Genomic DNA, 55,968 nt, shown 5'->3' with positions numbered 1-55,968 from the left:
ACGCCATAGCAGGGCTGGCAGAGCGCGATGAACAGGGGTGGGTCTGGCTGGCGCCGGATGATCCGTTGCTCGATGATCCCCAGTTGGAGCGCTTCACCGCGGCGAGCCTGATCGTTGAGCGTATGAAGCAGGCCATGATGCTCAGCGGGCCGCAGTTCCTGGGGATCCAGGAGAGCAAAGCGATCCTCAGTTGGCTGGAGCACAACCAGCCGGAATTGGTCCAGGAGCTGCAACGGATCATGCCGCTATCGCGGTTTTCGGCGGTGTTGCAACGCCTGGCCAGCGAAGGTGTGCCGTTGCGGGCGGTGCGGCTGATTGTCGAGTCGTTGATCGAGTACGGTCAGCATGAACGGGAACCGGACGCACTGGCTGACTATGCGCGCATTGCGCTCAAGGCACAGATTTACCATCAGTACAGCGAAGCCGACGGCCTGCATGCCTGGCTGCTGTCGCCGCAGACTGAAAGCATCCTGCGCGAGGCGCTGCGCCAGACCCAGACCGGGGTGTTTTTCGCACTCGACGATGAACACAGTGCAGCGTTGGTCAGCCTACTCAATCAGGCCTTTCCCCTACGACCCAAACTCAAGAGCGTGATGCTGGTTGCGCAGGACTTGCGCAGTCCACTGCGCACCTTGTTGCTGGAGGAATTCAATCACGTGCCGGTGCTGTCCTTTGCCGAGCTGAGCAGTACCTCCAAGGTCAAAGTGCTGGGGCGCTTCGACTTGGGGCAGGACGAGTTGATGCGCGGAGCGGTGGCATGAGGACTTGATGATGTTCGAGTTGCGCGTGCTTGATGGACGGCACCAGGGGGCTGCGCTGCCTTTGTTTGGTGAGCAGTGGAGCATCGGTGCCCATGGCGATGCAGACCTGGTGCTGAGCGACCCTGGCATCGCCGAGCAGCATGCACGGCTGAGGCTCATCGACGCGAACTGGTCGGTGCAGGCCGAAGCCGGACTGCTGCGCGGGGCTGATGGTCGGGTGCTGGCCCAGATTCCGTGCCTGGCGCTCGATTCCGTTTTTTCGGTGGGGGCCGTGCGGCTGTGTGTCAGCCTGGCCGATGAACCCTGGCCCCGATCACCCGCCCCAGTAACGGTAGCGTCGCCCGTCTTCAATGAGCCGGCGCCGGGGCTCAAATTATCGACTATCTCCCATTCCCAGCAAAAGCGCCTGATCAGCCTCGTGTTGGCGGTAACGGTCATCTTCATCGTGGTGGGCATGGCCTCCAATGGGGAGCCTGAGGCCAAGGCTTCCTTGACGCCGCCTGTGGTGCAGAAGCAGGCGTTGGCCTCACCGTTCGAAGTGCGCCAACAGCTGTTGAAAATGCTCAGCGAACGTGAGCTGAGCCAGCGCGTCAACTTGCAGGTGATCAATGGCCAGGTCGTGCTTGATGGCGACGTTTCCCAGGATGACGTTGAGCTGGTCGCGCGCATGCTCAACCGTTTTGGCGAGCAATACGACAACGCAATACCGGTGATCAGCCGTGTGCGTGCGCGCGACGGAGCCTTGCCTTTCAAGATTGTGCAGATCGTGGGCGGGCCCAATGCTCATGTGGTCCTGGAGGAGGGTAGCCGGCTGTTTATTGGCGATGAGGTGGATGGCCTGCGCCTGGTACTGATCGACAACAGCAAAGTGGTGTTCGATGGCGTGCAGCGTTATGAGGTGCGCTGGTGAATACGGAAGTGCAAGCGCGCCTCAATGCGTGGCAACAGCGCCAGGCCCAGTCCTTGGCCACTTTCGCACCCGTTTCCGTGCGGGGGCGCATCCAGCGCGTCAACGGCATGTTACTGCAGTGCCGACTGCCCCAGGCGCGTATTGGGGATCTGTGCCAAGTGGAGAAAAAGCCGGGCGACTACATGCTCGCCGAGATCATCGGCTTTGATCAGCAGGATGCCGTACTCAGTGCGCTGGGCAACCTGGAAGGCGTGCAGGTGGGTGCCGGCGTCGAGCGCTTGGGGGTATCCCATCGGGTACAGGTCAGCGAGGCATTGCTGGGCCAGGTGTTGGATGGCTTTGGTCGACCCATTGCGGGAGAGGGCCCCAGTGCGTTTGTCGAGGCCGACTTGCCCGATACCAGCGCGGTGCTGTGTGAGGCGCCGTTGCCCACCGAGCGGCCACGCATCCACCGTGCGCTCGCCACCGGGGTGCGCTCGATCGATGGCCTGCTGACGCTGGGCGAAGGCCAGCGTGTGGGCCTGTTCGCCGGAGCGGGTTGCGGCAAGACCACGTTGTTGGCCGAGATCGCCCGTAACGTGGAATGCGATGTCATCGTGTTCGGCCTGATCGGCGAGCGGGGCCGCGAGCTGCGCGAGTTTCTCGATCATGAGCTGGATGAACAACTGCGTTCCAAGGCGGTGCTGGTGTGTGCCACGTCCGATCGCTCCAGCATGGAGCGAGCACGAGCGGCCTTTACGGCGACCGCATTGGCTGAAGGTTTTCGCCGCAAGGGTAAGCGTGTGTTGCTGCTCATCGACTCCCTGACCCGTTTCGCCAGGGCCCAGCGCGAAATCGGCCTGGCCGCTGGCGAACCCCTCGGTCGCGGCGGCCTGCCGCCTTCGGTCTACAGCCTGTTACCACGACTGGTAGAGCGCGCCGGCTTGACCCGTGAAGGCGTGATCACAGCGATCTATACGGTGCTGATCGAGCAAGACTCCATGAACGACCCGGTGGCTGATGAAGTTCGCTCGCTGCTCGACGGCCATATCGTGCTGTCTCGTAAGTTGGCCGAGCGTGGGCACTATCCCGCGGTGGACGTGCTGGCGAGCTTGTCGCGGATCCTGAGCAATGTCGCCGAGCCTGCCGATATCCAGGCGGGTACCGCGTTGCGACGGTTGCTGTCGGCCTATCAGCAGATCGAGCTGATGCTCAAGCTGGGGGAATACCAGCCAGGTAGCGATGCCCTGACCGACCTGGCAGTGGACAGCCGCCAGGCCGTCGATGGTTTTCTGCGCCAGGATTTGCGTGAGCCTTCCCCGATGGCAATGACGCTGGAGCAACTCAAGGAGCTGACCGCTTATGTCCCATTCTGACGAGCTGCTAGGTGAGGTCGAAACGCTGCGCCGCCTGCGCCGCCACCGGGCAGACCGGGCCGAGCGCGCCTTGCGTGAAGCGAAGCGAGCCCAGCAGGCCCTGCTTGCACATATCCAGCAGGCCCAGGACACCCTTGAGCAGACCCGACTGGAAGAGGCCCAGCAGAGTGCTCGGTTGCTCAGCCAGCATCAGGGTCAGGTGCTGAGCCTGCAGGACCTGAAAGCCTGGGGCTCGCAGGAGCGCGGCTTGTCTGCCAATACCCGGCGGGGTATCGGGGAGTTGGAGGTTTTGCGAGGCCAGCAAGCAGAGAAGCAGGCCCGCGTCGGCAGTGCCCAGAAACAGGCCACTGAGTGCCTACGACAAGTGGAAAAGCTTCAGGAGTTATCCCTTTTACTGGTGCAGGAGTCGGTATGACCCAGGTTTCAGATAAACCTGCTGAACGCCCACGGGTGCGTGAGCAACGAGAAGAGCGTGAGCTCGGAGCGGGAGGCGTTGTGCCTGCGGAGTTGACGCGGTTGTTCAACCAGTTGTGGGCGGATGACGGTGAGGGCTCAGGCGGGGGGGCTTCCCTGTCGGGATCAAAATTATTGGGCGGTGCCGCGATGATCGAGGCGCTCGCCGAACAACTGGGGCCACGTCTGCTGGCCACTTCGCAGTGGCCGCTTCAGGCCGTGTTGTACTTGCCTCGCCTGGGGCGAATCAATGCCACTGTGCGCCGTGAACAAAACAGCTGGAGTATCGACCTGGAGGCACAAGAGGATGCGACGGCGCGCTGGCTCAGCAGCGTGAGGCAACAGTGTGAGGATCGCTTCGCACTCACGCTGGAACAGCCGGTCAGCCTGTTTGTGCCCAATGCCGGCTGCGCATGCTAGTGCCGTTGCTGACATTACCTTCGGTCAATGGCAATACAGTTGCCGCCCGGCGCAGGCTGGGGCGTGGCCTGTGCATGCCGTTCCAGGTAGCCGGGCAGCGTGGTCAGCTGCGGCTCGAACCCGGGCGCGCCCCTGCACGTGGTGAGGTGGTGTGCCTCGAAACGGTGTGTGGAGTGCTGGCGCTTGCCGAGGCCGGGCCGCTGCTCAGTCTGCTGGGTGAGTGTCCTGTGACGCTGGCCCCGACGAGCAACGATCCGGACTCCTGGTTCTGGGCATTGTTCCAGTATCACCTGAGTCCTCAGGTGAAAACCCTGCTGGGCTATCTGCGATTGTTGGAGACCGAACCACCCAAGGCATTCGGCTGCCGCCTCAGTGTGAGCCTGGGACAATCCCGGGTTGAGGGGTACGTGTGGCTGGCTCCCGCGAGCTTCCTGGCCTTATGCGATGCCGGGCCATGGCGTGCCACAGCCGGGCCGATGCCCACCTCGTTCCGCCTGGCCATTGCAGTCACCCTCGGGCGCTTGCGGTTACCGATCGCGCAAGCACGCAGCCTGCGGACTGGAGATGTGCTGGTGCCTGAGCAGGCCTTTTTTCAAGCCCAGGGCAGCGGTCATGTACAGGTTGGCAAACAACGACTGCATGGATGCATTGACGATAACAGTGGGCCGTTGTGCCTGACCCTTACTTCAATCGAGGACACGTCTGTGGACGAAGAATTCCTGGCTCCCCACTACTCCGGGGATGAGGGCGATGAGCCTGTGACGGACGTATTTGGCGACGAGCCGTTCGATGAGTTGAGCATGGCGCTGAATATACGCTGCGGCACATTGAACCTGACCCTGGGCGAGTTGCGAAACCTCGCGCCGGGAGCGGTGTTGGGTATTGGCGGTTACGCGCCAGGCATGGCGGGCCTCTATTACGGTGACCGACCGATTGGTCTGGGACAGTTGGTAGAAGTCGATGGGCGCCTGGGGTTGCAACTGTCTCGCGTGATGTTCGGCCGATGATACTTCAGGGGTTGGACCCCATAGTCCTGGCCGTGTTTCTGGCGGCATTATCGTTGATGCCCATGCTGTTAATCGTCTGCACGGCATTCCTGAAGATCGTGATTGTGCTGATGATCACCCGTAACGCCATCGGTGTGCAGCAGGTGCCGCCGAGCATGGCCATCAATGGCATAGCGCTTGCGGCCACGCTATTTGTCATGGCGCCTGTAGGGTATGAAATCGCCGAGAGTGTCAAAGCTTCGCCGCTTGATCTGAGCAACGTACAAACGCTCCTGCAGACAGGGAATGAAGCCATCAAACCTTTGCGTGCCTTCATGTTACGCAACATCGATGCGGATGTGCTCACACACCTGCTGGAAAACACTGCACGCCTGTGGCCCGCGCAGATGGCCCAGGAGGTGCAACGCGAAGACTTGATCCTGTTGATCCCGGCGTTCGTGCTGTCGCAACTGCAGGCCGGATTCGAGATTGGCTTCCTGATCTATATCCCCTTCATCGTCATTGACTTGATTGTCTCCAATCTTCTGTTGGCGCTGGGCATGCAAATGGTCTCGCCGATGACCATTTCCCTGCCGCTCAAATTACTGTTGTTCGTGATGGTGTCCGGTTGGTCGCGATTGCTCGACAGTCTGTTCCTCTCCTATCTCTGAGTGGCTTATGGAACCCATCGTGCTGTTCAAGCAAGGCATGTTGCTGGTGGTCGTGCTGTCGGCACCGCCGTTGATCGTCGCGGTGGTGGTCGGTGTAATGACGTCCCTGGTGCAGGCGTTGATGCAGGTACAGGACCAGACACTGCCCTTCGGTATCAAGCTGGTGGCGGTGGGGATCACGTTGATCATGACCGGCCGTTGGATTGGCGTGGAGTTGATCCAACTGATCAACCTGACCTTTGACATGATCGGCCGATCGGCCCTGAACTGAGGCCCTGCCCGTGCTGCTCTATCTCGAGTATTTGCCCAGCCTTTTGATCGGCATGGCGCGGATCTACCCCTGTGGCATTCTGGTGGCGGCGTTCTGTTTTCAGCATATAAAGGGCATGCCGCGCCATACCATCGTGATGGTGTTGGCCTTGATGCCTGCACCGGGTATCCATGCGGCGTTGGCAGGCCAGGATTACTCCGCGATTCTATTGGGTGCGTTAGTGCTCAAGGAGGTGGCCCTGGGCGTTCTGCTGGGCGTGCTGCTATCGATGCCGTTCTGGATGTTTGAGTCGGTGGGCGCTCTGCTGGATAACCAGCGTGGCGCATTGGCCGGTGGCCAACTCAACCCGTCGCTGGGGCCGGACGCGACGCCGATCGGACATTTGTTCAAGCAGCTGGCGATTTTCCTGCTGATGGTAAGCCTGGGGTTGGGTTCCTTGACCCAAGTGATCTGGGACAGTTACTTGATCTGGCCACCCACTGTGTGGTTCCCGCTGCCGGCGGCGAATGGGATGAGCGTGTTCATCGATCTGTTGGGCGATACCTTTACACACATGATGCTCTACGCCGCGCCATTTATTGCAGCGTTGCTGTTGCTGGAGTTCGGTATTGCGCTGCTGGGGGTCTACAGCCAACAGTTACAAGTGAGTACGCTGGCGCCACCGGTCAAGAGCCTGGCGGGGATTGGTATTCTCCTGCTCTACTTTGCGCTGTTGCAGGACTTGATCGTCGGCCGCATGGGGCTATTGGGCGATCTTAAACATTCACTGAGGCTATTGATCAAGGTCGCTATCCCATGAGCGACTCCGGCGAAAAGAAGCACCCGGCGTCAGCCAAGAAACTGCGTGACCAACGCAAGAAAGGCCAGGTCGCCCAAAGCCAGGATGTGGCGAAGCTGTTGGCGTTGACGGCCATCAGCGAAATTGCCTTGTTCACCGCCGAGACCAGCCTGCAACGCTTCCAGCAATTGATGCTGCTGCCGATGTCACGCTTGAACCAGCCCTTTGTGCGAGCGTTGGAGGAAGTGCTGCTTGAAGGGATGGTGGTGTTTTTCTCATTCGCCTTGCTGATGGCCGGGGTGGCGATTGCCGCCAAGCTGATCAGCAGTTGGATGCAGTTCGGGATGCTGTTTGCACCAGAGACCCTGAAGCTGGATTTCAATCGCCTCAACCCGATCAGTCAGGTCAAGCAAATGTTCTCTGCCCAACAGTTGATGAACCTGCTGATGAGCATCGTGAAAGCCTGTCTTATCGCCTTGATTCTGTATGTAGTGATCTGGCCGTCATTGGGCACTCTGATCAACCTGGCCACCAGTGATTTGCAAAGCTATATCCTGGCGTTGATCGCCCTGTTTCGTCACCTGCTGCATGTTTGCCTCGGCATGCTGCTGGTATTGGCGCTTGTTGACCTGATCATGGTGAAGCACTTTTTCGCCAAACGCATGCGAATGACCCAGGTCGAGGTGGTCAAAGAGTACAAGGACATGGAGGGCGACCCCCACGTCAAGGGTCAGCGGCGTTCGCTGGCGTATCAATTGGCTAATGAAGAACCCAAGGTCAAGCTTCCAAAGCTGGAAGAGTCCGACATGCTGGTGGTCAACCCGACGCACTTTGCTGTTGCCTTGTATTACCGGCCCGGTAAAACACCGCTGCCCTTGCTGGTCAGCAAGGGCACGGATGACGAGGCCCGCAAACTGATCCAGCGCGCCAAGGCAGCTGACGTGCCAGTGATCCAATGTGTGTGGCTGGCCCGCACGCTCTACACGAAAAAACTGGGAGCAAGCATCCCCCGCGAGACCCTGCAGGCGGTAGCAGTGATTTATCGCACCTTGCGCGAACTCGATGATGAAGCCAAGCGTGAAACCCTGGAACTGCCTGAGCTTGAGCAGCGTTGATCAGCGGTCCAAGACTTGCAGGTTCGCCAGTGAAAGCATCCGGCTGAGGATTCTGTCCAGCGTGCTGTGGGTTGCTGGCAGTGCGTGCCAGATCACCAGTGCGTCCTGGGCATCGAGGTAAATAAAACACCCATCGAATGCCAGCGCTTGCTCAAGGCGTCGTTCTAGAATTCGTTGTTGTTGCCCGGTCTGTAACGCTTCGCGAGCGACTTGCAGGGCAATACCCGGGCGGTTTCCGGCGCGCAGCGCGCACACCTGGATACCGGGTGCGAGGGACAGGCGAGTGGCAGGGCCACTCACCAGATTGTCCAGAAACGCCTGGCGTTGATCGTCGGGCATTTCCGGGCGCCTCATCGTTGCAGTGACACTGTCTGGTAGTCCGGGCGCTCGCCGGCGGGACCAGGCTCGACGCGCATCTGTGGCGGCCACCAGATCACCATCTTGTCCGTGGTCGATTGCGGGCGTGAGCACGAATCACCCTTGCAGGTGGGCGTACAGCCGCTGACGAGCAATGCTATGCCGATCGAGATGACGCATAACGGTCTGTGTTTCATGGCAGGGCCTTCTGAGCAGGAGTGATCAAGGACGGGCGGGGCACGCTGAGGTGTTCATCCTTCACCACCGGACGCATGGCGATAAACACCTCGGCTTCTTCACCTGGCTTGAGCCAGGCACGCGGCCACACGGTGACTGCCAGGGTCTGCGAGTTGCTGCACTCTTTCTCGTCGATACGGACGTTGCGGTTGAACTGGTTGCGCAATACCACGACCGCCACGTTGTACTCCGGGCCTGCGTACCACTGGCTGCGCTCGGTGTTCAATGACAGCAGGTTACGGGTGCTGCATAAGGTGTTCAGCCCCAAAGGCATGGGTGCTGCCTTGAAAGCCTTGGGGACTTCCCCACTGACCAGATGCGCCAGGGTGGTGGTAATGTCACTGCGTTTTATGACGGGCTGATGGGGAGAGTACCGTCGTGCCAGCGGGGCTAAGGCCGCCTGCAACTCGGCCTGATCGGCTTGCGGTAAGTAGCGCGACGGATCGTCCTGGTCGCCGATGACGCGCGGGGTGAGGATGAACAGGCGTTCACGGCGATTGTTCTGGCGTTCGGTCGAGGAAAACAGTGCCTTGCCCAACAGTGGGATATCGCCCAGCAGAGGAATCTTTCTCTGCTTGTCGGTACTTTCAGTGACATGGAACCCGCCAACCACGAGCGAACGTTTTTCTGCCATTACCGCTTGGGTGCTGACCTTGCCCCGGCGTACATCAAGGTGATTGGGGTCAGCGTTGCTCTCGTCGAAGTTGCCATCTTCGATGTCCACTGCCAAATGGATCTGGTGGCCGCCGCGACTGGTGGTAACCCTGGGGACCACCTGGAAACTGGTGCCCACGGTGACGGGCAAAATGGATGCGTATTCACTGCCGGGAGTGAGGTACTGGGTGCGGTTGAAGTCGATTACTGCTGGTTGGTTTTCCAGCGTAAGCACTGAAGGGTTCGAGACCATGGTTGCCAGTCCCTTTTCTTCCAGTGCGCGAATATCGGCATAGAAACGATCGCGGTTTTCAATCGACAGCTGCGACGAGGTGCCGGGTGCCATGTTGACACCACCCCGGAAGCGGCTGTTCTGGAACCCCCAGTTCACCCCGAACTCACGCAACTGCGTACGCTCGATGTCGAGAATGATCGCGTCGATTTCGATCAGCTTGCGCGCGACGTCGAGCTGGTTGATCAGCTCGCGGTACATGGCTTGGCGTTCAGGCAAGTCATAGATCAGCACGGCGTTATTGCGCACATCGGCTTCGACGCGGATTCGGCTTGCAGATGTCGGTGCGCGCGCGGTCATTGTCGGGCTGGGATCCAACTGCCCGGTATTGCCATTTGCGCCGAGCATCTGGCCCAACAGCGGGTTGGTCAACCGGGGCAGGTTGGGTGTCAGGAGAACGGGTTGGGGGGCGGGTGGTTGGCTCAGCCCCGCCAGCGTAGACGTAGAGCGAGGCTCCAGCAGGCTACGCAGAATACTGGCAACTCCGGGAATGATGAGTTTTTCGCCGCGATAATCCAGCGCGCGGTCCGCGGCATTGGCGAATTTCAGCGGGTAACTCAGCACGCTCTGTTTTTCATCGGTTGAGCGGCGTTTACTGCTGAACTGCTTGACCTGTTCGATATAGGTTTTGGGGCCGGAGACGAGCACGACACCGTCTTCCGGCAACTCGCCCCAACCGAAACGGCTGTCGAGTAGCCCGATGTCGGTCAGTGCCTGCTTAAGGTCGGAAATCGTCTCGGAGGAGACTTCCAGGCGCTCAGACTGCTGCTGGTCCAGCGTGCTGATGAACAGAGTGTTGTTGTACAGATACCACTGGAAGCGATGCTCAACCCCCAGCCGGTCCAGCATCGACTGCGGCGTATTCGCGCGGATTTTGCCGTTGACGTTGCCTTCCAGCAGGCCCTCGATCTGCAGTTTGGTGCCGAAGGTCTGGGCGAAATCTTCGAGTACGTCCCGAAGAGGCTTGTGCTCGGCCTCATAGGCATAGGCGGTGTTTTTCCATTCCGGGGGGATGGCAGCGAAGGCGTTTCCAGTGGGGGCAAGCAACCAGGGCAGTATCAACAGGCCGCGCCAGTACGGTGTTCTTGAGCGTTTCTCGCGCAGGTGCAGGAGCAAGCTTAAGTGCTTGTCAGTCTTGTTATCCATTTAGGATTCTCTTTCTAAAGTGCCAGCGAGCGTAGCGGTGAGGGAGGGCGTTTGAGGTGCTGCTTAACCTGGCGCGCGACAACCGCGCGCCAGGTGTCGCGTTGGTTGAGCAGTTGTTCGATGGTATTGAGCAGAAGGTGCGTCTGGTGTTTGTCCGGTATGCACTGAGCCAGCCACAGCGCACCGGTGACCGAAGCTTGGGCGAGCGCACCCTGAAAATGATTGAGGCTGACTTCCCCTAGTCTCATCCACGTTTCCAAGGGGAACTGGGCGGGGCAGTGCGGCGTCAGTTGCACGTTTAGCTGAAAGGATCCGAATTGACGCCGCAGGATGATTTCGTCGTCGCCTTCGAACAGCGACAGTTGCTCTTCATGACTACCCAACCAGCGAGTGATCAGTTCATCCACTTTACTGGACGCCGTCGAGCGCAGTTTTGAGTAGCATGTGTTCGGCGCGGACGTGCTCGTTGTAGGCAAACATGGACAGGCGCTGGGACTTGGCCTGTTCAAAAAAAGCGACGTCTGTGTCCAGGGTGTCCGGACTCTTCAAAAGTTTATCCAACCGACTAGATTCAAGATCGGCATGTTTTGACAGTCTGCTTCTCAGGTTCCCGGAGGTTTCCATAAATATAATCTCATGGTGTGTTCCTGCTATGTGGCACTCAAGATGCCACCAGTTCCATCTGCCACTAGCACATTGAAATATCGTCCGCTCAAGGCTTGGGAGTCGACGGTGGGGTTTCCTGTATCAGCAGCATGTCGCGCAGGGTGTGCCAGTCGATGTGGAAGTCGCCCTCCGTTGTTTCCAATACCAATGCCTGGGGCTTGACTCTTTCATCAGGCCGTACGGCCCAGAGCGTTATGTCCAACGCAGCGAGGCTGCATTCAAGATCCTCTCGCTCAGGGGGATGGCACAGCAGGCTGGCGTGGATCGATGGGAGTTGGTTGGCTGTCAATTGTTTGATCAAGGCGGTAAGGCGTTTTGCAGGCGGCACCTCCTCTAACAAATGGCAAAAGGCTTCGTTGGTGATTGCAGTTGCATAACGCTCCAGTTGCTCGCACATGATGAGCCGCTGATGTTCCCACTGTCCCAGCACGCGATCTGCCCGTCGCCAGAACTCCAGGTTTGCCTGTTCATGGAAGGTGTCACGCTGCTGTACGGCCTCACTCACCAGGTGATCAGCCTGTACCTTCGCACGTTCTACCAGTTCGTAGGCTTGGGTACTCTGGCTGAGTATTTCTCGCTTTATCAGGACGTGGGCCAGATCAGAGGCCTTTTCATATAACTCAATCTTGCGTCGGCATAGCATGTTCGTGCCTTGTTTTATGAGCTCGGAAAATCTTCGTCATTGGGTGATATGACTCGCCAGACCAGTGCTTTCCAGAGCGTATCCAGTCGCCCACGTGTGTCTTCGAGTGCAAGCTGTTGGTATTCCAGCCGTCGCACACGCTGTGGGGGGAATCGCAGTCGAAGGCGCTGCCAAACGGTGGGCTCTACCCAGGCCTGCAACAGATGCAGGGGGTCTGCGTCGCCAGGTAGCAGGGCTTCCACGGTTATTGCTTTGGAGAGGCGTAAGCACCATAAATGCTGGGCGTCGCTGACGGCTCCATCGACGGGCCGATGGCAAATATGACCCAACAGCGCCAGCATCTGCTGGAGTTGCTCTGCTGATGCGAGTGCCAGTTGCAGAACCGCGCCTTGTGGCGGTAATGGGAGGCAGGGGGCGATGTTCAAGGCCACACTGGCCCGCGAGTGCTGAGCACGCCAGAGATCATCGAGCCCGATGCATTGGCTAAGTTCGTCCCATTCTTCATGGGCCTGGCGCCATGGGGAAAACCACCATTGAGCCCACGCCAGTGCCTCATTCGTCACGTTCTGTGGTCTTGCTTGCTTTCGCCAGCAAACTTTGCCGGTGTCTATGCCAAATCACTGCAGCCAGTATCCCAAGCACGCTGCCGATGAATGTCAGTGACGTAGTCACACGCCAAAACGTCAGGTCATTTTCGGGAAGCAGAAACGGGCCGAAGTAGCTCAGCCGTTGCTGCTCTTGATAAGCCGCTGCAGGTACAAAAATTACGCTCAGCTTTCGTGAGTTATCGACTTCTGTCGTCATGCCGGGGATGCTGCTGGCAACCATCCGGCGTACACGCCCCCGGATGTTGTCGGGTTCAAGTCTCGGGTCGTGTTTGATAAACACTGAAGCAGATGCCGGTTGAACAGGTTCTCCCGGTGCGACACGCTCGGGCAGTACGACGTGTACCCGGGCGACGATGACGCCATCGATTTTAGAGAGGGTGGCTTCCAGCTCTTGGGACAGGGCATAAATGTAGCGAGCGCGCTCCTCCATCGGAGTGGAGATAACGCCTTCCTTGCGGAAAGTGTCTCCCATTGTGGCGCGAGCCATCCGGGGTAGTCCTGCGGCCTCCAGTGTGCGAACAGCACGGCTGATGTCGCTGGCATTGACGATAACAACATCTCCGTCTTTGGCTGGGACTTTTCGAGCGCGTATATGTTTGTCCGCCAGTTCCGCGATGACCTCGTTGGCTTCCTGTTCGGAAAGTTGTCGACGCAGTTCAACGCTATCAGAACACCCTGCGAGCAGTACTACCAATGATAAAGCCAGCCCTGTGGCCAGAGAGTGAATCATGTTCACCTACTGCAAATTGCCGATTTTGTCGATGAGCTGCGCGCCTTTGCCTACGCTCTTTACCAGCACTTGTGTCGTTATCATTGTGTCTGAAAGGTGAGAGGCGTAGTTAAGCCGAGCCTTTTCGTCGAATTGAGAGTTGAAGGCTTTCAGGCTATTTTTCATTGATTTTGTCGATTTTTCCAACGGCCGCAGTGCGTCAGCCAATACGCCTGTGGTTGATGTTGGGATGTTGTGCCTGGTTGAAGGTCCCAGCTGTGAAGAAAAGAAATTCACGTCTTCGTTTGGGTGTGGCGTACTGCCCTGAGTCGGATTCATGGTAGGGCGAGGTGAATGACCCAGCTGAAGTGAGCTTTCTATTTCCATATCGTACCTCGGGCGAGAAAAACTAAAAGGCCGCCCTCGTCCGTAAACGTGGGCGGTTGTTCGATCAACGTATGGCGTCGATGTTCTTTTTCTGCTCACTAATCTTGTACGCTTCAATGCTTTCTTTCAGTGACTCACGTAGCTCTACTTTCCTTATAGCCTTGAGATCTGCGTTCTCTTCACCGCCGATGCCGCCACCGTCGTAATTGGAATAAATTGGGTTGTAGGGTGGTGTGTAACCAATATTGGACATAGGATCACTCCGTTATTGAAAAAAGATCTGGATGTTTGGTCTATTGATATTAGATGCGTATTGAGTGCACCAGATATTAGACTCACAGCTTGAGTGGCGATGATGCGTAAAGAGGTTCCGGTAGTGACGTTGATGATTGTTTCAAGGTGTTTCTTTGTTGGGTGTTGGGAATCCGTCGGCTGATATTTCCAATAGTTTCATGCGGTAGTAAAGCGTGCGCTTGGCCATGCCCAGTTCCTCAGCGCTCCCATCCACGCACTGAGCGTGACGGCGCAATGACTCCTCGATTAATACTTTTTCGATTTGCTGCAAACGCTGTTTCAAGTTTTTTTCGTTATCGGATGAGTCTGTCTTAGAGGCGGACGAGAAAGGGGGAAGCCCCAGCACAAATCGCTTTACTGTGGATCGCAATTCGCGCGCGTTGCCCCGCCAAGGGTGGCATAAAAGCTGCTGGACAAGCGCTTCCGAAGGGCGCTTTGCTGCGCAACGGAAGTATTCCGCCTCCTGTCCAACCATCTTGAGAAATAAAGGTATGATCCGCTCGCGGCGGTTGCGCAGTGCGGGGAGATGAATGCTGACGACGCTCAGGCGAAAGTAAAGGTCTCGCCTGAAAGCGCCTTGTTCAACCATTTCATAAAGTGATTGCTGGGCGGAAGCGATGACGCGCATATCCACGGGAATGAACCGTGTCGAGCCTAATCGCTCAACGCCTCGGGACTCCAGCACACGTAGCAACTTGGCTTGTAACGCGAGCGGCATGCTGTCGATTTCATCCAGGTAAAGTGTGCCCAAGTGCGAGGCCTCGATAAAACCCGACCGCGATTGCACAGCACCGGTATAGGCTCCCGTATTGACGCCGAACAATTGGCTTTCAGCAAGGCTCTCCGGAATAGCCGCGCAGTTCACCGCGACAAAGTTTCCACGTCGTCCGGATAAATTGTGAATTCGCAGGGCTAAGGTGTCTTTACCTGTACCGGTTTCCCCAAGTAACAGAATATCGATATTGCGTGTAGCCGTAGCGTTGAGTGTGCTTTCAATATCGGGATCCTCAAGGTGCGGCGTATCCGTTTCATATCCATGATGATAGGAGTCCGACATAGTTGCTGTTACTCCGCTGACATTTCAAGGCGCTGTCGTAATTGCCATTTAGTAGAACGCAATTTTTTGACGCTGTCATCGTGTGCACGGGCAAGATGCCGGGTATTGTAGTGTAGGAAAATTTGTTTATTTTAGATTTTCAGTTGTTTGGAATATTGTTGAGTCAGTGAGTCGCTTGTATGTAGGATAAAGTTTGTATTTAACATGATTCATAAAATCACACACACAAAAAAGCCGACGCAGAGCATCGGCTTATAGGTGTTGCACTAGCGTTTAAACGTTGAAGCGGAAATGCATCACATCGCCATCTTTCACGATATATTCCTTGCCTTCCAAACGCCACTTACCGGCTTCCTTGGTGCCGGCTTCACCCTTGTACTGGATGAAGTCGTTGTAGGCGATCACTTCGGCGCGGATAAAGCCTTTTTCGAAGTCGGTGTGGATTACACCCGCAGCCTGAGGCGCGGTGGCGCCGACTTTGACGGTCCAGGCGCGGACTTCTTCGACACCGGCGGTGAAGTAGGTCTGCAGGTTGAGCATTTCATAGCCGGCGCGGATCACGCGGTTCAGGCCAGGTTCGGTCAGGCCCAGGGCCTCAAGGAACATGTCCTTTTCTTCGCCGTCATCAAGCTCGGCGATTTCGGCTTCGATCTTGTTGCACACCGGAACCACGATAGCGCCTTCTTCGTCGGCGATGGCCTTGACCACGTCCAGCAGCGGGTTGTTCTCGAAGCCGTCTTCAGCGACGTTGGCGATGTACATCACAGGCTTGGTGGTCAGCAGGTGGAAGCCTTTGATCACGGCCTTCTCGTCAGCGCCCATGTTCTTCATCAGGCTGCGTGCCGGCTTGCCTTCGGTGAAGTGAGCAATCAACTGCTCCAGCAGGCCTTTCTGGACCACAGCGTCCTTGTCACCACCCTTGGCGTTACGCGCGACTTTCTGCAGTTGCTTCTCGCAGCTGTCGAGGTCGGCGAAGATCAGTTCAAGGTCGATGATCTCGATGTCGCGTTTCGGGTCGACGCTATTGGAAACGTGGATCACGTTCTCGTCTTCAAAGCAGCGGACCACGTGGGCAATGGCATCGGTCTCGCGGATGTTGGCCAGGAACTTGTTGCCCAGGCCCTCACCTTTCGAGGCGCCGGCTACCAGGCCAGCGATGTCGACGAACTCCATGGTGGTCGGCAGGATGCGCTTGGGGTTGACGATGGCCGCCAGGGCTTCCAGGCGCGGATCGGGCATAGGCACGATGCCGCTGTTGGGCTCGATGGTGCAGAAGGGGAAGTTCTCCGCTGCGATACCGGACTTGGTCAGGGCGTTGAACAGGGTGGATTTGCCGACGTTGGGCAGGCCGACGATGCCGCAATTGAATCCCATGGTGTTTCCCCTCGGTAAGAGTCAGGCCTTCTGGCTGTGCAGGTTTTTCATCGCGCGGTTCCATTCACCGGCGAAGATATCCGGCAGCACGCCGAGGGCAAAGTCGATGCTTGCATCGAGTTTTTCCTGTTCGGCGCGTGGCGCACGACCCAGGACGAAATTTGAAACCATACTGGCAACGCCTGGGTGGCCAATGCCGAGCCGCAGACGGTAGAAATTATTCTGATTGCCCAATTGCGCAATGATGTCGCGCAAGCCGTTGTGCCCGCCATGCCCGCCGCCCAGCTTGAGCTTGGCAACGCCGGGTGGCAGGTCCAGTTCGTCATGGGCCACCAGGATTTCCTCGGGTTTGATCCGGAAGAAACCCGCAAGCGCCGCGACAGCCTGGCCGCTGCGGTTCATATAGGTGGTGGGAATCAGCAGACGAACATCCTGACCCTGATGCGAGAAGCGTCCGGTCAGGCCAAAATATTTGCGATCGGCCACCAGGTTCACACCTTGGGCGTGGGCGATGCGCTCAACAAAAAGGGCCCCCGCGTTATGCCGGGTCTGTTCGTATTCGGCGCCTGGATTTCCCAGGCCAACGATCAGTTTAATGGCAGTCACGACAGGGGCCCTTCCTTTGGAGTTGTGGATAACATCGCCAGACCAGAGTGCGGCGAAAGTGGTCAACACTACATCATTTACTCAAGAGTAAACGTCGCGTTATCGCCCGCTTTCTCGCTACGTTTCGGTCCGCGATGTTTCCTCAAGCTCCGGCAATACAGAGTGAATTACTCTGCAGCGCCTTCTTCTTCAGCTTCTGGAGCAACGCGTGGAGCGTGAACGTTGGCAACAGCTTTGTCATCACCGTGAGCCAGTGCGACAAACTCAACGCCTTTAGGTGCCTTGAGGTCGGACAGGTGAACGATAGCGCCGATTTCCAGAGCCGACAGGTCGACTTCGATGAACTCAGGCAGGTCTTTCGGCAGGCAGGTCACTTCGATTTCGTTCAGGACGTGCGAGATCTCGCCGCCTTTCTTGACCGGAGCTTCTTCACCAACAAAGTGCACAGGCACGATGGCGGTCAGTTTCTGGCCAGCTACAACGCGAACGAAGTCAGCGTGCATGATGAACTGCTTGGACGGGTGACGCTGCATCGCTTTAACGATGACGTTCTGCTTGGCGCCGTCGACGTTCAGCTCGATAACGTGGCTGTAGGCAGCCTCGTTTTCGAACAGCTTGGCGATTTCCTTGGCCAGGATGGTCACGGATTCAGCAGCTTTGTTACCACCGTATACAACGGCTGGGATGTTGGCGGCGTGACGCAGGCGGCGGCTCGCACCTTTCCCCAGGTCAGTACGCGCTTGGGCGTTCAGAGTAAAGTCGTTCATGTTGTATCTCCAAAATAGCCATCATCGAGCGGCGTTTGCGACCAGCGCCAGACTCGACATGGGCAAAAAAGCCCCGCCCCAACAGAATGTCGGGGCGGGGCGCTTTTCGTCAGTGGGATGTACCGAAGGTTTGACCCTTAACGGAACATCGCGCTGATCGATTCTTCATTGCTGATGCGGCGAACCGCTTCGGCAACAACCGGTGCGATATCCAGTTGACGGATACGCGAACAGGCTTGAGCAGCAGCGGACAGCGGGATGGTGTTGGTCACCACCAGTTCGTCCAGCATTGAATTCTCGATGTTCTCGATCGCTCGGCCAGACAGCACAGGGTGTGTGCAGTAGGCGAAGACTTTAGCGGCACCGTGCTCTTTCAAGGCTTTCGCCGCGTGGCACAGGGTGCCGGCGGTGTCGACCATGTCATCAACCAGAATACAGGTACGCCCTTCGACATCACCGATGATATGCATCACTTCAGAGTGATTGGCTTTCTCACGGCGTTTGTCGATGATCCCGAGGTCCACGCCCAGGGATTTGGCAACAGCCCGTGCACGCACGACGCCACCAATGTCCGGGGACACGATCATCAGGTTTTCAAAGCGCTGGTCCTCGATGTCATCCACCAATACTGGGGAGCCGTAGATGTTATCTACCGGAATATCGAAGAACCCCTGGATTTGGTCAGCGTGCAGGTCAACCGTGAGAACACGGTCAATGCCTACCACGGTGAGCATGTCAGCCACGACTTTCGCGCTGATAGCCACACGTGCGGAACGCGGACGGCGATCCTGACGGGCATAACCAAAGTAAGGGATTACAGCTGTGATTCGAGTCGCTGAGGAGCGGCGGAAGGCATCAGCCATCACGACGAGTTCCATCAGGTTATCGTTGGTCGGAGCGCAAGTCGGCTGAATAATGAAGACGTCTTTACCGCGAACGTTTTCATTGATCTCGGCTGTAATTTCGCCGTCGGAAAACTTACCGACAGAGATGTCACCGAGAGGGATATGCAGCTGACGTACGACACGCCGAGCCAGATCGGGGTTAGCATTCCCCGTAAAGACCATCATCTTGGACACGCGCAGTACCTAGAGGCTGAGGGTAACCTGGATGAGTATAGAAAATGGCAGGGGCGGCTGGATTCGAACCAACGCATGGCAGGATCAAAACCTGCTGCCTTACCGCTTGGCGACGCCCCTGTATCTGTTGCAACGAGTGCCTAACACTCGGTTCCTTTAGAGCAGACTTTGCAGCTTGCGATGCAACATCGAAACGTTGCTTCCCTTTGCTACAAACCCTGTAAGGGTCTCTGTAAGAAGGGCCGAGACTTTATCAGCTTCAGCTTTGCTTGGGAAGCCCCCAAACACACAACTTCCAGTGCCGGTTAATTTTGCTTCGGTAAATTTACCTAACAAATTCAAAGCGTTACGTACCTCTGGATAACGCCTTGCTACAACCGGTAAGCAGTCATTTCGACTGTTTCCCTTGGGAACGGGGCGCACTTTAATGGGAGGAGAGTTACGTGTCAACAGTGGATCTGAAAAAATTTCTGCTGTACTTACAGATACTTGCGGAACAAGCACGACATACCACGGCTCTTCGGGGTATTCCGGGCTGAGTTTCTCCCCCACGCCCTCGGCAAAAGCCGCGTGCCCACGCACGAAAACCGGGACGTCGGCCCCCAGCGTCAGGCCCAGGGCCGCAAGGCGATCGTCATCCCAGCCCAGTTGCCACAAGTGGTTCAGCCCGAGCAATGTGGTCGCGGCATTTGAACTGCCGCCACCGATACCACCGCCCATGGGCAGGATTTTATCGATCCAGATATCGATGCCGAGCGTGCAACCGGAGTGCTCCTGAAGTTTTTTCGCCGCCTTCACGATCAGGTTGCTGTCGTGAGGGACACCTTCGAAGTCGGTATGCAGCTTGATGACGCCATCGTCGCGTACGGCGAATGTCAACTCATCGCCGTAGTCGAGAAATTGAAACAGCGTCTGCAGCTCGTGGTAACCGTCTTCACGGCGTCCCAGGATGTGCAGCATCAGATTGAGTTTGGCCGGGGAGGGCAGGGTCAATGTTTGTACGGACACGTTATTGCCCCAGTTTGCGCGGTTGCCAGTCCTTGATCACCAGCGTGACATCAAGGTCGGGGCCATGCAGCTTGATACGTTCAGGCAGCCAATACCCGCTTTGTTCCACATAGCTCAAATATTCCACCTGCCAGCCATCCTGCTCCAGGGTGGCCAGGCGGCTGTCGCCATTAAGGCTCAGGCGACTCTTGCTGTCAGGTGCGGGCAAGCCACGTACCCACCAGACCAAGTGAGACACCGGCAGCTTCCAGCCAATCTGTTGTTCCAGCAGCTCTTCCGGGGAGGTGGCTTCGTAGCGGCCTTGGTTGGCCACCTCAAGGCTCACTTGCCCCGGTCGGCCCGTCAGGCGGGCTGCGCCGCGACCGAGCGGGCCGGAGAGGCGAATGTCGTAATAATCCTGGCGTTGCAGCCAGAACAAGGTGCCACTGCCGGAGTCTTTCGGCGCACGTACACCGACTTTGCCTTCGATCTGCCAGCCATCGATGCTGCTGAGCTGGTCCTTGTGTTGCTTCCATTGCGCCGGGTTGCCCTGGCCCTCAACGGATTCACGGGCGCCGAAGCCCGCGCAACCGGCGAGCAAGGCGATGAAGCTGAAAACAATGAGGTGGCGCAAGAACATAGGCTTAAAGGGTCTCGGAGCCGGTCAGGCGTTTGATGGTGCCGCGCAGGACGGGGCTTTCGGGTTGTTCCTTGAGGAATTTTTCCCAGATCTGACGTGCTTCGCGCTGCTTGCCATTGGCCCACAGCACTTCACCCAGGTGGGCGGCGACTTCCTGGTCCGGGAAGCGCTCCAGTGCCTGGCGCAGCAAGCGTTCGGCTTCGTCCAGGTTGCCCAGGCGGTAATTCACCCAGCCGAGGCTGTCGAGTACGGCCGGGTCTTCCGGGTTGAGCTTGTGGGCTTGCTCGATCAGCACCTTGGCTTCGTCGTAGCGCGTGGTGCGGTCGGACAGGGTGTAGCCCAAGGCGTTGAGGGCCATGGCATTGTCGGGGTCGCGCTTGATGATCAGGCGCAGGTCTTTTTCCATCTGCGCCAGGTCATTGCGTTTTTCCGCCTGCATGGCGCGGGTGTACAGCAGGTTCAAATCATCGGGGAACTGCAGCAAGGCTTGTTGCAGCAGTTTCCACGCCCGCTCGCCCTGATTGTTGGCCGACAGGGTTTCGGCCTGGATCAGGTACAGCTGAATCGCGTAGTCCGGTTCGGCATCGCGCGCGGCGGCCAGGCGTTTTTCCGCCTCGTCGGTACGGCCATTGCTCATCAGGATATCGGCCTGGCGCAATTGGGCTGGCAGGTAGTCATTGCCGGGGCCGACCTGGGCGTATTCAAGCAGGGCAGCTTGCGGGTCGTTACGCTCTTCGGCGATGCGGCCGAGATTCAAGTGCGCCGAATCCACGTGGCTCTCACGCTGGATCAGCTCTTCCAGGTAGCCCTTGGCCTCGTCCCAGGCTTTGGCTTCGAGGCACACCAGCGCCAGGGAGTAACGCAATTCGTCGTCATCCGGGTATTGCTGGACCAGGTTGGCGAACTGCACTTTGGCGTCCTCCATGCGGTCCTGTTCCACCAGCATGCGCGCGTAAGTAAGGCGCAGGCGCTTGTCGTCCGGATATTTCTTGATGCTTTTTTCCAACAGCGGAATCGCTTCCTTGCCGCGGTTGAGGTTTTGCAGCAGGCGAGCGCGCAACAGGATCGGGGCGATTTCGCCCTCTTCCGGCGGATTCTGCTCCAGCAGCTTCAACGCCGCGTCGGCTTCGTCATCCTGTTGCAGCAGCAATGCCTTGCCGAAAATCAGCTGGCTGTTCTTCGGATGTTTCTGCAGCAGGCGGTCGAAACTTTTCATCAGGCCATTGCGGGTGTCCTGGTCGGTGTCGGCAGCCGACAGCGCGAGGAAGTCGAAATGGGTGTCGCCCTTGCCCTGCAGGACTTTCTCCATATAGACCATGGAGTCGTCATAACGCCCGGCGCGTGCCAGTTGAATGGCTGCCGCCCGTTGTGCTTCCAGGTCGTCCGGGGCGTTTTTTGCCCAGATCAGCGACGTGTCCAGCGCAGCCTGGTCAGCGCCCAGGTATTCGGCGATGCGGAAGGCCCGCTCGGAAATGCCTGGATCCTGGGTGTTGATCGCCTGGGTCACGTAGTTATCCAGCGCAATGTCGAAGCGATTGCGTTGGCCGGCCAGCTCTGCGGTCAGCAGGCTGTACACCGTTTCTTCCGTGAACGAGGAATAAACCTTGGGCTTTTCAGGGGCTGGGGTGCTGTCTTCCACCGGGGGGGTACCGTCCGGCGACACGGGTGCCATGGCCTGGCAGCCGCTGAGGAAGACAAAAGCAAGGAGCAACGCGGAAGATCTATTCATATAGGAAGAGGACGACTAACCTGCGGTCGGATCATCATGACACAAGCCTTCGGCCAAACATAACCGAGACTCAATGGGTGCCTTTATAGACACAAGGCATTAGGACAATAGACGACGGTGGTTGTTCTGAATCTTTCGAAGTAGGACAATTGTCGGCTTCCCGACATCATCAGCGATATTGAATGGCCTTCCTCGCACTCGGTATTAACCACAAGACTGCCTCCGTAGACGTGCGCGAGCGCGTGGCGTTTACGCCAGAGCAGTTGGTTGAGGCCTTGCAGCAGCTCTGCCGGCTCACCGACAGTCGCGAAGCTGCGATCCTTTCGACCTGCAATCGCAGCGAGCTTTATATAGAGCAGGAACATCTTTCAGCGGATGTCGTGCTGCGCTGGCTGGCCGATTACCACCATTTAGACCTCGACGACCTGCGCGCGAGCGCTTATGTGCATGAAGAGGATGCGGCAGTTCGTCACATGATGCGTGTGGCTGCCGGGCTCGATTCGCTGGTGTTGGGCGAGCCGCAGATCCTCGGCCAGATGAAGTCCGCCTACGCCGTAGCGCGGGAGGCCGGCACCGTTGGCCCGCTGCTGGGCCGGCTGTTCCAGGCCACGTTCAATTCCGCCAAGCAAGTGCGCACCGACACCGCCATCGGCGAAAACCCGGTGTCCGTGGCATTTGCCGCGGTCAGCCTGGCCAAGCAGATTTTCAGTGACTTGCAACGCAGCCAGGCCCTGCTGATCGGCGCAGGCGAGACCATTACCCTGGTCGCCCGTCACCTGCATGACCTGGGGGTGAAGCGTATCGTCGTTGCCAACCGCACCCTGGAACGTGCCAGCATCCTCGCTGAACAGTTCGGTGCGCATGCCGTATTGTTGTCGGATATCCCGGCCGAGCTGGTGCGCAGCGATATCGTCATCAGCTCCACCGCCAGCCAGTTGCCGATCTTGGGCAAGGGCGCGGTTGAGAGTGCATTGAAACTGCGCAAGCACAAACCTATCTTCATGGTAGACATCGCCGTTCCCCGGGATATCGAGCCAGAAGTCGGCGAGTTGGACGACGTTTACCTCTATAGCGTCGACGATTTGCACGAAGTGGTCGCCGAAAACCTCAAGAGCCGCCAGGGTGCCGCCCAGGCCGCCGAGGAAATGGTCAGCACCGGTGCCGAAGATTTCATGGTGCGCCTGCGTGAGTTGGCGGCGGTGGACGTGCTCAAGGCGTATCGTCAGCAAGGCGAGCGCCTGCGCGACGAGGAGCTGATCAAGGCCCAGCGCTTGCTGGCCAACGGTAGCAGCGCCGAGGAAGTGTTGATGCAACTGGCGCGTGGCCTCACTAACAAATTGCTCCACGCACCCAGCGTACAATTAAAAAAGCTTACCGCCGAAGGCCGCCTCGATGCGCTGGCCATGGCCCAGGAACTCTTTGCCCTCGGTGAGGGCGCGTCAGAAAGCTCTTCGGATAAAAAACCGCAATGAAAGCGTCACTGCTCAATAAACTGGACGTGCTCCAGGACCGTTTCGAAGAACTGACCGCCTTGCTTGGCGACGGCGAGGTCATCTCCGATCAGGCCAAGTTCCGCGCCTATTCCAAGGAATACGCCGAAGTTGAGCCGATTGTAGCCACCTACAAGCACCTGACCAAAGTGCAGGCCGACCTCGAAGGCGCCCAGGCGCTGCTCAAGGACAGCGACCCGGACATGCGCGAAATGGCCGTGGAAGAAGTCCGCGAAGCCAAGGAAAAACTGGCCGAGCTGGAAGGCGACCTGCAGCGCATGTTGCTGCCCAAGGATCCGAATGACGGGCGCAACGTGTTCCTCGAAATCCGTGCCGGCACCGGCGGTGACGAGGCTGCGATCTTCTCCGGCGACCTGTTCCGCATGTATTCGCGCTATGCCGAACGTCGCGGTTGGCGTGTGGAGATCCTGTCCGAGAATGAAGGCGAGCACGGCGGCTATAAAGAAGTCATCGCGCGGGTCGAAGGCGATAACGTCTATGGCAAGCTCAAGTTCGAATCCGGCGCGCACCGCGTACAACGCGTCCCGGCCACTGAATCCCAAGGCCGTATCCACACCTCGGCGTGTACTGTCGCGGTGTTGCCCGAGCCGGACGAACAGGAAGCCATCGAGATCAACCCGGCCGACTTGCGCGTCGACACCTACCGCTCGTCGGGCGCGGGTGGTCAGCACGTCAACAAGACCGACTCGGCGATCCGCATCACTCACTTACCCTCGGGCATCGTGGTGGAGTGCCAGGAAGAACGTTCCCAGCACAAGAACCGTGCGCGGGCCATGTCCTGGCTGTCGGCCAAGCTCAACGACCAGCAGACCAGCGCCGCCGCCAACGCGATTGCCAGCGAGCGCAAGTTGCTGGTGGGCTCGGGCGACCGCTCCGAGCGCATCCGCACCTACAACTTTGCCCAGGGCCGGGTCACCGACCACCGGGTCAACCTCACGCTTTACTCCCTGGACGAGATTCTCGCCGGTGGCGTAGACGCCGTGATCGAGCCATTGCTCGCCGAATACCAGGCGGATCAACTCGCGGCGATAGGTGAATAAATGACCATCATCGCCAGCCTGCTGCGCGCCGCCGACCTTCCGGATTCGCCCACTGCGCGCCTGGATGCCGAATTGTTGTTGGCGGCGGCTCTGGGCAAGTCGCGCAGCTACTTGCACACCTGGCCCGAGAAAATCGTCACCAGTGAAGACGCGCTGACTTTTGCCGGTTACCTGCAACGCCGTCGCGGCGGTGAGCCGGTGGCCTACATCCTCGGCCAGCAAGGCTTTTGGAAGCTGGACCTGGAAGTCGCGCCCCATACGCTGATCCCGCGCCCGGACACCGAGCTGCTGGTGGAAGCTGCCCTGGAATTGTTGCCTGCCACGCCCGCCAAGGTCCTCGACCTGGGCACCGGCAGCGGTGCCATCGCCTTGGCCCTGGCCAGCGAACGCCCGGCCTGGCAGGTCACCGCCGTCGACCGCGTGCTGGAAGCCGTGGCCCTGGCCGAGCGCAACCGCCAGCGCCTGCACCTCAAGAACGCCACCGTGCTGAACAGCCACTGGTTCAGCGCGCTGCAAGGTCACACCTATGACCTGATCATCAGCAACCCGCCGTACATCGCCGACAACGACGCGCACCTGGTGGCGGGCGATGTGCGCTTTGAGCCGGCCAGCGCGCTGGTGGCCGGTCATGATGGCTTGGACGACCTGCGCTTGATCATCAAAGAAGCCCCCGCGCACCTGAATGCCGGCGGGCGACTGCTGTTGGAGCACGGTTACGACCAGGCCCCGGCCGTGCGTGACCTGCTGTTGAGCGAAGGGTTTGAGGACGTTCACAGCCGCATCGACCTCGGCGGCCACGAGCGCATCACCCTGGGACGCCGGCCGTGCTGACCGATCAGGAGCTGTTGCGCTATAGCCGACAGATTCTGTTGCAACATGTCGACATTGACGGCCAATTGCGCCTGAAAAACGGCCGTGCCTTGATCGTCGGTCTCGGTGGCCTGGGCGCGCCCGTTGCGCTGTACCTGGCGGCGGCGGGCGTGGGCGAACTGCATCTGGCGGACTTCGACACCGTCGACCTGACCAACCTGCAACGCCAGATCATCCATGACACCGACAGTGTCGGGCAGACCAAGGTCGACTCGGCCCTGCGCCGCCTGACCGCGATCAACCCCGATGTCACGCTGATTGCCCACCGTTCTGCGCTGGATGCCGATTCCCTGGCCGCCGCGGTAGACGCTGTGGATGTAGTGCTCGATTGCAGCGACAACTTCTCCACCCGTGAAGCGGTGAATGCCGCCTGCGTCGCCGCCGGCAAGCCATTGATCAGCGGCGCGGCGATTCGCCTTGAAGGGCAATTGTCGGTATTCGACCCACGTCGCGCCGACAGCCCCTGCTACCACTGTTTATATGGGCACGGCAGCGACACCGAACTCACCTGCAGCGAAGCCGGCGTGATCGGCCCACTGGTTGGGCTGGTCGGTAGCCTGCAAGCCTTGGAAGCCTTGAAACTGCTGGCCGGTTTCGGCGAGCCGCTGGTGGGCCGCCTGTTGCTTATCGATGCCTTGACCACGCGTTTTCGCGAATTGCGCGTCAAGCGTGACCCCGGCTGCAGCGTGTGCGGGACGCACCATGGTTAAGGGCGCGCCGATCGGTGTGTTCGATTCCGGTATCGGCGGGTTGACCGTGCTGGACGAAATCCAGCAACTGTTGCCCCACGAATCACTGTTGTATGTGGCCGATTGCGGGCACATCCCCTACGGCGAGAAAAGCCCGGCATTTATCCTTGAGCGTTCGCGGCGGGTGGCGGCGTTTTTCCGGGAGCAGGGCGCCAAGGCGTTCGTGATTGCCTGTAATACCGCGACCGTCGCCGCCGTCGCCGACCTGCGCCTGGATTTTCCTGACTGGCCACTGGTAGGCATGGAGCCGGCCGTCAAACCCGCAGCCGCGGCCACTCGCAGTGGCGTCGTCGGGGTGCTTGCCACCACCGGCACGCTGCAGAGCGCCAAGTTCGCTGCGTTGCTCGACCGATTCGCTACCGATGTGAAGGTCATCACCCAGCCGTGCCCGGGCCTGGTCGAACTGATTGAAAGCGGTGACCTGACCAGCCCAGCCCTGCGCCAATTGTTGCAGAGGTACATCGAGCCGCTGCTCAACGCCGGTTGCGACACCGTTATCCTCGGCTGCACCCACTACCCCTTCCTCAAGCCGCTCCTGGCGCAGATGCTGCCCCCCAGCATCATTCTCATCGACACCGGCGCCGCCGTGGCCCGCCAGCTCAAGCGTTTGCTGGGCGAGCGCGAGTTGCTGGCCGACGGCAATCCAGAACCTGCGCAGTTCTGGACCAGCGGCGATGTGTATCACTTAAGAAATATCCTACCAACACTATGGAAATATCCGGGCGATGTGCGAAGCTTCGCTTCGTGAAAAATTCGTGAAATGTCGACGTTATAAGCTGGAACTTCTGACTACACGCCAGCTTCTATAGCGAGATTGCCTGTAAAAAATTCTATAACTTCGTTCGGAAAGGATGTTTCTTATGAAGCGCTTGTTCTGTTTGGCTGCGATTGCGGCCGCTGTAGTGGGGCACTCTGTTTCGGCGCAGGCCGCCGGCCTGGAGTTCGGTGTGGGGAGCACGAGCGATTCGACCATGACCTATCGGCTGGGGCTGACATCGGACTGGGACAAAAGCTGGTGGCAGAGCGATACCGGTCGACTGACCGGTTACTGGAGCGGTGCCTACACCTATTGGGATGGCGACAAGCGCGCCAGCGCCAGCAGCCTGTCGTTCTCGCCGGTATTTGTGTATGAATTTGCCGGCGAATCGGTGAAGCCTTACATCGAGGCCGGGATCGGGGTGGCGGTGTTCTCGCGCACCAAGCTGGAAGACAACAACATCGGCCAGGCCTTCCAGTTCGAAGACCGACTGGGCTTTGGCCTGCGCTTCGCGGGTGGGCATGAGGTGGGCATTCGTGCCACGCATTATTCCAATGCGGGCATCAGCAGCAATAACGATGGGGTAGAGAGCTACTCGTTGCACTACACCTTGCCGCTCTAAACACACACCTCACTGTAGGAGCCGGCTTGCCGGCGATAGCGGCCTTGAGACTTATAGTGCTCTCAAGGATCTCATCGCCGGCAAGCCGGCTCCTACAGGATGTAATTCAATCAGCGGTAGGCCGTGGCAATCCCCTGGCGCTCTTCCAGGCACTCCGGTGCCCCCATCTCGAACTCCCGGCAGATCAGCGGGCGTCGCTCGTAGATCGTGCACATCATGGTGTCCCGATCCAGCGCCGCGCACCAGCCGTCGTCCAGGCGCAGCATCACTTCGCCGCCCCAGTCATCGGTGTCAATATAACGCTCCGGCACGCCCGTGTCGGTGATCAGCATCACTTCCAGCTGGCAGCAGCAGGCCGCGCACGTCGAGCAGGTGACGGCGGGTTCGGCGATTTGAGTATGGGGGATGTTGGTCATAGGCGCGCAGTGTAAGGCAAGCGAGTGACACAGGTGTGAAACGACTGACAGACGTCAGCGCGCCAACCGATGCAACCCCACGAATACCAAGGCCCACAGCAGCGCCAGCGCCGCCATCGTGGGGGCGAGGCCATAACCAAACTGCACCCCCGCCAATTGGCTGCCGGCGTAGTAGGAAAGCGGGCCGCCGAATGCGCCCAGTGCCGCCGCACGCCACCAGGGGCGGGCGCTCCAGGCCAGGCAATGGCGCAGTGTCGTCGCCAGCAATGCCCACAACAGGATCAACCAGAAGGGAATCAGCGGGCCCGGCTCGGTGAACTGAAACACGCCGAGCGTGCGCAACGCAGTGTCCAAGAGCGTACCCAGGACAGTAACGCTGAGGATCAGCCTGGCGTCTGCGGCCCACGAACATATCCACAACAGATGGACGGCCAGCACCGCCAGCCCAACCAGTAACCACGCGCTGTCACCGCCGAGCACGCAAGCAAACCAGCCGCACTGAAAGAGCGCGGCGTTGGCCAGGGTCTTAAGCACTGAAGCGACCGAGCAGCGGCGGGTTGATCGCCGAAGGTTTGGCCAGCAGCAATTGCGCCGTGCCGATGGTGCGCTCCATGAAGCCACCCTCGCAGTAGCACAGGTAAAACTCCCACAGGCGCAGGAAATACTCGTCGTAGCCCAGTTCGGCGAGGCGACCGTGGGCGCGGCGAAAATTCTCATGCCACAGGCGCAGGGTTCGCGCGTAATGCAGGCCAAAATCCTCCATGTGCAGCAGGTTCATATCGGTATCGCGGCTGACGATGTGCAGCATGTTCTGCACGCAGGGCAGGGCGCCGCCGGGGAAGATGTAGCGCTGGATAAAGTCCACGCTGCGTTTGGCCTGTTCAAAGCGTTGCTCACGAATGGTGATGGCTTGCAGCAACATCAGGCCGTCGCTCTTGAGCAAGTGCGCGCACTGTTTGAAGTAGGTCGGCAGGAAGCGATGGCCCACCGCCTCGATCATCTCGATGGACACCAGCTTGTCATATTGGCCGGTAAGGTCGCGGTAATCCTGCAGCAACAGCGTGACCTGGTCTTGCAGCCCCAGGGCCGCGATGCGTTGCGCGGTGTAGGCGAACTGTTCCTTGGACAAGGTCGTGGTGGTGACCTTGCAACCGTAATGTTGCGCGGCGTAAAGCGCCATGCTGCCCCAGCCGGTGCCGATCTCCAGCAGGTGGTCGGTGGGCTTGAGGGCGAGCTTTTGGCAGATGCGTTCCAGCTTGTTCAACTGTGCCTGCTCCAGGGTGTCGTCCGGGGTCAGGAATTGCGCCGCCGAATACATCATGGTCGGGTCGAGGAATTCCTCGAACAAGTCATTGCCGAGGTCATAGTGGGCAGCGATGTTTTTCTGCGAGCCCTTGCGCGTATTGCGGTTGAGCCAGTGCAGCCCCTGGGTGAACGGCCGCGCCAGGCGCGCCAGGCCACCTTCCATTGCGTCGAGTACGTCCAGGTTGCTGACCATTACACGCACAACGGCGGTCAGGTCCGGGCTGGTCCAGTAGCCGTGGATAAACGCCTCGCCGGCGCCGATGGAACCGTTGGCCGCCACCAGGCCCCACACGGCTGAATCGACGATCTGGATTTCCCCCAGCAAGTGCGCTTCCCGTGCGCCGAATACCTGCCGTTCGCCCTCCTCGATCACCACCAGCTGGCCATGGCGCAGTTGGCTGAGTTGACGCAGTACCGCCTTGCGCAACAGCGCGGCGGTCATGCCATTGACGTTCAGGCGGTTGCCCTTGACCGATAAGCTAGGGGATTTCATGGCGGCGATCCTTGGTATACCCGACTGCGGTGCGAGAGGCGCCATCGGCGGCCTGGTGGGAGAAAATCGGTGTGCGTTTGAGCAAGAGGCGCATGGCCTGCCAGTAGATCGCGAGGCAGGTCTTGGCGGTCATCCAGGGGAAGCGCCACAGGTAGCGATGCAGGCTGGCGCGGTTGAGCGGTTCTTTTTGCAGGCTCAAGGTTGCGTCGAAGACTTTTTGCGTGCCCTGCCAGTCGGCCATGTGCACGCCGAGCCGGGTAGCGGGCGGGCTGAAGCTCATGCGGTATTCCAGGTCGCGTGGCAAGAACGGCGACACATGGAAGGCCTTGGCCACGGCAAAATGCTGATGCTCATCCGCACTCAAGGCCTGGGCTGGCAGCACATAGTGGTAGCGCTCGCGCCATGGGGTGTTGGTCACTTCACACAGGATCGCGGCCAGACGTCCGTCGGCCTCGAAGCAGTAGAAGAAACTCACGGGGTTAAAAGCCAGGCCCCAACTGCGGGCCTGGGTCAGTAGGCAGATAACGCCCTGGGGTGTATGCCCCAGTGCCTTGCCGACTTCCTGGCGCACGGCATCGCTCAAGCTCATGCCGGTGCGCGTCAATTCACGCAGGTAGTCCTGCTGACGAAAACCAAAGGGGGCCAGGCGGCTGCGCCCGGCCAGGGGCGACAATCCCATTACTTCGTGTTCTTCGCTCAGGTCCAGGTACAGCAAGCCGATGCGGTAGCGAAAGGCGTGGGCCTTGGGCGCAAACCGGCGGTGGGCAATCCAGCCGCTGTACAGGGCGCTGTTCACAGGCTTTCCCCAAACGCCTGGGCCACGTGCAGGGCGCTGACCACGCCGTCTTCGTGAAAACCATTGGCCCAATAGGCGCCGCAGTAAAAGGTATGGCGCACGCCGGATATTTCGTCGCGACGCGCCTGCGCCGCTACCGCCGCCAGGCTGTATTGCGGATGGGCATAGGTGTAGCGGGCAAGAATCTTCAGCGGGTTGATCATTTGCGTCTGGTTGAGACTGACGCAGAACGTAGTGTCGCTGTCGATGCCTTGCAGGATGTTCATGTCATAGGTGACCGCCGCCTGCGTCTGCCGGTTGGCGTTGAGCCGGTAGTTCCAGCTGGCCCAGGCCAGTTTGCGGTCGGGTAACAGGCGCGTGTCGGTGTGCAGCACCACATCATTGTCGGCGTAGGGCAGTGCGCCCAATATATGCTGCTCGGCCTGGCTGGGGTCACCGAGCAACGCCAGCGCCTGGTCGCTGTGGCAGGCAAACACCACCTTGTCGAAGGCCTCCGTGCCGGCAGCACTGTGGACCACCACGCCCTCTGCATCGCGCTCCACCAGATGCACCGGGCAGTCGAGTCGGATCTGTTCGCGAAAGCTGTGGGTCAGGGGTTCGATATAGCTGCTTGAGCCGCCCTCGATCACACACCACTGTGGCCGGTTGTTCACCGAGAGCAGCCCGTGGTTTTTGAAAAACCGCACGAAGAACTGCAACGGAAACTTCAGCATGTCCACCAAGGACATCGACCAGATCGCGGCACCCATTGGCACGATGTAATGCAGGATAAACCGCGGGCCATATCCTTTCGCTTCGAGGTAATCCCCCAGGGTCATGTCGGCGCTGATGCGTTGCTCTTGCAGGTCCAGCGGTGCCTCGCGATTGAAGCGCAGGATGTCACGCAACATCCCCCAGAACCCCGGCGAAAGGATGTTGCGCCGCTGGGCAAACAGGCTGTTGAGATTGTTGCCGTTGTACTCGAACCGAGTGTTTTCGTCGCACACCGAAAAGCTCATTTCAGTGGGTTTGAACGTCACGCCGATCTGCCCCAACAGGCGGATGAAATTGGGGTAGGTCCAGTCGTTGAACACGATAAAACCGGTGTCTACCGCGTAGCGCTGACCCTCGACCGTCACGTTGACGGTATGGGTGTGCCCGCCGACGCGGTCACCCGCTTCGAACACGGTGATGTCATGACGGCGGCTGAGCAGGTAGGCGCTGGTCAGCCCCGCAATGCCGCTGCCGATGATGGCGATCTTCACAGGTCGTCCTTTTTCGGCGGCGGGCTGCGCAGCATGCGCTTGCCGATGATCAGTTGTGCGCGGTTGGGCAGTTTTGACAGCGGCCAGAGGGTAGCGATAAACAGGGCGGGAAAGGCGATCTCCAGCGGACGTTTTTCCAGCTTGGCGAAGATGTGCCGGGCGGCTTTGTCTGCCGACCAACTGAGCGGCATGGGGAAGTCATTGCGTTCGGTCAGTGGCGTATCGACGAAGCCCGGACTGATCACGGTCACGTCGATATTTTCCGGCGACAGGCTGATGCGCAGGGATTCGAACAGGTAGCGCAAGCCCGCCTTGGAGGCACCATAGGCTTCGGCGCGCGGCATGGGCAGGTAGGTGACGGCGCTGGCGACGCCCACCAGGTGCGGCGTTTGTCCGGCGCGCAACAGTGGCAGGGCGGCTTCGATGCAATAACTGCTGGCCAACAGGTTTGTGCGTACCACGTGCTCGATGATCGATGAATCAAACTGCCGCGCGTCCACATACTCACAGGTACCGGCATTGAGGATCACCGTGTCCAGGGACCCCCAGACCACGCCGATATGCTCGCCGATCTCACGCACGGTCTGGCTGTTGGTCAGGTCGCCGGCCACCACTAATACCTGGCCGGGGAAACGCTGGGCGAGTGCCTCCAGCGGTCCTTTGGTGCGCGAGCTGAGCGCCACATGGGCGCCGCTGTTGAGCAGCTCCACGGCCAACGCGGCACCGATGCCACTGCTGGCGCCAGTCAGCCAATAACGACGGGGCGGTGTCAGGCTCATCCCATTCTCCTTTTCAGCCAACTGATAACGCTGCCCAGCACAGGCAAGTGTTCATACAGCATGGCGCCGGCATCGAAAAAATCGCGGTGGCGGTACACCTTGTCACGCCACATCAAGTGCGAGCAGCCTTCCACCCGGATCACCTTGCCGTTGGCCAGGCGCGGGTGGCAAAAACTCATCTTCCAGCGCAGGTAACCCTCGCCTTCGGCGACCTGGTCGAAACTGTGGAAGTCAAAGCGCAACTGGCTGACGTTGCTATACAGATCGGCGAAGTAACGGTGCATGGCAGGCAAGCCGTGGACTTCGTGCAACGGGTCGGCAAAGGCGATGTCCTGGCTGTACAGGCTGTCGAGCAGGTGCAGGTTGTGCTTGTCCAGCGTGGCAAAGGCCTGGGCGAAGCGGCGCAGGAAGTCACTCATGCTCACCCCCTGCGGCCTGGCGCGAGGGCAGGCTGCGGAAGGCGGCCAGCGCACGTTCACGGGATTTTTTCAGGTCGACGATCGAGCGCGGGTAGTCAGCCACGCCGAACAAGCCGCCAGCCGCTTCGGGGTTGTGCACATCCTTTTTATTCAGCGCGGCCAGTTCCGGCAGCCAGTGCTTGATAAACACGCCTTCAGCGTCGAATTTCTCCGACTGACTCAACGGGCTGAAAATCCGGAAGTACGGCGCCGAGTCGGTGCCGGTGGATGAACTCCACTGCCAGCCGCCGTTATTCGCCGCCAGGTCGCCGTCGATCAGGTGACGCATAAAGAAGCGCTCGCCTTCGCGCCAGTCGATCAGCAGGTTCTTGGTCAGGAACATCGCCACTACCATGCGCAGGCGGTTATGCATCCAGCCGGTTTCCAGCAGTTGGCGCATGGCGGCATCGATAATCGGCAGGCCGGTGCGCGCTTCCTGCCAGGCAGCGAGGTCCTTGGGCGCGTTGCGCCAGGCCACGGCTTCGGTCTCGGGGCGGAACGCGCGGTGGCGTGACACCCGGGGGTAGCCCACCAGAATGTGCTTGTAGAACTCGCGCCACAGCAACTCGTTGACCCAGGTGATGGCGCCCATGTCGCCGCTTTCGAATTCGCCGCCATTGGTTTGCAGTGCGGCATGCAGGCACTGGCGCGGCGAAACCACGCCTGCCGCAAGGTAGGCGGAGAGCTGGCTGGTGCCGGGCTTGGCGGGGAAATCACGCTCGTCCTTGTAGTAGCTGATTTGCTGATCGGCAAAGGCATCGAGGCGGCGGCGGGCTTCTTCCTCACCTGCCGGCCACAGCGCCCGTAGGGCCTCGCTGGGTGGCTCGAAACCGTCGACTGTCGTGGGCACCGGATCGCTTTTGAGCGTGAGCACAGCCTGCGCTTTTGGCGCCGCGACCCTGCGGGGCAGGGCGCTGTGCAGGCGGGTGTAGCAGACCTTGCGAAATTGGCTGAACACCTGGAAATACGTACCGGTCTTGGTCAGAACGCTGCCGGGCTGGAAGAACAGTTGGTCCAGGTAGCTGTGGAAGCTCACGCCTTGTGCGTCCAAGGCCTTGGAGACGGCCGCATCGCGACGGCTTTCGTGGATGCCGTATTCCTCGTTGACGTGCACCGACGCCACCGACAGCTCGTGGCACAGCTGGCTCAGCACGTCGGGCGCCTGATCCCAGGTGGCAGCGGTGCGGATCAGCAGGGGAATGTTCAGCTCGCCGAGCGTTTTGCTCAGCACCTGCAGGTTGCGCAGCCAGAAATCCACTTTGCACGGCGCATCGTCGTGGACCAACCACTGTTCGGGCGTGATCAGGTACACCGCCGCAATCGGGCCTCGCTGGCTTGCGGCGGCCAGTGCGGTGTTGTCGTGTAGGCGCAGGTCGGTGCGCAGCCAGATCAGATGCATTTAAACAAGTCCACGCTGGATCAGTAGCTGGTGGGCCGACAACGGCTCTTCGGCGCTGAACAATTGAGGGATGTCACGGCTTAATACGGCCAACTCGGCCTGGTGGATGCATACCGTTGGTCCGACGATTAACGTTGGGCATTGGATGCCGCTGAGAAGTTTGGCGAAAGCCGACAAGTGGAGGGCCTTGCTCGAATACAGCAGCACGGCGCGCGGTTGCAGGTGTTCCGCCGCCAGGGCCAGTTCACCGGCGGGCAGCGGCCAGTCGAAGACTTCTACCGGGCAGTCGGCACTGCTGGCCAGCCAGGCGCTGAGCCACAGGTGCGGCTCCAGCGGCAGGTCTGATTGATTCACCAGCAACAAGGGCGCGCCGTGTAACTGGCGGTTGTTGTGGTAGATGCGTGCACCGAATTTGCTGCGCAGCCAGGACAGGAAAAATACCCGCTCCATCTGTGCGCCGAATTGGCCCTGCCAACGCTGTTCCAGCTCCTGGAGCAATGGCAGCAACAATTGCTCGCACAAGGTGCGGGGCGGGTACAGCGCCATGGCCTGGTTGAAGGCATCGTCGACCCGGCGCTCGGCCAATTCGCTGATGGCTTGCACCAGGTTCTGGCGCAGGGTGTGCCATTCATTTTCGCCGGCATCGGGAAGGGCTTGGGCGGAGTCGATCAGGCCCTTAACCTGGCTGACCGGCACGCCGCGATTGAGCCAAGTGAGAATGGTGTGGATACGTTGGACATGGTCGGCGCTGAACAGTCGATGACCCTTGGGCGTGCGTTGGGGCACGATCAGGCCGTAACGGCGTTCCCAGGCGCGCAGGGTCACGGCGTTGACGCCGGTCTGGCGCGCCACTTCGCGGATCGGCAGCCAGCCGTCCTCGAGGGCTTGGGCGATGTCTTCGCCGGGTTCGTCTAGCAGGGCAGCTTTCATGGTCTAGATCGCATTTCGCAGGCTGAGGTTTTCCGGGTGCGGTTGCAGGTAGGCCTGCTGCGCGATGTAGCGGTCCGGGTGTTGGCGAAAGTGGTGCTTGAGCAGGGTCATCGGCACCACCAATGGCACGATGCCGTGGCGGTACTGGCCGATGACGGTTTGCATTTCCTGCTTGTCGTCGGCGCTGATGGCTTGCTTGAGGTAGCCACTGATGTGTTGCAGCACATTGGTGTGGGTGCCTCGGGTGGCGCATTTGGTCAGGCCGGTCATCAATTCGCTGAAATAGCCACTGGCCAATTCATCCAGGTTGGCGCCCTTGGTCATGCTGCCCAGCAGGTGACCGAGGCTTTTGTAGTGCGCCGGGCTGTGGGCCATCAACAAGTATTTGTAGCGCGAATGAAAGGCCAGCAGGCGATGACGGGTCAGGCCTTCGGCCAGCAGCTTTTGCCAGCTGGCGTACACGAATACACGGGTCAGGAAGTTTTCACGCAGCACGGGGTCGTTGAGCCGACCGTCTTCTTCCACCGGCAGGTTGGGGTGGCGGGCACAAAAGGCCTGGGCGTAGATACCACGACCGCCGCCGTCCACCGGGGTGCCGTTGTCGCGGTACACCTTGACCCGCTCCAGGCCACAGGACGGTGACTTCTGCATGAAGATGTAGCCGCACAGGTCAGTGTGTTCTGCCGCCATCTGTTGGCCGTAATCGTCCAGAGGCTGGGTGACGTTCAGCTCACGGTGCACAGTGCCGACGGCTTGCGGGTGGGCAGGGTCGCCCACCAGGCGGATGGGTTCGCGCGGGATACCCAGGCCAATGGCGACTTCGGGGCACAGTGGCACAAAGTCGAAATAGTCGGCGAGGGTCTGGCTGCACAGCAGGGATTGTTTATGGCCGCCGTTGAAGCGCACGTTCTCGCCCAACAGGCAGGCGCTGATGGCGATCTTCGGTTTGGTGGTGCTGGACATACGCGAACCCTCTGCAAGATTCCTGTACAAGATTAAAATCTTGTACAACTAAATCTCATCATAGGTTCGATGCTGTACAAGTCAAATTATTTGTACAAGTTTTGCGCGCAGGCTATTTCCAGCCGATTTTCCAGGTGTCGATGTCCTGCAGCGTTTGCCAGGGCAGGCGTTCGCTGCGGTGGGTCATGACAGCCTGCAGTTCGATTTCCAGCACGGTGCCTTCTTCGTCACGAAACAACTCGGTGACCAGGAAATGTTTTTCTTTGTTCACTGGGCGCGCTGCTGTCCACTTCGACAGCAGCAACTTGGCGGGATTGATGCGGTTCATTGCAGGTGTTCGATCAAGCGTCGCGCGGCTTCCTGGCCGCTGAGCCAGGCGCCTTCCACACGGCCCGACAGGCACCAGTCGCCACACACGTACAGGCCCAGGTCGGCATCGGCCAGCACGCCGAATTCGTGGCTGCTGGACGGTCGCGCGTAGAGCCAGCGGTGTGCAAGGCTGAACGATGGTGCGGGCATGGCGCTGTGCAGCAGCTCAGCGAAGGCGCCGTGCAGGTGCTCGATCACCGCCTCTTTGGACAGGTCAAGGTGCGCCTTGCTCCACGCGCTGGTGGCATGCAACACCCAGGTGTCGAGGGTGGTGTCGCGCCCCGGTTTGCTGCGGTTGCGTGCCAGCCAGTCGAGAGGGCTGTCCTGTACGAAGCAGCCTTCCATGGGCGTATCCAGCGGTTTATCGAACGCCAGGGCGATGGCCCAGGTCGGGTCCATTTTCACTCCGGCGGCAGCACTTGCGAGCTTGGGGGCGGCAGCCAGCAGGGCAGTGGCCTGGGGCGCCGGAGTGGCGATGATCACGTGGCTGAAGGGGCCGTGGTTTTCTCCGTCGGCATCCAGCAGGTTCCAGTGCTGTTTACCTTGGAATACCTCGGTAATACGGCAACCGAACTCCACCGGCAGGTCATCGAGCAGGGCGCGGGTGATTGCGCTCATGCGCGGCGTGCCGACCCAGCGGATCTGTTCATCGGGGGAGGGAGTGAGCTGGCCAGACTTGAAGTTGTACAGCTGGGGCTTCCATTGCTCGGCCCAGCCGTTGCTTTGCCAGCGCTGCACTTCGTTGACGAAGCGCCGGTCGCGGGCGGTGAAGTATTGCGCGCCCATGTCCAGGGAGCCGGCATCACTGCGCTTGCTGGACATGCGGCCACCACTGCCGCGGCTTTTATCGAAAAGTTGTACAACGTGCCCCGCGTCTCGTAACGCTCGGGCGGCGGAGAGACCGGCGATGCCGGTGCCGATGATCGCGATGGGAACAGTCATGGGAGGCCTCGTTTTACCGTTGGGTACAGACTACGCCGACACCAATAGCTGTACAATATTGTTTTTTGGTATAAGTTTTGGCTTACCTGTTCTTAGGGCGTGGCCTATGGTTAAAGCAGAGGCTTAATCCAACGTTACGCCCGTTCAAAATCGATCCCTGCTTATAAAATAGACCAGTGGTGGGCGGCGAACGTTACATGAGGAAGATCCCATGCACATTTTGCTGACCGGCGGTACAGGCCTGATCGGCCGTCAACTCTGCCAGCACTGGCTTGCCCAGGGCCATCGCCTGACGGTGTGGAGCCGTCATCCGGACCAAATCGCCAAGCTGTGCGGCGAGCAGGTCACGGGTGTTGCTAGCCTGCAAGAGGTTATTGGCCCGGTCGACGCGGTCATTAACCTTGCAGGGGCGCCCATCGCTGATCGCCCTTGGACCCACAAGCGCAAGGCGTTGTTGTGGAGCAGCCGCATCAGCCTCACCGAAACCCTGCTGGCGTGGCTGGAAACCCTGGCGCAAAAACCAGCGGTGTTGGTTTCGGGCTCGGCGGTGGGCTGGTACGGCGACGGCGGCGAGCGCGAGTTGACTGAAGCCAGCGGCCCGGTGCAGGACGATTTCCCCAGCCAGTTGTGCATCGCCTGGGAAGAAACCGCCCAGCGCGCCGAAGCCCTGGGCGTACGCGTGGTGCTGGTGCGCACCGGCCTGGTGCTGGCGGCGCAGGGCGGCTTTTTGTCGCGGCTATTGCTGCCGTTCAAACTGGCGCTGGGCGGGCCTATCGGCAATGGTCGGCAGTGGATGCCGTGGGTGCATATCAAGGATCAAATCGCCCTGATTGATTTTCTTCTGCACAAGCCTGACGCCAGCGGTCCTTATAATGCCTGCGCGCCACACCCGGTGCGCAATCGCGAGTTTGCGAAAACCCTGGGCCAGGTGCTGCACCGCCCGGCGTTCATGCCGATGCCGGCCTTCGCGTTGAAGGTGGGCCTGGGCGAGTTGTCCGGCCTGTTGCTGGGTGGGCAGAAGGCGGTGCCCGAACGCTTGCTGGCCGCCGGTTTCACTTTCCAGTTCACTGAGTTGCGCGCGGCCCTGGACGACTTGTCCAGCCGCCTCTAGAGATAGGATGTTGCATGACGGATCACGCGTTGTTACTGGTCAACCTCGGCTCGCCAAAGTCCACGTCGGTGGCCGATGTACGCAGCTACCTTAATCAGTTCCTGATGGACCCTTATGTGATCGACCTGCCGTGGCCGGTGCGGCGTCTGCTGGTGTCGTTGATCCTGATCAAGCGTCCCGAGCAGTCGGCCCACGCCTACGCCTCGATCTGGTGGGACGAAGGCTCGCCGTTGGTGGTGCTCAGTCGCCGCCTGCAACAGCAGATGACTGCGCAGTGGACCCAAGGCCCGGTGGAATTGGCGATGCGCTACGGCGAGCCGTCGATTGAAAGCGTACTGACGCGTCTCGCCGCCCAGGGCATCCGCAAAGTGACCTTGGCGCCGTTGTACCCGCAGTTTGCCGACAGTACTGTGACCACGGTGATTGAAGAGGCCAAGCGGGTTGTACGTGATAAGAAGCTGAGCGTGCAGTTCTCGATCTTGCAGCCGTTCTACGACCAGCCGGAATACCTCGACGCGCTCGCGGCGAGCGTCCGCTCCTATGTGGAGCAGGATTACGATCACCTGCTGCTGAGTTTCCACGGCCTGCCAGAGCGTCATCTGACCAAACTCGACCCGACAGGCCAGCATTGCTTCAAGGATGCCGACTGCTGCAAGAATGCCTCGCCTGAGGTGTTGAAAACCTGCTACCGCGCGCAATGTTTCAGCGTTGCCCGCGATTTTGCTGAACGACTGGGCTTGCCGGAGGATAAATGGTCGGTGGCGTTCCAATCACGCCTGGGCCGTGCCAAATGGATCGAACCCTACACCGAAGCGCGCTTGGAAGCCCTGGCTAAGCAAGGCGTGAAAAAGCTGCTGGTGATGTGCCCGGCGTTTGTCGCCGATTGCATCGAGACGCTGGAGGAAATCGGCGATCGTGGGCTCGAGCAGTTCCGCGAGGCTGGGGGGGAAGAGTTGGTATTGGTGCCGTGCTTGAATGATGATCCGCAGTGGGCGAAGGCGCTCAATACCTTGTGCGAGCGGGCGCCGACAACGCTGTAACCGAACCCAGTAAAGATCAACCTGTGGGAGCGGGCTTGCTCGCGAATGCGGTGGATCAGTCAAGTAACCAGTGACTGAAACACCGCATGCGCGAGCAAGCCCGCTCCCACAGTTTTTACCGCATTACAGGTTGAGGGTCAGGCTGACCGTGAGATTGCGCGGCTCACCCGGATTGATCCAATAGTTGCTGTACGACCGCTCGTAGTACTTCTCATCGAACAGGTTGTTGAGGTTCAAGCCCACCGTGACGTTCTCCGTAGCCTTGTAATGGGCCAGCAGATCAACGGTGCGATAGGCCGGTAGCTCAAACTGCGTACCGGCCTCTCCGGAACGATCGCCCACATACGTGAACGCCGCGCCCAGGTCCGAGCCGCGCAACGCGCCATCCTGGAACTCATACACCCCCAATAGACTGCCGCTGTGCTTGGCCACGCCAAGGATCCGGCTGCCGGCAGGAATGGCCTTATCGCCCTTGGTCACTTCGGCGTCGATGTAGGCAAACGCGCCAATCACCCGCACGGCATCGGTCACTTGCCCGGTCAGTTGCAGGTCAAAACCCTGGCTGCGCGCCTTGCCCACGGCGCGGTTGAGGTTGGTGGCCGGGTCCAGGGTCAGTACGTTTTCCTTTTCGATATGGAAGGCGGCGAGGGTGGCGCTGAGGCGGTCGTCGAACAGCTCGCTCTTGATTCCCACTTCATAGCCCACGCCTTCTTCAGGCTTGAAGGATTTGTTGTTGGCGTCCAGGCCGCTATTGGGCTTGAACGACGTTGATGCATTGGCGAACACCCCGACTTGCGGTGTGAGCTGATAGAGCAGGCCGGCGCGTTGGGTAAAGGCGTCGTGGGTCTGCTTGCTCTCGGCGTGGTTGCGCGTGAAGTCGTCGATACTCTGCTCGAAATGTTCGAAACGCGCACCGACCATACCGCGCAGGCGGTCGGTAAAGATGATTTGGTCTTGCAGGTTCAGCGCGTGGCTTTTGGTCTGTTCGAGGAAGTCAGTGCCGGAACGCGCGCCGTTAGGTTTGGGTTGGCCGTAGACCGGGTTGTAGAGGTCAATGGGGTAGCGACTACCGCCGATAGTAGTCACGCGTTCTTTCTTGCGGTAATCCTCGTATTCGGTGCCGATCAGCAACTCGTGCTGCCAACTGCCGATATCGAACATTCCCCGCAGTTCAAGCTGGGTGATGCTGTCGTGCCAACCCGTGGAGCGTTCGCGGTAGCGGCGGTCGATGGTGTGGCCATCGGCGTTCAATGCGCGGTTTTCCGAGGCGTCGCCCCACAGGCTGCCTTGCTTGTAGTGGCTGGCCAGGCGCAGTTTCCAGGCGTCGTTGAGGTGATGCTCAAGGGTCGCCTGAATGCGGTTGTTGTGGTTGTCGATATCGCCATCGTTGGGTTCGCCGAGGAAGGTGGAGCGGGATACGCCGCTGGCGTCGACAATGCCGCGGTCGAAGGTGGAGCTGTGGCGCACGAACTCGCTTTCCACCAGCAGGCTGGTGTCCGGGTCCAATTGCCAACTGAACGAAGGCGCGACGAATACCCGCTTGCTTTGCACGTGGTCGCGGAGGCTGTGGTTGTCTTCTACCGCCAGGTTGACCCGCGACAGCACGTTGCCCTCACTGTCCAGCGGCGTGTTGAGGTCGATGGCGGTGCGATAGCGGTCCCAACTGCCGGCGCTGGTTTGCAGGGTGGTGAAGGCTTCTGGCTGGGGCTTTTTGCTCACGATGTTCACGGTACCGCCGGGATCGCCACGGCCATACAGGCTGGCGGCGGGGCCCTTGAGCACTTCGATGCGTTCGATGTTCGCCGCGTCGGGTGTGCTCGGGTAGCCACGGTTAGCGCTGAAGCCGTCCTGGTAGAACTCCGACGTGGTAAAGCCGCGCACGCTGTATTCGTAGAGGGTCAGGCCGCCAAAGTTGTTTTGCTTGGACACGCCGCCGGCAAATTCCAGGGCGCGCTCGACGCTGGTGCTGCCCAGATCCTTGAGCACCGTGGCGGGAATCACGCTGATGGACTGTGGGATATCACGAAGGGCGGTGTCGGTTTTGGTTGCGCTGGCAGAGCGGGTGGCGCGGTAGCCCTTCACCGGAGAGGTAGCGGACTCATAAGCGTCGGTGGTGACGCTGATGGTGTCGAGTTCCAGGGTGTTTTCTTCGGCGAAGGCGGGGTCGAGCAGTAAACCCAAGGCCAGGCCAGCCAAGGGGGCGGTTCTTCGAGACGGCATGATAGAGCGTTCCAATAGCGATATTGAAACAATATAACATGACCAATGAGAATGAATTGCTTTGAAATATCAGCTTACAGATGCCCGCGTACGAGCACCTGTGTGCGAGGGGTTATTCCTCTTCCTTGACCGGCGCAGGCGGCGGACGCAGGCCGATTTCTGCCAGCAACTTGATCTCTTTGCCGTTGCGCATCACCTGGATTGCCACCTTATCGGTCGGCTTGATCCGCGCCACCTGGTTCATCGACTTGCGGCCATCACCGGCCGGTTCGCCATTGATGCTGAGGATCACATCGCCCAGTTGCAGGCCGGCTTTCTGTGCCGGGCCGTCGCGGAAGATCCCGGCGACCACGATGCCAGGACGCCCGGTCAAGCCAAAGGACTCGGCCAGTTCCTTGGTCAACGGCTGCACTTCGATCCCCAGCCAGCCGCGAATTACCTGGCCGTGCTCGATGATTGACTTCATCACTTCCATCGCCAGCTTCACCGGGATCGCAAACCCGATGCCCTGTGAGCCGCCGGACTTGGAGAAAATCGCCGTGTTGATACCGGTCAGGTTGCCATTGGCATCCACCAGCGCACCGCCGGAGTTGCCTGGGTTGATCGCGGCGTCGGTCTGGATGAAATCTTCGTAGCTATTAAGGCCCAACTGGTTACGCCCGGTGGCGCTGATGATGCCCATGGTCACAGTCTGGCCCACGCCGAACGGGTTGCCGATGGCCAGCGCCACGTCGCCCACGCGCAAACCGTCGGAACGGCCGAGGGTGATCGAAGGCAGGCTCTTGAGGTCGATCTTCAGGACCGCGAGATCGGTTTCCGGGTCGCTGCCCACCACACGGGCCAGGGTTTCGCGACCGTCGCGCAAGGCCACCACAATCTGGTCGGCGCCAGTGGTCACGTGGTTGTTGGTGAGGATGTAGCCTTCGGGGCTCATGATCACCCCGGAACCCAGGCTGGACTCCATGCGCCGCTGCTTGGGCCCGTTGTCACCGAAATAGCGGCGAAACTGCGGGTCTTCAAACAGCGGATGGGCCGGCTTGTTGATGACCTTGGTGGTATACAAGTTGACCACCGCCGGGGCGGCGATGGTGACCGCGTCGGCATAGGTCACCGGGCCTTGCACCACCGCGTTGCTCTGCGGTGCCTGCTGCAGGTTTACATCAAGGCTGGGAAGACCCACCAGCTCGGGGAAACGCTGAATAATCAACATCGCGATCAGCACGCCAGCCAACAATGGCCATCCAAAAAAACGCAGCGCCTTGAGCATCAAGTAAGTCCTGACAGGTTGCAGGGGGCGGGAGAGCGCCCATAATGTCGCGCATTATACGAGGCTGCGAGCGCCTTCGAACGGGATATTTAGGAGTCTTTTATGGCCGTCCCCCTTACCACCCTCGTCGAGGAAGCGGACCGCTACCTCGGCAGTGCAAAAATTGCCGATTATTGCCCCAATGGCCTGCAGGTCGAGGGGCGGCCCCAGGTGATGCGCATCGTCAGTGGCGTGACCGCCAGCCAAGCCCTGCTCGATGCGGCCGTCGAGGCCCAGGCTGATCTGATCCTGGTGCACCACGGGTATTTCTGGAAGGGCGAAAACCCCTGCATCACCGGCATGAAGCAGCGCCGCCTGAAAACCCTGCTCAAGCACGACATCAGCCTGTTGGCCTACCATCTGCCTTTGGACTTGCACCCCGATGTCGGCAATAACGTGCAACTTGCACGTCAGTTGGATATCACGGTCGAAGGCCCGCTGGACCCGAGCAACCCCAAAATCGTCGGACTGGTCGGCTCCCTCGCCGAGCCCCTGTCGCCCCGTGATTTCGCCCGCCGTGTGCAGGAGGTCATGGGCCGTGAACCGCTGCTGATCGAAGGCAGCGAAATGATCCGCCGTGTCGGCTGGTGCACAGGCGGTGGCCAGGGCTACATCGACGACGCGATTGCGGCCGGTGTCGACCTGTACCTGAGCGGTGAAGCCTCCGAGCAGACCTTCCACAGTGCCCGCGAGAACGACATCAGCTTCATCGCCGCCGGCCACCATGCCACCGAGCGTTATGGCGTGCAGGCGCTGGGGGATTACCTGGCGCGGCGCTTTGCGCTGGAGCATTTGTTCATCGATTGCCCAAACCCGATCTGATCACGCTTGTAGGCGCTGGCTTGCCGGCGATGGCGTCCTATGGATTGGCGCATCCCTTGAGGGCCCCATCGCCGGCAAGCCGGCTCCTACAAGGGCCGTGCGCACCCGAACGGACAGGTATATTCATATACCGTTTCGATCTAGCCCGCGCCCTGAATAGAAGCAGGTGCTGTGCTAGCATGCCCCGCTCGAACACGGCCCGCTGGCCGTCCATAAGATCGTTTTTCCGTGAGTAACCATGGTCGACAAACTGACGCATCTGAAACAGCTGGAGGCGGAAAGCATCCACATCATCCGCGAGGTCGCCGCCGAGTTCGATAACCCGGTGATGCTCTACTCGATCGGTAAAGACTCCGCCGTGATGCTGCACCTGGCACGCAAGGCCTTTTTCCCGGGCAAGCTGCCGTTCCCGGTGATGCACGTCGACACCCGCTGGAAATTCCAGGAGATGTACAAGTTCCGCGACAAGATGGTCGAGGAACTGGGCCTGGACCTGATCACCCACGTCAACCCGGACGGCGTGGCGCAGGGTATCAACCCGTTCACCCACGGCAGCGCCAAACACACCGACATCATGAAGACCGAAGGCCTCAAGCAGGCCCTGGACAAGCATGGTTTCGACGCAGCCTTTGGCGGCGCCCGTCGCGATGAAGAGAAATCCCGCGCCAAAGAGCGCGTGTACTCGTTCCGCGACAGCAAGCACCGCTGGGACCCGAAAAACCAGCGCCCCGAGCTGTGGAATGTCTACAACGGCAACGTCAACAAGGGTGAGTCCATCCGCGTGTTCCCGCTGTCCAACTGGACCGAACTGGACATCTGGCAGTACATCTACCTGGAAGGCATCCCGATCGTGCCGCTGTACTTCGCCGCCGAGCGCGAAGTGATCGAGAAGAACGGCACGTTGATCATGATCGACGACGACCGCATCCTCGAGCACCTGTCCGACGAAGACAAAGCCCGAATCGTCAAAAAGAAAGTACGTTTCCGTACCCTTGGCTGCTACCCGTTGACGGGCGCGGTGGAGTCCGAAGCCGAGACGCTGACGGACATCATTCAGGAAATGCTCCTGACGCGAACTTCCGAGCGCCAGGGCCGTGTCATCGACCACGATGGTGCAGGCTCGATGGAAGATAAAAAACGTCAAGGCTATTTCTAAGGGGCTGTCATGTCGCATCAATCTGATTTGATCAGCGAGGACATCCTCGCCTACCTGGGCCAGCACGAGCGCAAGGAAATGTTGCGCTTCCTGACCTGTGGCAACGTCGACGACGGCAAGAGCACCCTGATCGGGCGCCTGCTGCACGACTCCAAGATGATCTACGAAGATCACCTGGAAGCCATCACCCGCGATTCGAAGAAGTCCGGCACCACCGGCGATGATATCGACCTGGCACTGCTGGTCGACGGCCTGCAGGCCGAGCGTGAGCAAGGCATCACCATCGACGTTGCCTACCGCTACTTCTCCACCGCCAAGCGCAAATTCATCATCGCCGACACCCCCGGCCATGAGCAGTACACCCGCAACATGGCCACCGGTGCCTCTACCTGTGACCTGGCGATCATCCTGATCGACGCCCGCTACGGCGTGCAGACCCAGACCCGTCGCCATAGCTTTATCGCCTCGTTGCTGGGCATCAAGCACATCGTGGTGGCCGTCAACAAGATGGACATCAATGGCTTCGACCAAAGCGTATTCGAGCAGATCAAGGCCGATTACCTGAAGTTCGCCGACGGGATTGCCTCCAAGCCGAGCACCCTGGCCTTCGTGCCGATGTCGGCGCTCAAGGGCGACAACGTGGTGAACAAGAGTGAGCGTTCGCCTTGGTACACCGGGCAGTCGCTGATGGAGATCCTCGAAACCGTCGAGATCGCCAACGACCGCAACTACACCGACCTGCGTTTCCCGGTGCAGTACGTCAACCGTCCGAACCTGAACTTCCGTGGTTTTGCCGGCACCTTGGCCAGCGGCATCGTGCACAAGGGCGACGAAGTCGTGGTGCTGCCGTCGGGCAAGAGCAGTCGCGTCAAATCCATCGTCACCTTTGAAGGTGAGCTGGAACACGCCGGCCCAGGCCAGGCCGTGACCCTGACCATGGAAGACGAGATCGACATCTCCCGTGGCGACCTGCTGGTACACGCCGACAACGTGCCGCAAGTGACCGATGCCTTCGACGCCATGCTGGTGTGGATGGCCGAGGAGCCGATGCTGCCGGGCAAGAAATACGACATCAAGCGCGCCACCAGCTACGTGCCGGGTTCCATCACCAGTATCGTGCACCGTGTGGACGTGAACACCCTGGCCGAAGGCCCGGCGAGTTCGCTGCAGTTGAACGAGATCGGCCGGGTCAAGGTCAGCCTCGACGCCGCCATCGCCCTGGACGGTTACGACAGCAACCGCACCACTGGCGCGTTCATTGTCATCGACCGTTTGACCAACGGCACCGTGGCGGCGGGCATGATCATCGCGCCGCCGGTCACCCACGGCAGCTCGGCGCAGCACGGCAAGCTGGCTCACGTCGCCACCGAAGAGCGCGCACTGCGCTTTGGTCAGCAACCGGCTACCGTGTTGTTCAGCGGCCTGTCGGGCGCTGGCAAGAGCACCTTGGCCTACGCGGTTGAGCGCAAGCTCTTCGACATGGGCCGTGCGGTGTTCGTGCTGGATGGCCAGAACCTGCGTCACGACCTGAACAAGGGCTTGCCGCAGGACCGCGCCGGTCGCACCGAGAATTGGCGTCGTGCCGCTCACGTGGCGCGCCAGTTCAACGAAGCCGGCCTGCTGACCCTGGCCGCGTTCGTGGCCCCGGATGCCGAGGGCCGTGAACAAGCCAAGGCGCTGATCGGCGCCGACCGCCTCCTGACCGTCTACGTGCAAGCGTCGCCGCTGGTGTGCGCCGAGCGTGATCCGCAAGGCTTGTACGCTGCCGGTGGGGATAACATCCCTGGCGAGTCCTTCCCGTATGACGTGCCGTTGAATGCCGACCTGGTCATCGACACCCAGGCCCTGTCGCTGGAAGAAAGCGTCAAGCAAGTGCTGGAGCTGTTGCGCCAGCGCGGCGCGATCTAACCCTCGCGGCCACAAAAAAGCCCGCCACCGAGTGATCGGTGGCGGGCTTTTGCATTGTGGTGTTGCGTCGGACGCTATCGCCGGCAAGCCGGCTCCTACATTGGAATGCGAGCAATTGTAGGAGCCGGCTTGCCGGCGATGGGGCCCTCAAGGCTTGCGCGGATATTCCTGATGCAGCGTGTCCAGCAGCGCATCTTTCTCTTCCCACAACCGGTTGATCCAGCCCTGGAACGCCGTCCGATACTCCCCATCCTGCTCATAATTCTTGCCAATGAACGCGGCCGGGATCTGCACTTCTTCGAACTGCACCACCACATCCTTCACATTCCCACACAGCAAATCCCAATACCCAGGACGCCCGGCCGGGTAGTGAATGGTCACGTTTACCAGTGACTTCAACTGCTCGCCCATGGCATCCAGCACAAACGCAATACCGCCAGCCTTGGGCTTGAGCAAGTAGCGAAATGGCGAGTTCTGCTGCGCATGTTTGCCCGGCGTAAACCGTGTGCCCTCGGCAAAGTTGAAAATACCCACCGGATTGTCGCGAAACTTCGCACAGGTCTTGCGGGTGGTTTCCAGGTCCTTGCCTTTCTTTTCCGGGTGTTTTTCCAGGTAGGCCTTGGTGTAGCGCTTCATGAACGGAAAACCCAGCGCCCACCACGCCAGGCCAATCACCGGCACCCAGATCAGCTCCTGCTTGAGGAAGAATTTCAGCGGGCGAATACGCCGGTTCAGCACGTATTGCAGCACCATGATGTCGACCCAGCTCTGGTGGTTGCTGGTCACCAGGTACGAGTGCTGGTAATCAAGGCCTTCAAGCCCGGTCAGGTGCCAGCGGGTGCGGCGTACCAGGTTCATCCAGCCCTTGTTGTTGGTCACCCACGCCTCATGGGTGTGGTTCATCAGCCATTCGCTGAAACGCTTGGCAAATGGCAGCGCCTTGAACAGCGCCACGATAAACAGGAACGAACACAGCAGGATCGTGTTCAGCGCCAGCAACAGCGAAGCGATCACCCCGCGCACGGCGGCAGGTAGAAAATCCAGCATTTAGATATCCATAGGTCGGTTGGCGGCTTGGATCGCGGTGAGCGCGATGGTGTACACGATGTCGTCTACCTGGGCGCCACGCGGCAGGTCGTTGACCGGCTTGCGCAGGCCCTGGAGCATTGGCCCCAGGCTTACGCAATCGGCGCTGCGCTGCACGGCCTTGTGCGTGGTGTTGCCGGTGTTGAGGTCGGGGAACACAAACACTGTGGCCTTGCCGGCGACCTGGCTGTTGGGGGCCAGTTGCCGGGCCACGTTCTCGTTGGCGGCAGCGTCGTATTGCAGCGGCCCGTCGATCAGCAGCGAGCTTTGCTGCTCGTGGGCGAGCAGGGTGGCTTCGCGGACTTTTTCCACTTCTTCGCCGCTGGCCGAGTCACCGCTGGAATAGCTGATCATCGCCACCCGCGGGGTAATGCCGAACGCGGCCGCCGAGTCGGCGCTTTGCAGGGCAATTTCCGCCAGTTCGGCGGCGCTCGGGTGCGGGTTCATCACGCAGTCGCCGTACACCAGCACCTGTTCGGGGAACAGCATGAAGAACACCGACGACACCAGGGTGCAGCCCGGCGCGGTCTTGATCAGCTGCAGGGCAGGGCGGATGGTGTTGGCGGTGGAGTGAATGACGCCGGAGACCAGGCCGTCCACTTCATCCAGCGCGAGCATCATGGTGGCGATCACCACCGTGTCTTCCAATTGCTGCTCGGCCATCGGCGCGTTGAGGCTCTTGCTCTTGCGCAGCGCCACCATCGGCTCGACGTAGCGTTGCCGAATCAGGTCCGGATCGAGGATCTCCAGGCCTTCGGGCAGTTCGATGCCCTGGGCGCGGGCGACGGCTTCCACGTCTGCCGGCTTGGCCAGCAGCACGCAGCGGGCAATGCCCCGCGCCTGGCAGATGGCGGCGGCTTGCACGGTCAGTGGCTCGCTGCCTTCGGGTAGCACGATGCGTTTGTTGGCGGCCTGGGCGCGCTGGATCAACTGGTAGCGGAACACTGCTGGCGACAGGCGCATTTCCCGTGGTGTGCCGCAGCGTTGGTGCAGCCAGCGCGCATCCAGATGGCTGGCGACGAAATCGGTGATGATCTCCGCACGCTCGCGGTCATCGATGGGTATTTCTTTGTTGAGGCTGTTGAGTTGGTTGGCGGTGTCGTAGGAGCCGGTGCTCACTGATAGCACTGGCAGCCCGGCCTGGAAGGCGCCACGGCACAACTCCATGATGCGCGGGTCGGGCAGGGTGTCGCTGGTCAGCAGCAGGCCGGCCAGGGGCACACCGTTGATCGCCGCCAGGCTGACAGCGAGGATGATGTCGTCGCGGTCGCCGGGCGTCACCACCAGCACGCCGGGCTTGAGCAACTCCACGGTGTTGCGCATGGTGCGGGCGCAAATGATGATCTTGGTCATGCGCCGGCTTTCGTAGTCACCGGCGTTGAGGATCTGCGCCCCCATCAGGTCGGCGACGTCGCGGGTGCGCGGCGCGTTGAGTTCCGGCTGGTAGGGGATGCAGCCGAGCAGGCGGAAATCGCCGCTGCGCAACAGTGGCGAATGTTCTTTGAGGCGTGCCGAGAAGGCTTCCATGCTTTCATCGGTGCGCACCTTGTTGAGGATCACACCGAGTACTTTCGGGTCTTTGGGGCCGCCGAACAGCTGGGCCTGCAATTCCACGCGCCCGGAGAGTTCGGTGAGCACTTCGTTTTCCGGGGCGGACACCAGGATCACTTCCGCATCCAGGCTCTTGGCCAGGTGCAGGTTGACCCGCGCCGCGTAGCTGGCGCTGCGGGTGGGCACCATGCCTTCAACGATCAGCACGTCCTTGCCCACGGCCGCTTGCTGGTACAGCGTGATGATTTCTTCGAGCAGTTCGTCGAGCTGGCCGTCACCGAGCATGCGCTCTACATGGGCCAGGCCCAGGGGCTGTGGCGGCTTGAGGCCGTGGGTGCGCGCCACCAGTTCGGTGGAGCGCTCGGGGCCGGTATCGCCGGGATGTGGCTGGGCAATCGGCTTGAAAAAGCCGACTTTCAGCCCGGCTCGCTCAAGGGTACGCACCAGCCCTAGGCTGATGGAGGTCAGACCCACACCAAAATCGGTGGGCGCGATAAAAAAAGTCTGCATGCGAATTCTCTGGAGGTGCATGGCTTGGGTGGCGCTCTATGGCTGAGCGTCTACCGCGAATCAAGCGCCAAGGTTATCGTTATTCGCGCTCCTGCGCACACCAGCCGCAGGCAAAGGGCTGGCCTATTTTTTCAAGGCGTTGCGTGGGGTCGAGTACCCAGGCGCGGGACTGCCAGGGTGGCTGGTGGCGCAGGTGCTGGGTATGGCCGCAGGACAGCTCGACGACCCAGTGCTGGTCTTCGTCCTGGTGGAACCCGATGATGAAGGATGCCGTTGATCGGTCCCGTCCGTCCGGGTTCTGTTCGCTTTCGGGCAAATCCTTGTTTAGACTTGTCCGTTCTTCATTCTTATGCAAAAGGTCTCGCCCCATGACGATCGCCGCTAACAAGGCTGTCTCCATCGACTATACCCTGACCAACGACGCTGGTGAGGTCATCGACAGCTCCGCCGGCGGCGCGCCGCTGGTCTACCTGCAAGGCGCAGGTAACATCATCCCAGGCCTGGAAAAGGCGCTGGAAGGCAAGAACGTCGGTGATGAGCTGACCGTTGCCGTAGAACCTGAAGATGCCTACGGCGAGTACTCGGCCGAACTGGTCAGCACCCTGAGCCGCAGCATGTTCGAAGGCGTTGACGAACTGGAAGTGGGCATGCAGTTCCACGCTTCCGCGCCGGACGGCCAAATGCAGATCGTCACCATTCGTGACCTGGACGGCGACGACGTGACCGTCGACGGCAACCACCCTTTGGCTGGCCAGCGCTTGAACTTCCAAGTGAAGATCGTTGCCATCCGCGACGCTTCCCAGGAAGAAGTGGCTCACGGCCACGTCCACGGTGAAGGCGGTCATCACCATTGATCGTGGTTTGATCAATAGGTAACAAAAACGCCCCGACTGGTTCGGGGCGTTTTTTTTTGCCTGTGTTTTTTGGTGGATCGATTTCCTGTGGCGAGCGGGCCTGTTGTGGTGAGCGGGCTTGCCCCGCGCGGGGGGGGGGGGGGGGGCGAAGCGGCCCTAAAACCTGGGACTGGGTTCTGTCTGGAGGAACGCGTTGAATGTATTGGGGCTGCTGCGCAGCCCAGCGCGGGGCAAGCCCGCTCACCACAGAAGCTTCCCACCACAAGAGGGTTTGTAAGGCGCAAACAAAAATGCCCCGGACCTTTCGGTACGGGGCATTTCTTAACTGTTTCGCAACCAGGGTTGCGTTGCAGTTGTTACCACTTAGGCTGCAGCAGGAACGCTCAGAGCCTTGATGTGGCCATTCAGGCGGCTCTTATGGCGAGCGGCCTTGTTCTTGTGGATGATGCCTTTATCGGCCATGCGGTCGATAACTGGCACAGCCAGAACGTAAGCAGCTTGGGCTTTTTCAGCGTCTTTGGTGTCGATGGCTTTAACTACATTCTTGATGTAGGTACGAACCATGGAACGCAGGCTGGCGTTGTGGCTGCGACGCTTCTCAGCCTGTTTTGCACGTTTTTTGGCGGAAGGTGTGTTGGCCACCGTCGAGCTCCTCGAAAGACTTTTTAGGAAATAGCAAACAAAATAGGCCGCGAATCATGCCGATGACTTGATGGGTTGTCAAGGGCGGCTGATGCGAACTGCTGAGTGGTCGATCTGAAGAGGCGGGTGATTTATTTCCGGCGCTTGACCTGTAAACTCGCGAGCTTTGGCTCTGTGCTGTTGCAGGCGCGCAGTATCGCATAAGTAGGCGCTTTGTTCGCCTGCTCTTTATCTAAAGGCGCAAACTCTTTCAATGAATCTGCTCAAATCGTTGGCCGCCGTCAGCTCTATCACGATGATCTCCCGGGTTCTGGGGTTTGTGCGTGACACCTTGCTGGCGCGCATTTTTGGCGCCAGCATGGCCACGGATGCCTTCTTTATTGCCTTCAAATTGCCCAACCTGCTGCGGCGGATCTTCGCCGAAGGCGCGTTTTCCCAGGCGTTCGTGCCGATCCTGGCCGAGTACAAGACCCAGCAGGGCGAGGAAGCCACGCGCACCTTTATTGCCTATGTCTCGGGCCTGTTGACCCTGGTGCTGATGCTGGTGACCATCCTTGGCATGCTCGCCGCCCCCTGGGTGATCTGGGCCACGGCCCCCGGTTTTGCCAATACCCCGGAAAAATTCGCGCTGACCACCGATCTGCTGCGGGTGACCTTTCCTTATATATTGCTGATCTCCCTTTCATCCCTGGCCGGGGCGATCCTCAATACCTGGAACCGTTTCTCGGTGCCGGCCTTCGTACCGACCCTGCTGAACGTCAGCATGATCATCTTCGCGCTGTTCCTTACCCCGTATTTCGACCCACCGGTAATGGCACTTGGCTGGGCCGTACTGGCCGGCGGCCTGGCGCAACTGCTCTACCAGCTGCCGCACCTGAAAAAGATCGGCATGCTCGTGTTGCCGCGCCTGAACCTCAAGGACACGGGCGTGTGGCGCGTGATGCGCAATATGTTGCCGGCGATCCTCGGCGTGTCGGTCAGCCAGATTTCGCTGATTATCAACACGGCGTTCGCTTCGCTGCTGGTGTCTGGCTCGGTGTCGTGGATGTACTACGCCGACCGCCTGATGGAATTGCCGTCCGGCGTGCTGGGCGTGGCGCTGGGCACGATTCTGCTGCCAACCCTGGCGCGCACCTACGCCAGTAAAGACCGCCAGGAATACTCGCGCATCCTCGACTGGGGCCTGCGCCTGTGCTTTGTGCTGGTGCTGCCATGTGCGCTGGCGCTGGGGATCCTGGCCGAACCGTTGACCGTGTCGTTGTTTCAATACGGCCAGTTCGATGCCCATGACGCCTTGATGACGCAGCACGCGCTGGTCGCTTATTCCGTCGGTCTGCTCGGCATTATCGTGATCAAGGTGCTGGCCCCCGGCTTCTATGCCCAGCAAAACATCCGTACGCCGGTCAAAATCGCGATATTCACGCTAATCGTCACGCAACTGCTCAACCTGGTGTTTATCGGCCCGCTGGCTCACGCTGGCCTGGCCCTGGCGATCAGCGCCGGCGCATGTATCAATGCCGGGCTGTTGTTTTACCAACTGCGCAAACAGCAAATGTTCCAGCCGCAGCCAGGTTGGGGCCTGTTTGCCCTCAAGTTGCTGGTGGCGGTGGGGGCGATGTCAGCGGTGCTGTTGGGCTTGATGCACTTTATGCCCGCCTGGGACGAGGGCCATATGCTGGAGCGCTTCCTGCGCCTGGGCGTGCTGGTCGTCGCTGGCGTGGTGGTGTACTTCGGGATGTTGCTGCTGCAAGGCTTCCGGCTGCGGGATTTCAATCGCAAGTCGCTGAGCTAGAGAGTTTGCCGCGATAAAACGGTTGTTTTATCGATTCGATCCATTTGGCCCGTGCTGTTGCCTGTCGTCCGGGGCCGGGTGTGGTTATAATCGACCACTTTATGAGCAAGAAGCGCGTTATGCAGCTGGTTCGAGGTCTCCACAACCTGCGCCCCGAGCATCGGGGCTGCGTCGCCACTATTGGCAACTTTGACGGTGTTCACCGTGGCCACCAGGCTATCCTGGCTAGGCTGCGCGAGCGTGCGGTCGAGTTGGGCGTGCCCAGCTGCGTGGTGATTTTCGAGCCACAGCCGCGGGAATACTTCACGCCCGAGACAGCGCCGGCGCGCCTGGCCCGCCTGCGGGACAAGCTGCAACTGCTGGCCGAAGAAGGCGTGGACCGCGTCCTCTGCCTGGCTTTCAACCAGCGTTTGCAAAGCCTGAGCGCCGCCGAGTTCGTCGACCGTATCCTGGTCGATGGCCTGGGCGTGCAGCACCTGGAGGTCGGTGACGATTTCCGTTTTGGTTGCGACCGCGTGGGGGATTTCGATTTCCTGCAGCATGCCGGCGTCAACCAGGGGTTTACCGTCGAAGCCGCGCAAACCGTTGAACTGGACGGCCTGCGCGTGAGCAGTACCCAGGTGCGTAACGCCCTGGCTGCTGCCGACTTCGCCTTGGCCGAACGGTTGCTCGGCCGCCCGTTCCGCATTGCCGGGCGGGTCCTGCACGGCCAGAAGCTGGCGCGCCAATTGGGCACGCCAACCGCCAACGTGCAACTCAAGCGCCGTCGTGTGCCGCTGACCGGGGTCTACCTGGTGAGCGTCGACATCGACGGCCAACCGTGGCCGGGAGTCGCCAACATAGGCGTCAGGCCCACGGTTGCAGGTGATGGCAAGGCCCACCTGGAAGTACATCTGCTGGATTTTGCCGGTGATCTGTATGACCGGCGTTTGACGGTGGTTTTCCACCAGAAGCTGCGTGAAGAGCAGCGTTTCGCCTCCCTTGAGGCGTTGAAAACGGCGATCAATGCGGATGTCGCCGCCGCCCGTGCACTAGCCGCACCTAGCGCCCATCGCTAACCGAAGAGCCTTAAATGACCGACTATAAAGCCACGCTAAACCTTCCGGACACCGCCTTCCCAATGAAGGCCGGCCTGCCACAGCGCGAACCGCAGATCCTGCAGCGCTGGGACAGTATTGGCCTGTACGGAAAGTTGCGCGAAATTGGCAAGGATCGTCCGAAATTCGTCCTGCACGACGGCCCTCCTTATGCCAACGGCACGATTCACATCGGTCATGCGCTGAACAAGATTCTCAAGGACATGATCCTGCGCTCGAAGACCCTGTCGGGCTTTGACGCGCCGTATGTCCCGGGTTGGGACTGCCACGGCCTGCCGATCGAACACAAAGTCGAAGTGACCTACGGCAAGAACCTGGGCGCGGATAAAACCCGCGAACTGTGCCGTGCCTACGCCACCGAGCAAATCGAAGGGCAGAAGTCCGAATTCATCCGCCTGGGCGTGCTCGGCGAGTGGGACAACCCGTACAAGACCATGAACTTCAAGAACGAGGCCGGTGAAATCCGTGCCTTGGCCGAGATCGTCAAAGGCGGTTTCGTGTTCAAGGGCCTCAAGCCGGTGAACTGGTGCTTCGACTGCGGTTCGGCCCTGGCCGAAGCGGAAGTCGAGTACGAAGAAAAGAAGTCCTCGACCATCGACGTGGCCTTCCCGATCGCCGACGACGCCAAGCTGGCCGAGGCCTTTGGTCTGGCAAGCCTGGGCAAGCCGGCGGCCATCGTGATCTGGACCACCACCCCGTGGACCATCCCGGCCAACCAGGCGCTGAACGTGCACCCGGAATTCACCTACGCCCTGGTGGACGTCGGTGATCGCCTGCTGGTGCTGGCCGAGGAAATGGTCGAGGCCTGCCTGGCCCGCTACGAACTGCAAGGTTCGGTGATCGCGACCACCACCGGCTCCGCGCTGGAACTGATCAATTTCCGTCACCCGTTCTATGACCGCCTGTCGCCGGTGTACCTGGCTGACTATGTCGAGTTGGGTTCGGGCACCGGCATTGTTCACTGCTCGCCGGCCTATGGCGTGGACGACTTTGTCATCTGCAAGAAGTACGGCCTGGTCAACGACGACATCATCAACCCGGTGCAAAGCAACGGCGTCTACGTGCCGTCGCTCGAATTCTTTGGCGGCCAGTTCATCTTCAAGGCCGACCAGCCGATCATCGACAAGCTGCGTGAAGTCGGTGCGCTGATGCAAACCGCCACCATCCAGCACAGCTACATGCACTGCTGGCGCCACAAGACCCCGCTGATCTACCGCGCCACCGCGCAGTGGTTCATCGGCATGGACAAAGAGCCAACCAGCGGCGACACCCTGCGTG

At 60.0% G+C, this 55,968-nt stretch carries 60 protein-coding genes and 1 tRNA gene (2 of these 61 running past the window's edge); 25 read left to right on the top strand and 36 right to left on the bottom strand.

From position 1 onward, the window contains the following. The 10 genes in view from sctV to sctU are tightly spaced (at most 10 nt apart) and all read left to right on the top strand, a layout consistent with a single transcriptional unit that may run on beyond the window. Nucleotides 1-761: the 3' portion of a type III secretion system export apparatus subunit SctV gene (sctV, locus tag AC0IYN_RS06715; RefSeq protein WP_457239045.1), read on the top strand. 1,333 nt of this gene lie to the left of the window's left edge; the window shows 761 of its 2,094 coding nt (coding positions 1,334-2,094); its start codon lies beyond the left edge, outside the window; the stop codon is at nt 759-761. Between the two features lie 10 nt (nt 762-771). After that, nucleotides 772-1,671, top strand: a complete 900-nt coding sequence (locus AC0IYN_RS06710; protein WP_406598469.1) for an FHA domain-containing protein — start codon at nt 772-774, stop codon at nt 1,669-1,671. Further along, nucleotides 1,668-3,026, top strand: a complete 1,359-nt coding sequence (locus tag AC0IYN_RS06705) for a FliI/YscN family ATPase (RefSeq protein WP_406598468.1) — start codon at nt 1,668-1,670, stop codon at nt 3,024-3,026. The genes AC0IYN_RS06710 and AC0IYN_RS06705 overlap by 4 nt, the downstream gene beginning before the upstream one ends. Next, the gene (sctO, locus tag AC0IYN_RS06700; protein ID WP_406598467.1) at nt 3,013-3,441 is read left to right on the top strand and encodes a type III secretion system stalk subunit SctO; all 429 of its coding nucleotides are present in this window, start codon (nt 3,013-3,015) and stop codon (nt 3,439-3,441) included. Before AC0IYN_RS06705 ends, sctO begins: the two co-directional genes overlap by 14 nt. Next, nucleotides 3,438-3,899: a type III secretion system HrpP C-terminal domain-containing protein gene (locus tag AC0IYN_RS06695; protein ID WP_457239044.1), complete on the top strand. Its 462-nt coding sequence runs from the start codon at nt 3,438-3,440 to the stop codon at nt 3,897-3,899. Before sctO ends, AC0IYN_RS06695 begins: the two co-directional genes overlap by 4 nt. Next, nucleotides 3,893-4,906 carry a FliM/FliN family flagellar motor switch protein gene (locus AC0IYN_RS06690; protein WP_457239043.1) on the top strand — a complete coding sequence of 338 codons (1,014 nt, stop codon included), beginning with the start codon at nt 3,893-3,895 and terminating at the stop codon, nt 4,904-4,906. Before AC0IYN_RS06695 ends, AC0IYN_RS06690 begins: the two co-directional genes overlap by 7 nt. Then, entirely contained in the window at nt 4,903-5,556 is a 654-nt protein-coding gene (gene sctR / locus AC0IYN_RS06685) for a type III secretion system export apparatus subunit SctR (protein ID WP_406598464.1), read from the top strand. The genes AC0IYN_RS06690 and sctR overlap by 4 nt, the downstream gene beginning before the upstream one ends. Nucleotides 5,557-5,563: 7 nt before the next feature. Continuing rightward, entirely contained in the window at nt 5,564-5,827 is a 264-nt protein-coding gene (gene sctS / locus AC0IYN_RS06680) for a type III secretion system export apparatus subunit SctS (RefSeq protein ID WP_065888055.1), read from the top strand. A 10-nt stretch (nt 5,828-5,837) separates the two neighbouring features. Beyond that, nucleotides 5,838-6,626, top strand: a complete 789-nt coding sequence (gene sctT, locus AC0IYN_RS06675) for a type III secretion system export apparatus subunit SctT (RefSeq protein ID WP_406598463.1) — start codon at nt 5,838-5,840, stop codon at nt 6,624-6,626. After that, on the top strand, nt 6,623-7,720 hold the full coding sequence (gene sctU / locus AC0IYN_RS06670; RefSeq protein ID WP_406598462.1) for a type III secretion system export apparatus subunit SctU: 1,098 nt from the start codon (nt 6,623-6,625) through the stop codon (nt 7,718-7,720). Before sctT ends, sctU begins: the two co-directional genes overlap by 4 nt. On the opposite strand, the gene AC0IYN_RS06665 is transcribed toward sctU, so the two are convergent. The 18 genes from AC0IYN_RS06665 to AC0IYN_RS06580 all read right to left on the bottom strand — a co-directional run bounded on the left by AC0IYN_RS06665 (nt 7,721) and on the right by AC0IYN_RS06580 (nt 21,952). Further along, nucleotides 7,721-8,059 (bottom strand): transcriptional regulator, encoded by a 339-nt coding sequence (locus tag AC0IYN_RS06665; protein WP_406598461.1) that lies wholly within the window; start codon nt 8,057-8,059, stop codon nt 7,721-7,723. A gap of 11 nt (nt 8,060-8,070) precedes the next feature. Beyond that, nucleotides 8,071-8,274 (bottom strand): HrpT family type III secretion system protein, encoded by a 204-nt coding sequence (hrpT, locus tag AC0IYN_RS06660; protein WP_457239041.1) that lies wholly within the window; start codon nt 8,272-8,274, stop codon nt 8,071-8,073. Then, nucleotides 8,271-10,406, bottom strand: a complete 2,136-nt coding sequence (gene sctC / locus AC0IYN_RS06655; RefSeq protein WP_457239040.1) for a type III secretion system outer membrane ring subunit SctC — start codon at nt 10,404-10,406, stop codon at nt 8,271-8,273. Before sctC ends, hrpT begins: the two co-directional genes overlap by 4 nt. A gap of 14 nt (nt 10,407-10,420) precedes the next feature. Next, complete coding sequence (locus AC0IYN_RS06650; RefSeq protein ID WP_406598458.1) at nt 10,421-10,813, bottom strand: type III secretion protein; 393 nt, start codon at nt 10,811-10,813, stop codon at nt 10,421-10,423. Nucleotide 10,814: 1 nt separating this feature from the next. Continuing rightward, nucleotides 10,815-10,955 (bottom strand): hypothetical protein, encoded by a 141-nt coding sequence (locus AC0IYN_RS06645; RefSeq protein ID WP_406598457.1) that lies wholly within the window; start codon nt 10,953-10,955, stop codon nt 10,815-10,817. Nucleotides 10,956-11,118: 163 nt separating this feature from the next. Continuing rightward, nucleotides 11,119-11,715, bottom strand: a complete 597-nt coding sequence (locus tag AC0IYN_RS06640) for an HrpE/YscL family type III secretion apparatus protein (protein ID WP_406598456.1) — start codon at nt 11,713-11,715, stop codon at nt 11,119-11,121. 552 nt (nt 11,716-12,267) lie between these two features. After that, the gene (sctJ, locus tag AC0IYN_RS06635; RefSeq protein ID WP_406598455.1) at nt 12,268-13,053 is read right to left on the bottom strand and encodes a type III secretion system inner membrane ring lipoprotein SctJ; all 786 of its coding nucleotides are present in this window, start codon (nt 13,051-13,053) and stop codon (nt 12,268-12,270) included. A gap of 6 nt (nt 13,054-13,059) precedes the next feature. Beyond that, complete coding sequence (locus tag AC0IYN_RS06630; protein ID WP_406598454.1) at nt 13,060-13,419, bottom strand: hypothetical protein; 360 nt, start codon at nt 13,417-13,419, stop codon at nt 13,060-13,062. 64 nt (nt 13,420-13,483) lie between these two features. Next, entirely contained in the window at nt 13,484-13,672 is a 189-nt protein-coding gene (locus AC0IYN_RS06625; RefSeq protein WP_406598453.1) for a type III secretion effector protein, read from the bottom strand. 141 nt (nt 13,673-13,813) lie between these two features. Then, nucleotides 13,814-14,770, bottom strand: a complete 957-nt coding sequence (locus AC0IYN_RS06620) for a sigma 54-interacting transcriptional regulator (protein WP_406598452.1) — start codon at nt 14,768-14,770, stop codon at nt 13,814-13,816. 273 nt (nt 14,771-15,043) lie between these two features. Beyond that, on the bottom strand, nt 15,044-16,144 hold the full coding sequence (gene ychF / locus AC0IYN_RS06615) for a redox-regulated ATPase YchF (protein ID WP_078046781.1): 1,101 nt from the start codon (nt 16,142-16,144) through the stop codon (nt 15,044-15,046). A 21-nt stretch (nt 16,145-16,165) separates the two neighbouring features. After that, nucleotides 16,166-16,750, bottom strand: a complete 585-nt coding sequence (pth, locus tag AC0IYN_RS06610; RefSeq protein WP_010213318.1) for an aminoacyl-tRNA hydrolase — start codon at nt 16,748-16,750, stop codon at nt 16,166-16,168. A 167-nt stretch (nt 16,751-16,917) separates the two neighbouring features. After that, a complete protein-coding gene (locus AC0IYN_RS06605; RefSeq protein ID WP_406598451.1) occupies nt 16,918-17,517 on the bottom strand; it encodes a 50S ribosomal protein L25/general stress protein Ctc in 600 nt (199 codons plus the stop codon). Nucleotides 17,518-17,654: 137 nt separating this feature from the next. Further along, nucleotides 17,655-18,596, bottom strand: a complete 942-nt coding sequence (locus AC0IYN_RS06600; RefSeq protein WP_003208392.1) for a ribose-phosphate pyrophosphokinase — start codon at nt 18,594-18,596, stop codon at nt 17,655-17,657. Nucleotides 18,597-18,641: 45 nt separating this feature from the next. After that, a tRNA-Gln gene (locus tag AC0IYN_RS06595) sits at nt 18,642-18,716 on the bottom strand. Between the two features lie 36 nt (nt 18,717-18,752). Further along, on the bottom strand, nt 18,753-19,604 hold the full coding sequence (ispE, locus tag AC0IYN_RS06590; RefSeq protein ID WP_406598450.1) for a 4-(cytidine 5'-diphospho)-2-C-methyl-D-erythritol kinase: 852 nt from the start codon (nt 19,602-19,604) through the stop codon (nt 18,753-18,755). A 1-nt stretch (nt 19,605) separates the two neighbouring features. Continuing rightward, complete coding sequence (gene lolB / locus AC0IYN_RS06585) at nt 19,606-20,223, bottom strand: lipoprotein insertase outer membrane protein LolB (protein ID WP_406598449.1); 618 nt, start codon at nt 20,221-20,223, stop codon at nt 19,606-19,608. A gap of 4 nt (nt 20,224-20,227) precedes the next feature. Further along, a complete protein-coding gene (locus AC0IYN_RS06580; RefSeq protein WP_078046784.1) occupies nt 20,228-21,952 on the bottom strand; it encodes a tetratricopeptide repeat protein in 1,725 nt (574 codons plus the stop codon). A 182-nt stretch (nt 21,953-22,134) separates the two neighbouring features. On the opposite strand from AC0IYN_RS06580, the gene hemA reads away from it, so the two are divergent. The 6 genes from hemA to AC0IYN_RS06550 all read left to right on the top strand — a co-directional run bounded on the left by hemA (nt 22,135) and on the right by AC0IYN_RS06550 (nt 27,501). Next, the gene (gene hemA / locus AC0IYN_RS06575; protein WP_078046785.1) at nt 22,135-23,424 is read left to right on the top strand and encodes a glutamyl-tRNA reductase; all 1,290 of its coding nucleotides are present in this window, start codon (nt 22,135-22,137) and stop codon (nt 23,422-23,424) included. Then, on the top strand, nt 23,421-24,503 hold the full coding sequence (gene prfA, locus AC0IYN_RS06570) for a peptide chain release factor 1 (RefSeq protein WP_012722110.1): 1,083 nt from the start codon (nt 23,421-23,423) through the stop codon (nt 24,501-24,503). The genes hemA and prfA overlap by 4 nt, the downstream gene beginning before the upstream one ends. Then, entirely contained in the window at nt 24,504-25,334 is an 831-nt protein-coding gene (gene prmC / locus AC0IYN_RS06565; protein ID WP_471840848.1) for a peptide chain release factor N(5)-glutamine methyltransferase, read from the top strand. Beyond that, a complete protein-coding gene (locus AC0IYN_RS06560) occupies nt 25,328-26,083 on the top strand; it encodes a molybdopterin-synthase adenylyltransferase MoeB (protein WP_406598447.1) in 756 nt (251 codons plus the stop codon). The genes prmC and AC0IYN_RS06560 overlap by 7 nt, the downstream gene beginning before the upstream one ends. Then, the gene (gene murI / locus AC0IYN_RS06555) at nt 26,076-26,870 is read left to right on the top strand and encodes a glutamate racemase (RefSeq protein WP_406598446.1); all 795 of its coding nucleotides are present in this window, start codon (nt 26,076-26,078) and stop codon (nt 26,868-26,870) included. Before AC0IYN_RS06560 ends, murI begins: the two co-directional genes overlap by 8 nt. A gap of 112 nt (nt 26,871-26,982) precedes the next feature. After that, nucleotides 26,983-27,501 carry an acyloxyacyl hydrolase gene (locus AC0IYN_RS06550; RefSeq protein WP_071491044.1) on the top strand — a complete coding sequence of 173 codons (519 nt, stop codon included), beginning with the start codon at nt 26,983-26,985 and terminating at the stop codon, nt 27,499-27,501. A 110-nt stretch (nt 27,502-27,611) separates the two neighbouring features. Here AC0IYN_RS06550 and AC0IYN_RS06545 read toward each other — a convergent pair whose 3' ends face one another. From AC0IYN_RS06545 to AC0IYN_RS06490, 12 genes are all read right to left on the bottom strand, one after another. Continuing rightward, entirely contained in the window at nt 27,612-27,917 is a 306-nt protein-coding gene (locus AC0IYN_RS06545) for a YkgJ family cysteine cluster protein (protein ID WP_071491045.1), read from the bottom strand. A gap of 54 nt (nt 27,918-27,971) precedes the next feature. After that, nucleotides 27,972-28,451, bottom strand: a complete 480-nt coding sequence (locus AC0IYN_RS06540; RefSeq protein ID WP_471840846.1) for a DUF2878 domain-containing protein — start codon at nt 28,449-28,451, stop codon at nt 27,972-27,974. Beyond that, a complete protein-coding gene (locus tag AC0IYN_RS06535) occupies nt 28,444-29,715 on the bottom strand; it encodes a class I SAM-dependent methyltransferase (protein ID WP_406598444.1) in 1,272 nt (423 codons plus the stop codon). The genes AC0IYN_RS06540 and AC0IYN_RS06535 overlap by 8 nt, the downstream gene beginning before the upstream one ends. Further along, complete coding sequence (locus tag AC0IYN_RS06530) at nt 29,702-30,511, bottom strand: DUF1365 domain-containing protein (RefSeq protein WP_406598443.1); 810 nt, start codon at nt 30,509-30,511, stop codon at nt 29,702-29,704. The genes AC0IYN_RS06535 and AC0IYN_RS06530 overlap by 14 nt, the downstream gene beginning before the upstream one ends. Beyond that, nucleotides 30,508-31,755 carry an NAD(P)/FAD-dependent oxidoreductase gene (locus AC0IYN_RS06525; RefSeq protein WP_471840843.1) on the bottom strand — a complete coding sequence of 416 codons (1,248 nt, stop codon included), beginning with the start codon at nt 31,753-31,755 and terminating at the stop codon, nt 30,508-30,510. The genes AC0IYN_RS06530 and AC0IYN_RS06525 overlap by 4 nt, the downstream gene beginning before the upstream one ends. Then, entirely contained in the window at nt 31,752-32,534 is a 783-nt protein-coding gene (locus tag AC0IYN_RS06520; RefSeq protein ID WP_406598441.1) for an SDR family NAD(P)-dependent oxidoreductase, read from the bottom strand. Before AC0IYN_RS06520 ends, AC0IYN_RS06525 begins: the two co-directional genes overlap by 4 nt. After that, nucleotides 32,531-32,953, bottom strand: a complete 423-nt coding sequence (locus AC0IYN_RS06515; protein ID WP_406598440.1) for a nuclear transport factor 2 family protein — start codon at nt 32,951-32,953, stop codon at nt 32,531-32,533. Before AC0IYN_RS06515 ends, AC0IYN_RS06520 begins: the two co-directional genes overlap by 4 nt. Beyond that, a complete protein-coding gene (gene phrB / locus AC0IYN_RS06510) occupies nt 32,946-34,391 on the bottom strand; it encodes a deoxyribodipyrimidine photo-lyase (RefSeq protein WP_471840841.1) in 1,446 nt (481 codons plus the stop codon). Before phrB ends, AC0IYN_RS06515 begins: the two co-directional genes overlap by 8 nt. Then, nucleotides 34,392-35,321 (bottom strand): MerR family transcriptional regulator, encoded by a 930-nt coding sequence (locus AC0IYN_RS06505; RefSeq protein ID WP_471840839.1) that lies wholly within the window; start codon nt 35,319-35,321, stop codon nt 34,392-34,394. Between the two features lie 3 nt (nt 35,322-35,324). Then, nucleotides 35,325-36,284 carry a YbgA family protein gene (locus AC0IYN_RS06500; protein ID WP_406598437.1) on the bottom strand — a complete coding sequence of 320 codons (960 nt, stop codon included), beginning with the start codon at nt 36,282-36,284 and terminating at the stop codon, nt 35,325-35,327. Between the two features lie 112 nt (nt 36,285-36,396). After that, nucleotides 36,397-36,612, bottom strand: a complete 216-nt coding sequence (locus AC0IYN_RS06495) for a TIGR02450 family Trp-rich protein (RefSeq protein ID WP_078046799.1) — start codon at nt 36,610-36,612, stop codon at nt 36,397-36,399. Further along, entirely contained in the window at nt 36,609-37,595 is a 987-nt protein-coding gene (locus AC0IYN_RS06490; RefSeq protein WP_078046800.1) for an NAD(P)/FAD-dependent oxidoreductase, read from the bottom strand. Before AC0IYN_RS06490 ends, AC0IYN_RS06495 begins: the two co-directional genes overlap by 4 nt. Before the next feature lie 211 nt (nt 37,596-37,806). Here AC0IYN_RS06490 and AC0IYN_RS06485 point away from each other — a divergent pair, with 211 nt between their 5' ends. Beyond that, the gene (locus AC0IYN_RS06485; RefSeq protein ID WP_406598435.1) at nt 37,807-38,706 is read left to right on the top strand and encodes a TIGR01777 family oxidoreductase; all 900 of its coding nucleotides are present in this window, start codon (nt 37,807-37,809) and stop codon (nt 38,704-38,706) included. Nucleotides 38,707-38,720: 14 nt separating this feature from the next. Then, nucleotides 38,721-39,746, top strand: a complete 1,026-nt coding sequence (gene hemH / locus AC0IYN_RS06480) for a ferrochelatase (protein ID WP_457248011.1) — start codon at nt 38,721-38,723, stop codon at nt 39,744-39,746. 123 nt (nt 39,747-39,869) lie between these two features. Here hemH and AC0IYN_RS06475 read toward each other — a convergent pair whose 3' ends face one another. Together AC0IYN_RS06475 and algW are read right to left on the bottom strand one after the other, a co-directional pair. Continuing rightward, nucleotides 39,870-41,966: a TonB-dependent siderophore receptor gene (locus tag AC0IYN_RS06475; protein WP_471840836.1), complete on the bottom strand. Its 2,097-nt coding sequence runs from the start codon at nt 41,964-41,966 to the stop codon at nt 39,870-39,872. 112 nt (nt 41,967-42,078) lie between these two features. Next, nucleotides 42,079-43,233, bottom strand: a complete 1,155-nt coding sequence (algW, locus tag AC0IYN_RS06470) for a Do family serine endopeptidase AlgW (protein WP_034102043.1) — start codon at nt 43,231-43,233, stop codon at nt 42,079-42,081. 102 nt (nt 43,234-43,335) lie between these two features. Between algW and AC0IYN_RS06465 the strand changes: the two genes are divergently transcribed. The 3 genes from AC0IYN_RS06465 to cysN all read left to right on the top strand — a co-directional run bounded on the left by AC0IYN_RS06465 (nt 43,336) and on the right by cysN (nt 47,158). Continuing rightward, nucleotides 43,336-44,094 (top strand): Nif3-like dinuclear metal center hexameric protein, encoded by a 759-nt coding sequence (locus AC0IYN_RS06465; RefSeq protein ID WP_016977054.1) that lies wholly within the window; start codon nt 43,336-43,338, stop codon nt 44,092-44,094. Between the two features lie 238 nt (nt 44,095-44,332). Then, complete coding sequence (gene cysD, locus AC0IYN_RS06460) at nt 44,333-45,250, top strand: sulfate adenylyltransferase subunit CysD (protein WP_005784641.1); 918 nt, start codon at nt 44,333-44,335, stop codon at nt 45,248-45,250. Nucleotides 45,251-45,259: 9 nt separating this feature from the next. Then, nucleotides 45,260-47,158, top strand: coding sequence for a sulfate adenylyltransferase subunit CysN (gene cysN, locus AC0IYN_RS06455; protein ID WP_471840832.1), 1,899 nt, complete (start codon nt 45,260-45,262; stop codon nt 47,156-47,158). A gap of 147 nt (nt 47,159-47,305) precedes the next feature. On the opposite strand, the gene AC0IYN_RS06450 is transcribed toward cysN, so the two are convergent. The 3 genes from AC0IYN_RS06450 to AC0IYN_RS06440 form a co-directional block, all read right to left on the bottom strand. Continuing rightward, on the bottom strand, nt 47,306-48,205 hold the full coding sequence (locus AC0IYN_RS06450) for an acyltransferase (RefSeq protein ID WP_471840830.1): 900 nt from the start codon (nt 48,203-48,205) through the stop codon (nt 47,306-47,308). Then, complete coding sequence (gene pta, locus AC0IYN_RS06445; RefSeq protein WP_457239314.1) at nt 48,206-50,305, bottom strand: phosphate acetyltransferase; 2,100 nt, start codon at nt 50,303-50,305, stop codon at nt 48,206-48,208. A gap of 79 nt (nt 50,306-50,384) precedes the next feature. After that, nucleotides 50,385-50,675, bottom strand: coding sequence for a DUF3565 domain-containing protein (locus tag AC0IYN_RS06440; protein WP_457249041.1), 291 nt, complete (start codon nt 50,673-50,675; stop codon nt 50,385-50,387). On the opposite strand from AC0IYN_RS06440, the gene AC0IYN_RS06435 reads away from it, so the two are divergent. Further along, entirely contained in the window at nt 50,674-51,159 is a 486-nt protein-coding gene (locus tag AC0IYN_RS06435) for an FKBP-type peptidyl-prolyl cis-trans isomerase (RefSeq protein ID WP_003188398.1), read from the top strand. The two genes, AC0IYN_RS06440 and AC0IYN_RS06435, sit on opposite strands and share 2 nt — an antisense overlap. Nucleotides 51,160-51,522: 363 nt before the next feature. On the opposite strand, the gene rpsT is transcribed toward AC0IYN_RS06435, so the two are convergent. Further along, the gene (gene rpsT, locus AC0IYN_RS06430; RefSeq protein WP_003188401.1) at nt 51,523-51,801 is read right to left on the bottom strand and encodes a 30S ribosomal protein S20; all 279 of its coding nucleotides are present in this window, start codon (nt 51,799-51,801) and stop codon (nt 51,523-51,525) included. A 253-nt stretch (nt 51,802-52,054) separates the two neighbouring features. Here rpsT and murJ point away from each other — a divergent pair, with 253 nt between their 5' ends. The 3 genes from murJ to ileS all read left to right on the top strand — a co-directional run. Further along, entirely contained in the window at nt 52,055-53,593 is a 1,539-nt protein-coding gene (gene murJ / locus AC0IYN_RS06425) for a murein biosynthesis integral membrane protein MurJ (RefSeq protein ID WP_406599104.1), read from the top strand. Between the two features lie 119 nt (nt 53,594-53,712). Beyond that, nucleotides 53,713-54,651, top strand: a complete 939-nt coding sequence (ribF, locus tag AC0IYN_RS06420; RefSeq protein ID WP_078740647.1) for a bifunctional riboflavin kinase/FAD synthetase — start codon at nt 53,713-53,715, stop codon at nt 54,649-54,651. A 14-nt stretch (nt 54,652-54,665) separates the two neighbouring features. Further along, nucleotides 54,666-55,968, top strand: partial view of an isoleucine--tRNA ligase gene (gene ileS, locus AC0IYN_RS06415; protein WP_457239312.1) — the start only. It continues 1,529 nt past the right edge of the window; only the first 1,303 of its 2,832 coding nucleotides appear in the window; it begins with the start codon at nt 54,666-54,668; its stop codon lies beyond the right edge, outside the window.

This window comes from Pseudomonas sp. AC112 (assembly GCF_979253545.1).
Note: the sequence above shows the minus strand (reverse complement) of the source record. Positions and strands in the feature narration are given on the sequence as shown.

Coding starts and splice junctions, on each gene's coding strand:
- AC0IYN_RS06710 (WP_406598469.1), top strand. CDS start 772: ATGTTCGAGTTGCGCGTGCTTGATGGACGGCACCAGGGGGCTGCGCTG.
- sctO (WP_406598467.1), top strand. CDS start 3,013: ATGTCCCATTCTGACGAGCTGCTAGGTGAGGTCGAAACGCTGCGCCGC.
- AC0IYN_RS06695 (WP_457239044.1), top strand. CDS start 3,438: ATGACCCAGGTTTCAGATAAACCTGCTGAACGCCCACGGGTGCGTGAG.
- AC0IYN_RS06690 (WP_457239043.1), top strand. CDS start 3,893: ATGCTAGTGCCGTTGCTGACATTACCTTCGGTCAATGGCAATACAGTT.
- sctR (WP_406598464.1), top strand. CDS start 4,903: ATGATACTTCAGGGGTTGGACCCCATAGTCCTGGCCGTGTTTCTGGCG.
- sctS (WP_065888055.1), top strand. CDS start 5,564: ATGGAACCCATCGTGCTGTTCAAGCAAGGCATGTTGCTGGTGGTCGTG.
- sctU (WP_406598462.1), top strand. CDS start 6,623: ATGAGCGACTCCGGCGAAAAGAAGCACCCGGCGTCAGCCAAGAAACTG.
- AC0IYN_RS06665 (WP_406598461.1), bottom strand. CDS start 8,059: ATGCCCGACGATCAACGCCAGGCGTTTCTGGACAATCTGGTGAGTGGC.
- hrpT (WP_457239041.1), bottom strand. CDS start 8,274: ATGAAACACAGACCGTTATGCGTCATCTCGATCGGCATAGCATTGCTC.
- sctC (WP_457239040.1), bottom strand. CDS start 10,406: ATGGATAACAAGACTGACAAGCACTTAAGCTTGCTCCTGCACCTGCGC.
- AC0IYN_RS06640 (WP_406598456.1), bottom strand. CDS start 11,715: ATGCTATGCCGACGCAAGATTGAGTTATATGAAAAGGCCTCTGATCTG.
- sctJ (WP_406598455.1), bottom strand. CDS start 13,053: ATGATTCACTCTCTGGCCACAGGGCTGGCTTTATCATTGGTAGTACTG.
- AC0IYN_RS06630 (WP_406598454.1), bottom strand. CDS start 13,419: ATGGAAATAGAAAGCTCACTTCAGCTGGGTCATTCACCTCGCCCTACC.
- AC0IYN_RS06625 (WP_406598453.1), bottom strand. CDS start 13,672: ATGTCCAATATTGGTTACACACCACCCTACAACCCAATTTATTCCAAT.
- AC0IYN_RS06620 (WP_406598452.1), bottom strand. CDS start 14,770: ATGTCGGACTCCTATCATCATGGATATGAAACGGATACGCCGCACCTT.
- ychF (WP_078046781.1), bottom strand. CDS start 16,144: ATGGGATTCAATTGCGGCATCGTCGGCCTGCCCAACGTCGGCAAATCC.
- AC0IYN_RS06605 (WP_406598451.1), bottom strand. CDS start 17,517: ATGAACGACTTTACTCTGAACGCCCAAGCGCGTACTGACCTGGGGAAA.
- lolB (WP_406598449.1), bottom strand. CDS start 20,223: ATGTTCTTGCGCCACCTCATTGTTTTCAGCTTCATCGCCTTGCTCGCC.
- AC0IYN_RS06580 (WP_078046784.1), bottom strand. CDS start 21,952: ATGAATAGATCTTCCGCGTTGCTCCTTGCTTTTGTCTTCCTCAGCGGC.
- hemA (WP_078046785.1), top strand. CDS start 22,135: ATGGCCTTCCTCGCACTCGGTATTAACCACAAGACTGCCTCCGTAGAC.
- prfA (WP_012722110.1), top strand. CDS start 23,421: ATGAAAGCGTCACTGCTCAATAAACTGGACGTGCTCCAGGACCGTTTC.
- prmC (WP_471840848.1), top strand. CDS start 24,504: ATGACCATCATCGCCAGCCTGCTGCGCGCCGCCGACCTTCCGGATTCG.
- murI (WP_406598446.1), top strand. CDS start 26,076: ATGGTTAAGGGCGCGCCGATCGGTGTGTTCGATTCCGGTATCGGCGGG.
- AC0IYN_RS06550 (WP_071491044.1), top strand. CDS start 26,983: ATGAAGCGCTTGTTCTGTTTGGCTGCGATTGCGGCCGCTGTAGTGGGG.
- AC0IYN_RS06545 (WP_071491045.1), bottom strand. CDS start 27,917: ATGACCAACATCCCCCATACTCAAATCGCCGAACCCGCCGTCACCTGC.
- AC0IYN_RS06535 (WP_406598444.1), bottom strand. CDS start 29,715: ATGAAATCCCCTAGCTTATCGGTCAAGGGCAACCGCCTGAACGTCAAT.
- AC0IYN_RS06520 (WP_406598441.1), bottom strand. CDS start 32,534: ATGAGCCTGACACCGCCCCGTCGTTATTGGCTGACTGGCGCCAGCAGT.
- AC0IYN_RS06515 (WP_406598440.1), bottom strand. CDS start 32,953: ATGAGTGACTTCCTGCGCCGCTTCGCCCAGGCCTTTGCCACGCTGGAC.
- phrB (WP_471840841.1), bottom strand. CDS start 34,391: ATGCATCTGATCTGGCTGCGCACCGACCTGCGCCTACACGACAACACC.
- AC0IYN_RS06505 (WP_471840839.1), bottom strand. CDS start 35,321: ATGAAAGCTGCCCTGCTAGACGAACCCGGCGAAGACATCGCCCAAGCC.
- AC0IYN_RS06500 (WP_406598437.1), bottom strand. CDS start 36,284: ATGTCCAGCACCACCAAACCGAAGATCGCCATCAGCGCCTGCCTGTTG.
- AC0IYN_RS06495 (WP_078046799.1), bottom strand. CDS start 36,612: ATGAACCGCATCAATCCCGCCAAGTTGCTGCTGTCGAAGTGGACAGCA.
- AC0IYN_RS06490 (WP_078046800.1), bottom strand. CDS start 37,595: ATGACTGTTCCCATCGCGATCATCGGCACCGGCATCGCCGGTCTCTCC.
- AC0IYN_RS06485 (WP_406598435.1), top strand. CDS start 37,807: ATGCACATTTTGCTGACCGGCGGTACAGGCCTGATCGGCCGTCAACTC.
- hemH (WP_457248011.1), top strand. CDS start 38,721: ATGACGGATCACGCGTTGTTACTGGTCAACCTCGGCTCGCCAAAGTCC.
- AC0IYN_RS06475 (WP_471840836.1), bottom strand. CDS start 41,966: ATGCCGTCTCGAAGAACCGCCCCCTTGGCTGGCCTGGCCTTGGGTTTA.
- algW (WP_034102043.1), bottom strand. CDS start 43,233: ATGCTCAAGGCGCTGCGTTTTTTTGGATGGCCATTGTTGGCTGGCGTG.
- AC0IYN_RS06465 (WP_016977054.1), top strand. CDS start 43,336: ATGGCCGTCCCCCTTACCACCCTCGTCGAGGAAGCGGACCGCTACCTC.
- cysD (WP_005784641.1), top strand. CDS start 44,333: ATGGTCGACAAACTGACGCATCTGAAACAGCTGGAGGCGGAAAGCATC.
- cysN (WP_471840832.1), top strand. CDS start 45,260: ATGTCGCATCAATCTGATTTGATCAGCGAGGACATCCTCGCCTACCTG.
- AC0IYN_RS06450 (WP_471840830.1), bottom strand. CDS start 48,205: ATGCTGGATTTTCTACCTGCCGCCGTGCGCGGGGTGATCGCTTCGCTG.
- pta (WP_457239314.1), bottom strand. CDS start 50,305: ATGCAGACTTTTTTTATCGCGCCCACCGATTTTGGTGTGGGTCTGACC.
- AC0IYN_RS06435 (WP_003188398.1), top strand. CDS start 50,674: ATGACGATCGCCGCTAACAAGGCTGTCTCCATCGACTATACCCTGACC.
- AC0IYN_RS06440 (WP_457249041.1), bottom strand. CDS start 50,675: ATGGGGCGAGACCTTTTGCATAAGAATGAAGAACGGACAAGTCTAAAC.
- murJ (WP_406599104.1), top strand. CDS start 52,055: ATGAATCTGCTCAAATCGTTGGCCGCCGTCAGCTCTATCACGATGATC.
- ribF (WP_078740647.1), top strand. CDS start 53,713: ATGCAGCTGGTTCGAGGTCTCCACAACCTGCGCCCCGAGCATCGGGGC.